Source organism: Chitinophaga sp. RAB17 (genome assembly GCF_052114225.1).
Classification (GTDB): domain Bacteria; phylum Bacteroidota; class Bacteroidia; order Chitinophagales; family Chitinophagaceae; genus Chitinophaga.
Window position 1 is genome coordinate 807,127 of sequence record NZ_JBFREI010000002.1, and the last position, 57,671, is coordinate 864,797.

At 42.1% G+C, this 57,671-nt stretch carries 46 protein-coding genes and 1 tRNA gene (2 of these 47 only partly in view); 28 read left to right on the plus strand and 19 right to left on the minus strand.

Going from position 1 to position 57,671, the window contains the following annotated elements; translation table 11 throughout:
* The 6 genes from AB4Z08_RS09355 to AB4Z08_RS09380 form a co-directional block, all read left to right on the plus strand.
* A protein-coding gene (locus AB4Z08_RS09355; protein WP_441573464.1) for an ABC transporter permease crosses the window boundary here: on the plus strand, window positions 1-111 show its final stretch. Its footprint begins 2,274 nt before the window's first position; 111 of the gene's 2,385 nt are visible here — the last part of the coding sequence; its start codon lies off the left edge, out of view; it ends in the stop codon at window positions 109-111.
* Window positions 112-182: 71 nt separating this feature from the next.
* Window positions 183-617, plus strand: a complete 435-nt coding sequence (locus tag AB4Z08_RS09360) for a DoxX family protein (protein ID WP_441573465.1) — start codon at window positions 183-185, stop codon at window positions 615-617.
* A gap of 66 nt (window positions 618-683) precedes the next feature.
* Window positions 684-3,173 (plus strand): glycoside hydrolase family 9 protein, encoded by a 2,490-nt coding sequence (locus tag AB4Z08_RS09365; RefSeq protein WP_441573466.1) that lies wholly within the window; start codon window positions 684-686, stop codon window positions 3,171-3,173.
* A 211-nt stretch (window positions 3,174-3,384) separates the two neighbouring features.
* A complete protein-coding gene (locus AB4Z08_RS09370) occupies window positions 3,385-6,516 on the plus strand; it encodes a SusC/RagA family TonB-linked outer membrane protein (protein WP_441573467.1) in 3,132 nt (1,043 codons plus the stop codon).
* 21 nt (window positions 6,517-6,537) lie between these two features.
* Window positions 6,538-7,848 (plus strand): RagB/SusD family nutrient uptake outer membrane protein, encoded by a 1,311-nt coding sequence (locus tag AB4Z08_RS09375; RefSeq protein ID WP_441573468.1) that lies wholly within the window; start codon window positions 6,538-6,540, stop codon window positions 7,846-7,848.
* 99 nt (window positions 7,849-7,947) lie between these two features.
* Window positions 7,948-8,685, plus strand: coding sequence for a protein phosphatase 2C domain-containing protein (locus AB4Z08_RS09380; RefSeq protein ID WP_441573469.1), 738 nt, complete (start codon window positions 7,948-7,950; stop codon window positions 8,683-8,685).
* Window positions 8,686-9,018: 333 nt separating this feature from the next.
* On the opposite strand, the gene AB4Z08_RS09385 is transcribed toward AB4Z08_RS09380, so the two are convergent.
* A complete protein-coding gene (locus AB4Z08_RS09385; protein ID WP_441573470.1) occupies window positions 9,019-9,981 on the minus strand; it encodes a D-2-hydroxyacid dehydrogenase family protein in 963 nt (320 codons plus the stop codon).
* Between the two features lie 171 nt (window positions 9,982-10,152).
* Here AB4Z08_RS09385 and AB4Z08_RS09390 point away from each other — a divergent pair, with 171 nt between their 5' ends.
* From AB4Z08_RS09390 to AB4Z08_RS09405, 4 genes are all read left to right on the plus strand, one after another.
* A complete protein-coding gene (locus tag AB4Z08_RS09390; protein ID WP_441573471.1) occupies window positions 10,153-11,331 on the plus strand; it encodes an acyltransferase family protein in 1,179 nt (392 codons plus the stop codon).
* A 756-nt stretch (window positions 11,332-12,087) separates the two neighbouring features.
* Complete coding sequence (locus tag AB4Z08_RS09395; protein WP_441573472.1) at window positions 12,088-12,252, plus strand: helix-turn-helix domain-containing protein; 165 nt, start codon at window positions 12,088-12,090, stop codon at window positions 12,250-12,252.
* Window positions 12,245-12,571 carry a HipA N-terminal domain-containing protein gene (locus AB4Z08_RS09400; protein WP_441573473.1) on the plus strand — a complete coding sequence of 109 codons (327 nt, stop codon included), beginning with the start codon at window positions 12,245-12,247 and terminating at the stop codon, window positions 12,569-12,571. The genes AB4Z08_RS09395 and AB4Z08_RS09400 overlap by 8 nt, the downstream gene beginning before the upstream one ends.
* 4 nt (window positions 12,572-12,575) lie before the next feature.
* The gene (locus tag AB4Z08_RS09405) at window positions 12,576-13,508 is read left to right on the plus strand and encodes a HipA domain-containing protein (RefSeq protein ID WP_441573474.1); all 933 of its coding nucleotides are present in this window, start codon (window positions 12,576-12,578) and stop codon (window positions 13,506-13,508) included.
* 79 nt (window positions 13,509-13,587) lie between these two features.
* Here the strand turns inward: AB4Z08_RS09405 and AB4Z08_RS09410 are convergent, their stop codons facing one another.
* Entirely contained in the window at window positions 13,588-14,172 is a 585-nt protein-coding gene (locus AB4Z08_RS09410; protein ID WP_441573475.1) for a hypothetical protein, read from the minus strand.
* 344 nt (window positions 14,173-14,516) lie between these two features.
* Here AB4Z08_RS09410 and AB4Z08_RS09415 point away from each other — a divergent pair, with 344 nt between their 5' ends.
* Window positions 14,517-16,040: a serine hydrolase domain-containing protein gene (locus tag AB4Z08_RS09415; protein WP_441573476.1), complete on the plus strand. Its 1,524-nt coding sequence runs from the start codon at window positions 14,517-14,519 to the stop codon at window positions 16,038-16,040.
* 308 nt (window positions 16,041-16,348) lie between these two features.
* Complete coding sequence (locus tag AB4Z08_RS09420) at window positions 16,349-17,092, plus strand: hypothetical protein (protein WP_441573477.1); 744 nt, start codon at window positions 16,349-16,351, stop codon at window positions 17,090-17,092.
* A 425-nt stretch (window positions 17,093-17,517) separates the two neighbouring features.
* Here AB4Z08_RS09420 and AB4Z08_RS09425 read toward each other — a convergent pair.
* A tRNA-Lys gene (locus AB4Z08_RS09425) sits at window positions 17,518-17,591 on the minus strand.
* Between the two features lie 159 nt (window positions 17,592-17,750).
* Between AB4Z08_RS09425 and AB4Z08_RS09430 the strand changes: the two genes are divergently transcribed.
* Entirely contained in the window at window positions 17,751-18,929 is a 1,179-nt protein-coding gene (locus tag AB4Z08_RS09430) for a thiolase family protein (RefSeq protein ID WP_441573478.1), read from the plus strand.
* A 52-nt stretch (window positions 18,930-18,981) separates the two neighbouring features.
* On the opposite strand, the gene AB4Z08_RS09435 is transcribed toward AB4Z08_RS09430, so the two are convergent.
* A complete protein-coding gene (locus AB4Z08_RS09435) occupies window positions 18,982-19,266 on the minus strand; it encodes a helix-turn-helix domain-containing protein (protein ID WP_441573479.1) in 285 nt (94 codons plus the stop codon).
* A gap of 640 nt (window positions 19,267-19,906) precedes the next feature.
* Between AB4Z08_RS09435 and AB4Z08_RS09440 the strand changes: the two genes are divergently transcribed.
* The 4 genes from AB4Z08_RS09440 (at window position 19,907) to AB4Z08_RS09455 (ending at window position 26,093) form a co-directional block, all read left to right on the plus strand.
* Window positions 19,907-21,541, plus strand: a complete 1,635-nt coding sequence (locus AB4Z08_RS09440; protein WP_441573480.1) for a DUF1800 domain-containing protein — start codon at window positions 19,907-19,909, stop codon at window positions 21,539-21,541.
* Between the two features lie 18 nt (window positions 21,542-21,559).
* Window positions 21,560-23,143 carry a DUF1501 domain-containing protein gene (locus AB4Z08_RS09445; RefSeq protein ID WP_441573481.1) on the plus strand — a complete coding sequence of 528 codons (1,584 nt, stop codon included), beginning with the start codon at window positions 21,560-21,562 and terminating at the stop codon, window positions 23,141-23,143.
* A 43-nt stretch (window positions 23,144-23,186) separates the two neighbouring features.
* On the plus strand, window positions 23,187-23,543 hold the full coding sequence (locus AB4Z08_RS09450; RefSeq protein ID WP_441573482.1) for a hypothetical protein: 357 nt from the start codon (window positions 23,187-23,189) through the stop codon (window positions 23,541-23,543).
* A gap of 93 nt (window positions 23,544-23,636) precedes the next feature.
* Window positions 23,637-26,093, plus strand: coding sequence for a TonB-dependent receptor (locus AB4Z08_RS09455; RefSeq protein ID WP_441573483.1), 2,457 nt, complete (start codon window positions 23,637-23,639; stop codon window positions 26,091-26,093).
* A gap of 9 nt (window positions 26,094-26,102) precedes the next feature.
* Here AB4Z08_RS09455 and AB4Z08_RS09460 read toward each other — a convergent pair whose 3' ends face one another.
* From AB4Z08_RS09460 to AB4Z08_RS09470, 3 genes are all read right to left on the minus strand, one after another.
* Window positions 26,103-26,576 (minus strand): hypothetical protein, encoded by a 474-nt coding sequence (locus AB4Z08_RS09460; protein ID WP_441573484.1) that lies wholly within the window; start codon window positions 26,574-26,576, stop codon window positions 26,103-26,105.
* A gap of 434 nt (window positions 26,577-27,010) precedes the next feature.
* Window positions 27,011-27,454: a DUF983 domain-containing protein gene (locus AB4Z08_RS09465; RefSeq protein WP_441573485.1), complete on the minus strand. Its 444-nt coding sequence runs from the start codon at window positions 27,452-27,454 to the stop codon at window positions 27,011-27,013.
* A 73-nt stretch (window positions 27,455-27,527) separates the two neighbouring features.
* On the minus strand, window positions 27,528-29,306 hold the full coding sequence (locus tag AB4Z08_RS09470; protein WP_441573486.1) for an ABC transporter ATP-binding protein: 1,779 nt from the start codon (window positions 29,304-29,306) through the stop codon (window positions 27,528-27,530).
* Between the two features lie 149 nt (window positions 29,307-29,455).
* Here AB4Z08_RS09470 and AB4Z08_RS09475 point away from each other — a divergent pair, with 149 nt between their 5' ends.
* Window positions 29,456-31,582, plus strand: a complete 2,127-nt coding sequence (locus AB4Z08_RS09475) for an elongation factor G (protein WP_441573487.1) — start codon at window positions 29,456-29,458, stop codon at window positions 31,580-31,582.
* Here AB4Z08_RS09475 and AB4Z08_RS09480 read toward each other — a convergent pair.
* Complete coding sequence (locus tag AB4Z08_RS09480; protein WP_441573488.1) at window positions 31,579-32,019, minus strand: ATP-binding protein; 441 nt, start codon at window positions 32,017-32,019, stop codon at window positions 31,579-31,581. The genes AB4Z08_RS09475 and AB4Z08_RS09480 overlap by 4 nt on opposite strands.
* A 38-nt stretch (window positions 32,020-32,057) precedes the next feature.
* On the opposite strand from AB4Z08_RS09480, the gene AB4Z08_RS09485 reads away from it, so the two are divergent.
* Window positions 32,058-32,501 (plus strand): hypothetical protein, encoded by a 444-nt coding sequence (locus tag AB4Z08_RS09485; protein ID WP_441573489.1) that lies wholly within the window; start codon window positions 32,058-32,060, stop codon window positions 32,499-32,501.
* 187 nt (window positions 32,502-32,688) lie between these two features.
* On the opposite strand, the gene AB4Z08_RS09490 is transcribed toward AB4Z08_RS09485, so the two are convergent.
* Window positions 32,689-33,522 (minus strand): SDR family oxidoreductase, encoded by an 834-nt coding sequence (locus tag AB4Z08_RS09490; protein ID WP_441573490.1) that lies wholly within the window; start codon window positions 33,520-33,522, stop codon window positions 32,689-32,691.
* A gap of 197 nt (window positions 33,523-33,719) precedes the next feature.
* On the minus strand, window positions 33,720-34,595 hold the full coding sequence (locus AB4Z08_RS09495; protein ID WP_441573491.1) for a helix-turn-helix domain-containing protein: 876 nt from the start codon (window positions 34,593-34,595) through the stop codon (window positions 33,720-33,722).
* Window positions 34,596-36,096: 1,501 nt separating this feature from the next.
* On the opposite strand from AB4Z08_RS09495, the gene AB4Z08_RS09500 reads away from it, so the two are divergent.
* The 6 genes from AB4Z08_RS09500 to AB4Z08_RS09525 all read left to right on the plus strand — a co-directional run bounded on the left by AB4Z08_RS09500 (window position 36,097) and on the right by AB4Z08_RS09525 (window position 42,562).
* Entirely contained in the window at window positions 36,097-36,408 is a 312-nt protein-coding gene (locus tag AB4Z08_RS09500) for a hypothetical protein (protein WP_441573492.1), read from the plus strand.
* Window positions 36,409-36,949: 541 nt separating this feature from the next.
* Entirely contained in the window at window positions 36,950-38,386 is a 1,437-nt protein-coding gene (locus AB4Z08_RS09505) for a hypothetical protein (protein ID WP_441573493.1), read from the plus strand.
* A 10-nt stretch (window positions 38,387-38,396) separates the two neighbouring features.
* Window positions 38,397-40,508, plus strand: a complete 2,112-nt coding sequence (locus tag AB4Z08_RS09510) for a hypothetical protein (RefSeq protein ID WP_441573494.1) — start codon at window positions 38,397-38,399, stop codon at window positions 40,506-40,508.
* 22 nt (window positions 40,509-40,530) lie between these two features.
* On the plus strand, window positions 40,531-41,541 hold the full coding sequence (locus AB4Z08_RS09515; protein ID WP_441573495.1) for a hypothetical protein: 1,011 nt from the start codon (window positions 40,531-40,533) through the stop codon (window positions 41,539-41,541).
* 342 nt (window positions 41,542-41,883) lie between these two features.
* Window positions 41,884-42,231 (plus strand): hypothetical protein, encoded by a 348-nt coding sequence (locus AB4Z08_RS09520; protein WP_441573496.1) that lies wholly within the window; start codon window positions 41,884-41,886, stop codon window positions 42,229-42,231.
* 10 nt (window positions 42,232-42,241) lie between these two features.
* On the plus strand, window positions 42,242-42,562 hold the full coding sequence (locus AB4Z08_RS09525; RefSeq protein WP_441573497.1) for a DUF6804 family protein: 321 nt from the start codon (window positions 42,242-42,244) through the stop codon (window positions 42,560-42,562).
* Between the two features lie 219 nt (window positions 42,563-42,781).
* Here AB4Z08_RS09525 and AB4Z08_RS09530 read toward each other — a convergent pair whose 3' ends face one another.
* From AB4Z08_RS09530 to AB4Z08_RS09540, 3 genes are all read right to left on the minus strand, one after another.
* Entirely contained in the window at window positions 42,782-43,693 is a 912-nt protein-coding gene (locus tag AB4Z08_RS09530; protein ID WP_441573498.1) for a DUF2726 domain-containing protein, read from the minus strand.
* Window positions 43,694-43,971: 278 nt separating this feature from the next.
* A complete protein-coding gene (locus AB4Z08_RS09535) occupies window positions 43,972-44,361 on the minus strand; it encodes a hypothetical protein (RefSeq protein ID WP_441573499.1) in 390 nt (129 codons plus the stop codon).
* A 48-nt stretch (window positions 44,362-44,409) separates the two neighbouring features.
* Complete coding sequence (locus tag AB4Z08_RS09540) at window positions 44,410-45,525, minus strand: hypothetical protein (protein ID WP_441573500.1); 1,116 nt, start codon at window positions 45,523-45,525, stop codon at window positions 44,410-44,412.
* Window positions 45,526-45,579: 54 nt separating this feature from the next.
* Between AB4Z08_RS09540 and AB4Z08_RS09545 the strand changes: the two genes are divergently transcribed.
* The 3 genes from AB4Z08_RS09545 to AB4Z08_RS09555 all read left to right on the plus strand — a co-directional run bounded on the left by AB4Z08_RS09545 (window position 45,580) and on the right by AB4Z08_RS09555 (window position 50,264).
* Window positions 45,580-45,948, plus strand: coding sequence for a hypothetical protein (locus tag AB4Z08_RS09545; protein WP_441573501.1), 369 nt, complete (start codon window positions 45,580-45,582; stop codon window positions 45,946-45,948).
* A 142-nt stretch (window positions 45,949-46,090) separates the two neighbouring features.
* Entirely contained in the window at window positions 46,091-49,192 is a 3,102-nt protein-coding gene (locus AB4Z08_RS09550; RefSeq protein WP_441573502.1) for a sacsin N-terminal ATP-binding-like domain-containing protein, read from the plus strand.
* Window positions 49,176-50,264 carry an AlbA family DNA-binding domain-containing protein gene (locus AB4Z08_RS09555; RefSeq protein ID WP_441573503.1) on the plus strand — a complete coding sequence of 363 codons (1,089 nt, stop codon included), beginning with the start codon at window positions 49,176-49,178 and terminating at the stop codon, window positions 50,262-50,264. The genes AB4Z08_RS09550 and AB4Z08_RS09555 overlap by 17 nt, the downstream gene beginning before the upstream one ends.
* A gap of 38 nt (window positions 50,265-50,302) precedes the next feature.
* Here AB4Z08_RS09555 and AB4Z08_RS09560 read toward each other — a convergent pair whose 3' ends face one another.
* From AB4Z08_RS09560 to AB4Z08_RS09585, 6 genes are all read right to left on the minus strand, one after another.
* Complete coding sequence (locus AB4Z08_RS09560; protein ID WP_441573504.1) at window positions 50,303-51,349, minus strand: restriction endonuclease; 1,047 nt, start codon at window positions 51,347-51,349, stop codon at window positions 50,303-50,305.
* A 459-nt stretch (window positions 51,350-51,808) separates the two neighbouring features.
* Window positions 51,809-52,069 carry a hypothetical protein gene (locus AB4Z08_RS09565; RefSeq protein ID WP_441573505.1) on the minus strand — a complete coding sequence of 87 codons (261 nt, stop codon included), beginning with the start codon at window positions 52,067-52,069 and terminating at the stop codon, window positions 51,809-51,811.
* 125 nt (window positions 52,070-52,194) lie between these two features.
* Window positions 52,195-53,238, minus strand: a complete 1,044-nt coding sequence (locus tag AB4Z08_RS09570; protein ID WP_441573506.1) for a hypothetical protein — start codon at window positions 53,236-53,238, stop codon at window positions 52,195-52,197.
* A gap of 85 nt (window positions 53,239-53,323) precedes the next feature.
* Entirely contained in the window at window positions 53,324-54,793 is a 1,470-nt protein-coding gene (locus tag AB4Z08_RS09575; protein ID WP_441573507.1) for a P-loop NTPase fold protein, read from the minus strand.
* A gap of 1,110 nt (window positions 54,794-55,903) precedes the next feature.
* Window positions 55,904-56,146, minus strand: a complete 243-nt coding sequence (locus tag AB4Z08_RS09580) for a hypothetical protein (RefSeq protein WP_441573955.1) — start codon at window positions 56,144-56,146, stop codon at window positions 55,904-55,906.
* Window positions 56,147-56,511: 365 nt separating this feature from the next.
* A protein-coding gene (locus AB4Z08_RS09585; protein ID WP_441573508.1) for an NACHT domain-containing protein crosses the window boundary here: on the minus strand, window positions 56,512-57,671 show its final stretch. The gene runs 2,767 nt beyond the window's last position; the window shows 1,160 of its 3,927 coding nt (coding positions 2,768-3,927); the start codon falls outside the window, past its right edge; its stop codon occupies window positions 56,512-56,514.

Below are 57,671 nucleotides of genomic sequence, written 5' to 3' on the forward strand. Positions count from 1 at the left end.
ATTTTCGCGGTAACAGGAGCGGGTGCTTTGCTGATAGCGTTGGCAACGGTGAGCTATCAGGCAGCTAAGGCAGCCATGGCTAATCCGGTAAAAAGTTTACGCGCAGAATAAAAGCAGCTGGACTACCTGGCATCCGCTATCTGGACTACCGGCAGCGCCCCGATAGCGGTTAATTTTAGGGTATGAAAAAGTACCAGGATCTGGCAGTGCTGCTACTACGAGTAGCCACTGCCGTTAATTTTTTGTCAGCGGTAGCTATCCGCTTTGGCCTTTGGGGCGCTGAAAAGGGTAACTGGACGGAGTTTGTAATCTACACCGGAAAAGTAAATTCCTTTGCACCGACAGCTATTATTCCTTTTCTTGCCGTGTCAGCCACTGCTCTTGAAATCCTTTTTGCTATTTTACTGCTGGTGGGTTATAAAACCCGTTGGGTAGCCATGGGAGCGGCTATACTCACGTTGATATTCGCTTTGTCGATGACTTATTCTTTTGGTGCACTCTCTGCTCTGACGTATGCAGTATGGGTCGATTGTACTTCTGCTTTGTTGTTGGCCACTATGCCTTACTACCGTTGGAGTCTGGACGAAAAGCTGGCAGTTACGAAAACGATTGAGTAAAGTATTTCTTCCAGCTCTCCGGTAAAAAAGTTATTTTTATTATGTAGGATTTCAACCGGATCTGGCATGATGAAAAATAGTACGATTTTAGTATTGCACCTGTTTTGTTTATTGTCGCTGGCAGCTCCCGGCCAGGCCCAGCTACCTACAGCGTGGATACGCATCAATCAGCTTGGTTATCTTCCCGGTAGCGTTAAAGCAGCTGTTTGGGTTGGTAAGGAAAATGAGCACCCACAAGGCTTTCAGCTGATATCGGCGGTTTCGCACAAGGTGATGTATACTGGTAATACCAGCACTTTATTCGGTGCTTATGGTCCCTTTCGTCAAACCTGCCGATTGGATTTTACTACTTTCAGAGATGTCGGTGAATATTACCTGAAATGCGGAACAACCGTTTCCCCTGTTTTTCGTATAGGCGACAACGTATATGCCGGCACGCCTGATTTTTTATTACGTTATATGCGTCAGCAAAGAAGTGGTTTTAACCCTTTTTTGAAAGACTCGTGCCACACGCATGATGGTTATACTATGTATGGACCTATGCCAGACAGTACGCATATCAACGTAACGGGAGGCTGGCACGATGCCAGCGATTACCTGCAATATGTTACAACTTCCGCTAATGCAGCTTTTCATTTGCTGGCAGCCTACCGGGATTTTCCGGACGCATTTGGTGATCAATATGCTGCTAACGGCTTACCGGGAGCCAATCATGTGAAAGATGTGCTGGATGAAGCCCGGTGGGGTCTGGACTGGCTGCTGAAAATGCATCCCGGTGATCAGTTCATGTTTAACCAGGTAGCAGACGACCGCGATCATCATGGTATGCGCTTACCAGGCGAAGATAATTTTTATGGTAAAGGTTTCGAACGCCCGGTATATTTTTGTACGGGACAACCACAGGGCCTGGGGAAATATAAAAATAAGACTACCGGTGTTGCCTCTACGGCGGGCAAGTTTTCCAGTGCTTTTGCATTGGGATATTCTTTATTTAAGGTAACGGATACCACCTATGCGCAGTTACTGAAAAAACGAGCGATATCGGCCTATAATATGGGGTTACAGCAACCCGGTGTTTGTCAAACTGCCTCCACACTCTCCCCTTATATTTACGCAGAAGACAATTGGACCGATGATATGGAACTGGCTGCTGCCACCCTACATCACCTGACGCAGGAGAAAAAATATCAGCGCGCAGCATGGGATTATGCACAGCAGGAAAAGGTAACGCCCTGGCTGGGAGCAGATACCGCCAATCACTACCAATGGTATCCTTTTATTAACCTGGGGCATTATGCACTGGCACAACAAACTTCCGGTACGGAAAAGCAACAGTTGATCAGCTACTATAAAACAGGTATTGAAAAAGTATGGAACCGCGCAAAGCACAACGCATTTTATCGTGGTGTGCCATTTATCTGGTGTAGTAATAACCTGACCGCTGCATTTGCCATACAATGTTACTGGTACCGGCAATTAAGCGGAAACAATGATTTTGCCGCATTGGAACAGGCGAATATCGACTGGCTGTTTGGCTGCAATCCATGGGGTACCGGTATGGTGTATGGTCTACCCGCTAATGGCGATACACCCGAAGATCCACATTCTGCATTTTCTGCCATCGGTCATTATCCGGTAGATGGAGGATTAGTGGATGGACCTGTGTATACCAATATCTACAAAAATCTGATCGGTATACGTTTATCAAAACCGGATGAGTATGCCGCTTTTCAGAGTGACCTGGCCGTGTATCATGACGATGTAGGTGATTACAGCACCAATGAGCCCACTATGGACGGCACCGCCTCCCTGGTATACCTCCTGGCGGCCAAGGCGCAGGAAGGGGCAGGGAAACGGCAATACGATCATGGAGGTATCATCCGTGGTGATAGTAGCCGTAAGCAGCTGGCACTTGTTTTTACGGGAGATGAATTCGCAGACGGTGGACCGGTAATACGTACTATACTGCGACAACAACAAATACCTGCCTCCTTTTTCTTTACCGGGAAATTTTATCGTGAGCCCGCTACGCAGCAATTGATTCAACAATTAAAAGCAGACGGGCACTATCTCGGCCCGCATGGTGATCAGCATTTATTGTATTGCGACTGGCAGCAGCGTGATAGTTTGCTGGTGACTAAAACACAATTCCAGGAGGATCTGGCAGCCAATTATAAAAGTATGGAAGCTGCCGGCATCTCCAAAAAATCGGCGCGCTGGTTTTTGCCTGCTTACGAATGGTATAACGATAGCATTGCAGCGTGGACTTCTGCAGCAGGTATAAGACTGGTTAATTTTACACCGGGGACGAGTTCAAATGCGGATTATACTTATCCTGAAATGGGCAGGAAGTACCGGTCATCCGAGGCGATTTATAATGCCGTTATTCAATATGAAAACAGTCACCCAGGTGGGTTAAATGGTTTTTTGTTGCTGATACATATCGGCACGGATCCACGCCGCACCGACAAATTTTATAACAGATTGTCTTTACTTATTGCCACACTTAAGAAGAAAGGATATCATTTCGATACACTTGAAAAAGTATTAGAGTAAGCGAGTTTTTTTGCCTGTTTTTTGAAATGAATATTGTCCGGACGAGGAAACGTTATTTAAACTTTTGTCTGCCTGTTTTGTTACCCACATTGATACACTCATTAAAAAAAACGATATGAACACTGAATCGGCCTAAACTCAATAGTATGGATTGTTTTTGCTTAGAATCCATTATCTGTAATCAACCAACACATCTCATTAAAACTTTTTTATGCACCTATTTTTAGTAACGAAAATGGCCAAAGGCCGGTCCTTTGTGCTGTTGTTATTCATGAACTTCCTTGCCTTTGCTGCATTTGGACAAGTGAAGATTTCCGGCCGGATCACTGATGAACAAAACGCACCGCTGCCAGGTATGACAGTGGTGATCAAAAACACAAAGCTGGGTACTAAAACAGATGTTGATGGACGTTATATCCTCAGCGCAAATCTGCAACCTGGTAATTATACACTGGCTTATTCCGGTATTGGCTATTCACCAAAAGAAAGTGTACTCGTAGTAAGTGATGCTGCAGGCACTTATACGCAAAATATACAATTAACCACCTCTGTATCCAAACTGGACGAAATAGTGGTAACAGGTACTTCAGAAGGAACGACCCGGCGTCAACTAGGTAACTACATCAGTACAGTGAAAGCTGATGAGTTAAACAAAGGTGGAACGGGTAACGTGCTGGCAGCACTGCAAGGTAAAACCGCCGGTGCGCAGATCACACAGAATTCCGGTGACCCTTCGGGTGGCATCTCTGTAAAACTCCGTGGTATCAGTACCATATCAGGGTCAACAGAACCTTTGTATATTATCGATGGGGTAATCATTGATAACTCCACCACCCGCGTTACCAACGCTGATCCCAGTTATGGAACCAGTTCTTCAGGTGATAATTTTGTTGGTAGTGTAGGTCAGAACCGCATGTCGGATATTAACCCGGCAGATATAGAAAGAATAGAAGTACTGAATGGCGCTGCCGCCGCCGCGATCTATGGATCCCGCGCCAATGCCGGGGTAGTACAGATCTTCACTAAAAGAGGAAGCACCGGTGCGCCGGTCGTTAATTTCTCTACCACTTTTTCTGTTAACCAGCTTCGCAAGAAGTTGGATGTAAATGAGGCGCCGCTTAAGTTTGGAGGTTCTCCCAACGACTCTACACAAAACATACTCACTCCGGCAGTTGTCAGCACCACCGCGGTAAACCGATACAACTACCAGGATTATATTTTTCGTACAGGCGTGGGTAGCGACAATAATATCTCTGTAGCTGGAGGGAAAGACAAAACCAAATACTTTGCTTCTGCCAGTTATTTTTATAACCAGGGTATTATTAAGAATACAGATTTCAGTCGATATAGTTTCCGGATCAACCTCGACCAGGAACTGAATAACTGGATCAGCTTTAATGCCAGTCTGAATTACGTGTACAGTAAGTCAAATGAAAAGCCCGATGGCAACACTTTTTATTCACCCATGAATGCGGTTACTATCATCGGCAACTACTACGATATACAGCAACGTAACAATTTAGGACAGCTATTGAAAGTTGGAGAACGTGGACGTGTGAACCCGGTTTCTGTTATTGAAGATTTTCAACAACAGCAACATGTAGGCAGAGTGATTGCTGGTGCAGGGATCAAGCTCCGGCCTATTAAAAACCTGACTGTAGACTATCGCCTGGGAATAGATAATTACAACCAGGAAGGTACTACGCTCATGCCGGCCTTTGCTTATTTTGTAAGCCCTGGATTTTATGGTGGTGGACCTAACCTGGATCCGTCTCAGAATGGATATGCCAGCGCAGGTAATAACAATTCTTTCATGATCAATCATGACCTGAATGCTACCTATAACTGGGATATCAATGACAAATTCAGTTCTGTTACACAGGTCGGATATTCTGTGCAATACCAGCGGATGCACTATACACTGGAGCAGGGCAGAGGCTTACCGCCTTTTGTACAAACATCCGACAGAACAACCACTATCATACCTGGCGCCGATCAGCGGACAGAAGTATCTATTTCCGGAGAATATATTCAGCAGAATTTTAAATACCGTAACCAGTTGTTTGTTACCGGTGCACTTCGGGTAGATGGATCTTCTGTATTTGGTGTAGATGAAAGAAATCAGCTGTATACCAAATTAAGTGGTAGCTACGTATTGTCAGGAACGGATTACTGGGAAAAATCATCCATTTCCAAATGGTGGAACCTCCTGAAATTCCGCGCGGCTTACGGTGAATCCGGTAACCTGACTGGTATACCCGCCTATGGCCGTTATAATACCTATAGCGCCACCGCATTTATTGGGGCTTCTTCTTTTCAGTCGCCCGGTACTTACACCAATCCAAACGTGAAACCCGAAAAACAAAAAGAACTCGAACTTGGTACAGATATGGCATTCTGGGATAATCGTATATCCTTATCCGTTAACTACTACAAAAAACGAGTGGAAGATTTGTTGATCAGTCGTGCTATTGCACCTACCAATGGTTACTCCTTCTACCTCGACAATATCGGTACTTTACAGAATAGTGGCGTGGAAGTAGTGTTGAATGTCACGCCGGTAAAAACGAAAGACTTCACCTGGAATCTGACGGCCATCTACAACCGTAATAAGAATAAAGCAGTGGATATCGGACAATCACTGATTCTTTATAACACGGTAGGTGGTGCGCCCATAGGCATCGCTAACGGAGAACCTATCGGCTTTTTCTACGGTACCTTCTTTGCACGTGATAACAACGGGAATATCCTGAAAACACCAGCCGGTATTCCGGTTACAGAAAGAGGTACACAAACATCGCCACTTACGTATGTGGTTAACCGTGATCCGGCCACCGGATTGCCAGATACTAAATTGCCGGCGTTAAATACTAAAATTGGAGATCCTAATCCAAAATACACCGGCACCATCACCACCGATTTTCAGTACAAAAAACTGGGATTACATATACAGCTGGATGCGGTACAGGGAGTGGATGTGTTTAATGCGGACTGGAGAACAAGACAAGGTGTAGACAATGGTAAAGTAGCGGAAATGGAAGATAAAGGGCAGGTGCCACGTGGTTTTATTGCGGGTAACTATAACATACAGGAATGGAGAATAGATGATGGCTCCTTTGTAAAACTGCGCGAAGTATCATTTACCTACGACTTTGGTAAGCTGAAAGGGTTAAGTGATTTGTCCATCAGCCTGGGAGGCAGGAATCTTATTTCCTGGGATAACTACAAAGGATATGATCCGGAATTAAACGCCGCAGGACAAAGTACAGTACTGCGTGGAATTGATTTTGGTTCAGTACCTATTCCCAGAAGTTATAACCTGTCTGTTCGCGCAAAATTTTAAACCCATTAAACAAGATCCATCATGAAACGATATATCCGATATAGCTTATTAAGCGCCACAATTTTCTCCACCCTCGTTGCCTGTAAAAAAGATTACCGGGATCCTTCAGGACCATCTTCAGAAGAGGCATACAGTTCACCTACTACTCTCGCAAGTGACGCAGTAGGACTACGGGCATGGTATGCAAAAGACAGGACAGGATTGTTATATACCACCGTTACTTCCGGTAGTTTACTCACGGGAGAAACCTTTGTTACCAATCCGGGTAATACAGATGAAGCACAAATAGGCGCCGGTGGTAGCAGTATCTTAAACACCAATGCAGTGGTGACTGGTATGTGGGCCGTTAGTAATAAGATCCGCTATGAAGCGGACAGTATCTTACGCCGCACGAATACAATTGTTACAGATAAAGGTTTTGCCAGCGGTATCATTGGCTATACTTCTATCTTTAAGGCACTGGCAATAGGTGTGCAGGCTAATTTCTGGGAACAGGTGCCAGCCAACACTGGCAGGCCAGACACCACCACTACAGACGTAAAGTTCATCCCCGGCAAGCAGGGATACACCCTGGCAGTGGCTACCCTGGATAATGCCATCAATACAATAACGGCTACGCCTATTGGTAGTAATTTTACAGCGAGCGTACCAGACAGCGTCAACATCATCAACACGCTGTATGCGCTGAAAGCCAGGTACGCTTTGTATGCCGGAGACTATGCTACCGCTATGGCTGCTGCTAACAAAGTAGATCTGAGTGTAAGATCCTTTCATGCTTTCAATCCTCAGATCACCAACCCGATCTTTACTTTAGTAACGGCCACGAACAATATCTATAACGTCATCGACTCTTCTATGGGCCTACCGGTGGCCATCCAACCGAATCTCGCAGATCAGCGCATACCATTTTATATACTCAGACCCGCATCGCAGAAACCACGTTTCATTATTAATGGTTTTTTCAAGGGTAACGTTACTATTGTTCCTATTTACCTGCCGGGAGAAATAATGCTGATAAAAGCAGAATGTTTTGCCCGTCAGCATGATGTGCCCAATGGGTTGATAGCGTTGAATAAAGTGGTTACCAAGCAAATTTCTGCTGACCCTTTTGGAGTAGGTGCTCAGTTACCCCCGGTTGTTGCCACTACAGAGCCTGAGCTGCTGAACTTGATTTATCAGCATCGCCGGATAGAGTTATTTATGGGTGCACAGGAACTGGAGGATAGCCGCCGGTTTGGAAGGCCACAGTCAGAGCGGAAAAGGAATTATTTTCCGTATCCGTTTGTTGAGCGGAATGATAATCCTAATACGCCACCGGATCCAACGTTTTGATGCGGTTGAATGAATAATGAAAATGGTTGCTGTGTTTCGCAGCAACCATTTTTGTTTTTGATATAGGATGGAAAGTTGCTATCTTGTTTTTAGTTAACTATGAACATATACACTACACTCCGCATTGGCGCTTACCACATTAACCATTGTGAAGATTACCTTTTTGCAGATAAAATAGGGAACAATAAAATTATCTGCGCTGTGATGGATGGATGCACCATGGGAAAGGATAGCTATCTGATCTCGACCATTGTTGGCAAATTGTTGAGGAAAATCTGCAAATCACTCAGTTACAAGGAATTCTATGCAAAGAAAGCAGATGAATTATCGCTCGATATTTACCTTAAAGGGATATTGCAGGAATTATTCAGTGAGATGAAAATGCTTAAAAATCAATTGCAGCTGGAACGGGAAGAGCTGTTGACAACATTAATCATCTTGCTGGCAGATGTAAAAGCAGATAAAGGTGTACTGCTGGCGATTGGAGATGGTGTAGTCAGTGTCAATGGAACGGTTACATCATTTGATCAGGATAATAAACCAGACTACCTTGGATTTCATTTGTCAGAAGATTTTGATACCTGGTATTCTGCACAAGAACAGCGATTATTTATTGAGAGCCTAAGTGATATTAGTATTGCCACAGATGGTATTGAATCTTTTACAAGAGTGGCCGCTCCGGAAAATTCTGAAATCGTAGATCCTATCGCCTTTTTACTGCATGATACAGCAGGATTGGGAAATGAAGAGATGTTGAATATGAAATTAAAGGCAATAGAACATAAGTATGGCCTGAATCATACAGATGATCTGGCGGTGATTAGAGTTATTAGGTAGTGCGTATAAATTTATCCTATGAGTAACAGTTACTATCGTTGTCTCCAGGCAATAAACATCCTTATCACGGACAAAATGAAAATAACCTGCAGCCCGGCCAGAGAAACGGCTCCCGGTATCGCCGTCCTGCTTGCATAAATGGTGTGATTAAACCGCTGATAAAAGCTAACGGCAAAACATACTAATAGTACTGCGGTAATTATTCTCATTTTTTTGCTCATAGATAGCGAATTCTTATTGGTAAGTATACAGCAATTTACTGTAACCATGTATTGTAATACCTGGAAACCCTTGTAAATAAAGGCAGTGTTGTAAGTAATCAACTTTTCTTGATTACAAAACAGACGGGTTGGCGATGTTGATTGGGTGCCCGTTAATAAAGCTCATCACGTTTTCAAATGCTTTACCAAAATACAATTCGTAACTATCTTTTTCCACATACCCCAGGTGTGGTGTGCAAACGACATTGGGCATATGGAGCCATTCAAATGCAGTATCGTACACAGGTTCTTCTTCATATACATCAATGCCTGCAAATCCGGGCCTTCCTTTTTTGAGACATTTTAATAAGGCGCCCTTTTCAATGAGTTCGGCTCTGGAGGTATTGATGAGGACAGCAGTGGGTTTCATCAAACTTAAATCTGTCTCTTTCACAATACCTGTAGTGCTGTCGTTCAAACGAAGATGCAGTGTAATAACGTCAGCGTTTTGGAAGAAGTCCTCTCTTGTTGCGGCTTTTTCATATCCATCTTTGACTGCATTTTCTCTGGAAGTATCGCTTCCCCATACCAGCACCCTGGCGCCAAATGCTTTTGCATAACCGGCTATCATTTTACCGATTTTTCCATATCCCCAAATACCAATCGTTTTACCATGAACGGTGGAGCCGATGTTTATCTGCCACCTCCCGTTTTTCATCCCTTCTATGGCGGCAGGAATTTGCCTGAGTGTATTCATAATCAGTATCCAGGTTAGTTCGGCGGGTGCTACGGGAGAACCAATGCCTTCTGCTACAGCCACTTTGTACTTTGTACAGGCAGCCAGATCCAGGTGTGCAGCTATTTTTCCGGTCTGACTGATCAATTTCAGGTGAGGCAGTTTTTCCAGCAACGCTTCATTTATTTTCGTTCTTTCTCTGGTCAATACAAGGATATCTGCGTCTTTCAGTTTTTCTGCCAGCAATGCAGGGTCTTTTTCTGTTTGATGGAGAATGATCACATCCTGGGATGCTAATAATTTGAAACAGTCAAGACTCCTGATAATATTTTGGTAGTCATCCGGAATAGCTATTTTCATTTGCCAAAAGTTTAGTGTTGCTATTGCAAATTACTTTTTTATCAGGAGATGATCTAAGGAATACCAGTCTTGTAATTTATTGAGGTTTTTGTTATACAACCACTTAAATTACTGGTAACTTAGTTGTAGTACCGCCCTGAGCACCTGCTCCTCATTAATCGTATTAATAATATGGAAAAGAATGTTACGAGAAATAGTTGGGTAGATAACTTACGCTCTTTCATCACCATTTTAGTCGTGGCTCATCATGCGGCACTTGCCTATGCAACCTTTTCCTGGTTTAATAAAACAGTATACATCGCATCAACGCATCCGGTAGTAGATGCTGTAAGATCAAGGGAGCTGGATGTATTGGTGATTTTTAATGACGGGTTTTTTATGTCATTGATGTTTTTAATCAGTGGCATTTTTGTGATGCCTAGTCTTCAAAATAAACAGGTTGGAATATTTATCAGAGATAGATTTTTTCGCTTATTTATTCCGTTTGTTATTGGTGTTACGTTGCTGATGCTATTAGCTTATTATCCTGCCTTTTACCTGGCATATGGGAAGACTAATTTAAAAGCATATGTGATAGATTTTTTTACAGTAGAAGCATGGCCTGTTGGCCCTCCCTGGTTTATCTGGGTATTGTTTCTGTTTAACCTGATTTTTGCATTATGCTATCCGTTTGTGAAGAATGGTATCAGCATGTCCGGCGCATGGCTTGCGTTGCAAAAGCAACGACCACTTAAGTTGCTGCTCTTATGGTATGTCTTCACCTGGATAGTTTACGTTCCCTTTATACTATTGGTTTCTCCCGATGCATGGACGGGCATCGGTCCATTTGATTTCCAGATAAGTAGATTCCTTTTGTATTTCGGTTATTTTCTGCTTGGAATATTAATAGGCGTACCAGGATTAAATAATGGAATATTTGCAGGGGAGGCTGTATGGGTAAAACGTTGGCCGGTATGGTTACTGGCTTGTGTAGCCGTATTTGTATTGCTGATGTTTATTGCGGCACCATTAACGGTAATGGTGCAACAGCATCAGTTAAGCGAAGTGCAGGGGATACTGATCTACAGATCGGTATGGATATTATCCTGCACGCTGAGTAGTATCGCATTTTTGACTACGTTTAAAAGTATATTCAATAAAACAGGGCGTTGGTGGAAGTCGCTGGCTGCGAATGCTTACGGCATTTATTTAGTGCATTATATTTTTGTGGTGTGGTGTCAGTTTTTGTTGCTGGATTTTAATTTGCCGGCGTTGGTGAAGTTTTTTATTACTTTCTTTTTTGCAGTTGGCATGAGTTGGTGGGTGACGTTTTGGGTGCGGAAGAATGCCGTGATTGGGAAGTATTTGTAGTTTATTGGACCCGGGTTGGCTGTACAGATACGACTGATGGACAAGATTTAAGGCAATATTTCCGGAATGGATCAAGCGTGGGATAAACAATGTCAACGACACTTTGTGATGACCTTTGACATTGTTTATCACATCCTTACTCAATACAATCAATTACAAAATGCAATGAGGGCAGGTGGTTTGCTCCAGGGATGTCAGACAAACAGCTCCTTTCTCTTTAGGAGGATTGAGATTAACAATTTTCACTTTCGCTAGCTGGAGTTTTTTGGGTTTTCTGTTCTGTTTCATGGTGGAAAACATTTAATGAATAGTCCTCTCCTGTCTTTAGCTTGGAGCAATGCCGTGGAGTGGTTGTTCAGCATATAATATTTAAGCTTATTTATTACAGGTGATGTATAAGGTGAAGCGATCAACGCCTGGGAAAACTATAAATGGGCTTTTGACTTCATTGGGTTAATTATTGGGTTAATTAAGTTGGAATTAGTTCTATCTAATTTAATGAAATTTTTTCAATGTTGAAAGTTTTGTTGAGGGACACTATTAGATCGTAATATTTTCTGCCATCAATCACATATTGGCTAAATAGAGTGCAAAATGAGCTGCAAATCTGCCGATTTATACCCTTTAGGGTATAAAGTATAGTGTAAGAAATTGAACTATACCCTTTTGGGTATAGCAATGCTTTATTATCTTTATACCCTAAAGGGTATACCATGAACAATCTATCTGAATTAGCTAAACTCAAACGTAAGCAACATGATAACACAATATGATCTTGCACTTAAATCTGGTTTGGGATTACGGTTGATCAGAAAAATTGAACAGGGAAAAACAACCATGAGGATGGATAAAGTAAATCAGTTGCTTGCGCTATTCGGAATGGAATTGGTTCCCGTTGCTAAAACATATCACAATGAGTAAGAAAGGAAAAGTTTTCTATGGTGAGAAACTAGCAGGTATTATATCTGAAACGGATGAAGGTTATATTTTTCTTTATGATAAGACATACCTGAGCAGCAATAATGCAAAGCCGGTTAGTCTTACGTTGCCTTTAACGGATGGTGCATATTTGAGTAAGGTTTTGTTTGCATTCTTTGATGGGCTAATACCGGAAGGCTGGTTATTGGATATAGCCACAACGCATTGGAAAATAAAATCCAATGACAGGTTTGAATTATTGTTACAAACATGTAGGGATGCAATAGGGGCAGTGAGTATAATTTCTGACGATAATAATTAACACGATGGCAAATTGTTGGTTTTGTTATAAAGATGCAGGCGAGAAACAATATCATACTAAATGTTGTGAAACTTTTTTTGATAAGAAAAAAGCGCCTGAATTGTTGTTGGATAAGCAATTATTGGAAGAGCTGGCGGAAAAAACCATTAATCAAAGGATTGCCCTTACAGGCGTACAGCCTAAGTTATCTGTTGCATTGGAAGGTGTTGATGGTAATACGCAGGATGCCAGGTTAGCAATTGTAGGGTTCTGGGGAGAATATATTCTCAAACCGCAACATCAGTCATATCATCTGATGCCTGAGAACGAAGATTTAACCATGCATCTTGCTTCTCTTTTTAAAATAAAAGTATGTGAGCATGCTTTGCTGAAAGCTACCGATGGAAGTATGGTTTACATTGCCAAAAGGCTTGACAGAAAGAACGGACAGAAAATTCACATGGAGGATTTTTGCCAGTTATCAGAGTTTCTGACTGAGAACAAGTACAAAGGCTCTTATGAGAAAATTGGTAAGATGATTACTAAATATTGTACCAACAAAGGGCTTGACCTATTGAATTATTTTGAAGTGGTATTGTTTTCATACCTCACAGGAAATAATGATATGCACTTGAAAAACTTTTCAGTGCTCCACCTCGATTCAGAAATAGTTTTGTGTCCGGCCTATGATTTACTAAATGTAAATATGGTTAATCCGGCTGATGATGAGGATCTGGCCTTAACATTGAATGCGAAAAAGAGAAAAATAAAATTAACAGATTTTATAGCGCTCGCAGACAGTTTAAATATCCCTTGGAAAGTAAGGGACAATACTTTTAGCAAGTTTGCGTCAATGAATGATCGCGTTGAGGCTTTAATTACTGCATCTTTTTTAGATGACGTAAGTAAAGAAAAGTATAAACAAATCTGGCTTCAAAAGCAAAAAATATTCAGTTAATCAAAGCGGCTTCATGCCTCATCGGTAATGCGGGGAAAGATGCAGATATGCGCTTTCGCAGCAATAATAGTACCTGCTATCAGGACCGTATTTTCGTTCCTTTAAGAATCATCATTGTAGCATAAGCGGACGTTGCAAGTGCGCACCCGGTGCTGATGATCGGAGTTGTTATATAAGCCGGAAACCCTTTGCCGATCAATACAAACCCTATTATAGCAATCAGGCAAACAAATGTCCCCACAAAATAATCAAACGTACGGTTGAATACCTTGGCTAAAGGAAAAAAATGTAAGCCAACAATTAATGCAATACCTGGGATAAACCAGTTATCGTGGCCGGTATTTACCAGAACATTTTTAATTATCAATATACCAACACCTTCGGCAATGAAAATAATAATGAATCTTTTGTTTTTCGTTTTCTTATCGTCATTAACAGCAACAGGGTCTTCGGGTAATCTTTTAGCTATCGCATAGAACTTCACATAAAAAGCTAAAAACGATAAAACTATCAGGGTAAACACAGCACCTATAAGCCAATAATCACGGCCATGCAATGTTACCTCGCCGATTATTACCCATACTATGGTGAATATAATCATGAGGGATAATCCATCTAAAATTTTTTCAAGTTGCTTTTTGGAACCATTAATCGGGTAATTCATTGCAGGTATTTATATTGTTGACAAATTTTCTAAATGTATTATTTATTTTTTATCGAAAAAACGAATTCCCTAATTCGTTTTGCCTCTTTTCCCAGGTATAGGTTTCCCAGATGGGACAACTGGTCTTCACAGGCCAATATACCCTCGCAGACCTCACAGAGCCAAAGCACTGTATAGAAGCTCACTAAGTGAATCTACAGGGCTAAACACTTATAGTAACGGTTGGATGTATGTTTTCGGTTCGCTGCATTGATAATCCGGCTCGGTATGACGTTCAATACCCGAGATAAAATCGGCTGACAGGGAAATTTTTTATCTTCGCCCATATATATTAATTTCTATTTATGCTTAGCTCCCATCATAAAAGGATTACTTTATTACTACTGTTGCTGTTTAAAGCAGCGCTGATTTTTTCTCAGATAACAAAGATCTCTGCACCTGCGATCCCGGATGAAACATTTTCTTTCTCTGCACCGGAAGACGAAGGGTTTTCCTCAAAAGGCTTAAGTGATATATTTACTTATGTGAAAGAAAACAAAATAAATATTCACAGCCTTTTAATCATACGAAATAAGAAGATCGTACTTGATGCCTATTTTTATCCTTTTCGCTCAGATTTACGGCATGACATAGCATCTTGCACAAAATCAATAACATCCATACTTATTGGCATAGCCATAGATAAAGGCTATATAAAAAGTGAAGATCAATTGGTTGCGTCATTTTTTCCAGAGATTAAACTAACAGGCAAGGGCTTTGAAACATTATCAATCAAAAACCTGCTCACCATGACCTCTGGTTTTGATTGTGGCTCTTCAAATGAAGATAGTCTGTTCAATGAATTATTTCCATCAAACAATTGGCCCGGATTTATTTTCGATATTCCTTTTGTAGCTAAGCCCGGCCAGCAGTTCTCTTATTGCAGTTGCAATTATTATTTGCTGGCCGAAATCATTTACCGGGCAACTGGATTATCCCCTGAAGATTTTGCTAAAAAATATCTCTTTAATGATTTAGGGATAAAGTCCTTTTATTGGTCGAAAAATAATCATGGTATTAATTACGGTTGGGGAGATCTTGCCCTCAAATCACATGATCTTGCTAAAATTGGCCAACTATTGTTAGACGGTGGCAAATGGAATAATAAATCCATTATCTCCGCAGATTGGGTAAGAAAATCCAAATCGATGAACACAGTATTTCCAAACGGAAATGGCTACGGATATGGTTTTTGGATCGACAAGGATCATGGCTACAATGCGGAAGGCAGGGGGACACAAAGGTTGCATATCGATTCGATGCATCATGCAATTGTCTTAGTCACGGCGGGAGGGCTTGGAGAGGATGAGAAGGAACGGATTGGTGATATTATCGGTAATTCGCTTCGCTCTGATAAAAAATTGAAAAGTGATCCTGTAGCCTTTAATAGCTTAAAAAAAATGGAACTTCAGGCGGCAAGAGTGGTTGTCGATTCGCCCGGATACATTTCCAACACTACAGAAAAAGGGAAGTTGTTTAATAAGACGATCATTTTTCCAACAAACAGTTTAGCTATTAAAAGCGCGGAGATTGTATGGAAAAAAGGGAATCTATCGCTTATGTTAAAGCAAACCGGGGAACAAACCATCATCTATCCTTTAGGAATTGGTGSTGCATATAAATTTTATCAAGATGCCGGTTCAGGTCATCTATATGCATTAAGAGGATATTGGAAAGCCTCCAATGAATTTGAAATCGAGTTTAATATGCTATCGAAGATTAATAAATACTTGATTAATTTTAAAATTGGTGATAATGGAAACAAAGTTTTGATTAAAGAAGGGACCCATAAAATCAATGAAGTTTTTCCGGTGTCAATAATGGATTAAGAAGAAAACAAAGGGTGTATACTATCCACTTCTGGAAATAAGCATTTCGTTAACGGTGTTAGAAAAGCGCCTGATCGCGAGTTCGATCAATCCCGGAAAACAGACCTTTGATGGATAAAGTCGAAAACCCGGGGAATATCCTATTCTCTAAATGCCAATACACTCGCGTTTGCCATTCTCAAATACCTTCCGAACTATCGTTGAATATTAAACAATACCCATTACACTCCCTTTAGTTAATCTTCCATCTGTCCCGAAAACCCGTTCCCCTAATTGTGTTATATTTATAGTAATCAAAATAATCTCCCATGGCAAAACAAATGTCTATCCTTCCCTTTACGGGAAAACTCGGCCCTCTCATTGGGTATAAGCGCAATGGTGAATACTTCCTGCGCTCCATGCCTGAAAGCGTGCAGCAAACGGCTGCTACCCGCCGCGCATCCAGGCGCTTCGGCATCGCCAGCAGGAAAGGCGCTTTTATCCGGCATGCTTTCTACCCCCACCTGGATGTCCATTGTGACGGTGGCCATATCAATCGGCTGAACAGGCTACTCATTGCTGCCGGCGATCATCACGCCGCTATAACAGGCTTCCGCTTCAATCAGCATACCGGAGTAGATCGTTTCTTTACAGTGGCTCCCCGGCTTTTAAGGAACGGGATATTAAATATCCCCGCACAAACTATCGACGGGTATAAAGGTATTGCTGCCCTCGAAGTAAAAATAATCGCAACGCGTATTGACTTTACATCACGCCAGGTGGTGGGGAGCGAAACGGTTACGTTAATGATAGATACGGATACCACTTTCCAGGAAACAAATATCTCGTTGGATGTACCCGGAAATGGCTCATTGGTAGTGGTTTTCCAGGTAAGAGCGATGTACAAGGATGGCCCTTCGCGCAACAAACAATACATGGCCGCCGATATTATTGCGGTGGCAGCACCACAAGTACCCCAATTTGCTAAAAAACGTACCTACCCCAAGCGGACAAGATTGCTTCCTAACCTTACCTATACACACGCAAATCCAGCTGTCATTCAACTGGAATAAAGCTATTTTGCCCCCGGAGATATTTTGATGAATAAACTTTTTATACCTGCTTCCTTTCAATAATATATTTCTTTCCGCAGCTACAGCCTGGCACTGAAGCGGCGCTACTATGGCCGGTTCTCACCTCCATCCATTTGCTGATGCAATTTCATCGGGGTTATACATCCGGACCTCATCCCCGCATCAAGTCCACCTCTCCTGCAGTGCTTCTATATGTACTTAGCGGGTGCTAAGCATAGCATAGACGGAGTCTACATAATGAAGAGGTAATGCCGACTATAATGATGGGTGTTCTTAATGCACTGCATCTTAAAAGCGTATGTAGAGGCAACGAAGATAAAATTCCTTCTAAAACATCTGTGATGATGGCTTTGGGAGAAATAAAAAAGGACATTCCAGTAATAATACCGAAATGTCCTTTAAGGTGACCCCTCAGGGGCTCGAACCCTGGACCTACTGATTAAGAGTCAGTAGCTCTAACCAACTGAGCTAAGGAGTCATTCCAACGTTTCCTGTTAAAAAACGTGAGTGCAAATTTAACGGTTCTTCTGAATATTCGTGTACTTTATTTAATTAAATTTGAGAAGAAGGACGAAATGTGGATAAATATCCATTATGTTGATAATCTAACCGTTAGCTCATTATAAAATTTTTTTTCATGCAGGAAGCTTATATAGTAGCCGGATACCGCACCGCGGTGGGCAAGTCCAAAAGAGGGGGATTTCGCTTTTACAGACCAGATGACCTGGCTGTAGATGTAATCACCGGGTTGTTGCAATCCTTGCCACAACTGGATCCTAAGCGGGTAGACGATTTGATTGTAGGGAATGCGGTACCCGAAGCAGAACAGGGTTTACAGATTGGTAGAATGATTTCTGTAAGGGCATTGGGTATTGATGTTCCGGGCATGACGGTAAATCGTTATTGTGCTTCCGGATTGGAAACCATTGCAATAGCAACGGCTAAAATCCAGACAGGGATGGCAGATTGCATCATTGCCGGTGGTACCGAGAGCATGAGCCTTGTACCGGTGGCAGGATGGAAAACAGTGCCTAATTATACTGTGGCCAGTACTAATCCCGATTATTATATTGGCATGGGACTCACCGCTGAAGCAGTGGCTAATGAATTCAAAGTAAGCCGCCAGGACCAGGATGAGTTCTCATTTAAGTCGCATCAGAAGGCATTGAATGCTATTCAGAACGGTTATTTCAAGCCAGGCATTTTGCCCATTAATGTAGAAGAAGTATATGTAGATGGTAATGGGAAGAAACAGAAACGTTCTTACGTAGTGGACACAGATGAAGGGCCGCGTGCGGATACGTCACTGGAGGCGCTGGGTAAACTGAAGCCTGTTTTTGCTGCAGGTGGTTCTGTTACAGCGGGTAACTCTTCACAGACTTCCGATGGTGCAGCTTTCGTGGTGGTGATGAGTGAGCGTATGGTCAATGAGCTGGGATTGAAGCCTATCGGTCGCTTGGTGGGTTGTGTTTCTGCAGGTGTGCATCCGCGTATTATGGGTGTGGGCCCGGTAGCAGCTATTCCGAAAGTATTGCAGCGTACCGGCAAAACCTTACAGGACATCGATTTGGTGGAGTTGAATGAAGCGTTTGCTTCTCAGGCTATTGCTGTTGTCCGCGAGCTGGGTATCAATCCGGATATTGTAAATATCAATGGTGGCGCTATTGCACTGGGACATCCATTGGGATGTACTGGTGCGAAATTAACCGTTCAGTTGCTGGGCGATTTAAAGCGACTCAATAAAAAATATGGTATCGTAACCGCTTGTGTAGGCGGCGGACAAGGCATTGCAGGTATCATAGAAAATATCAGTTAATACGGTCAACTCATCTTTATAACGGAAAAAGGAGCCTACGGGCTCCTTTTTTTTATGTTTGATCGTATACTTCCAGTTGATGGAGATATGCGAACGAGGCTGCCTTTATTTTGCCGGGATCTTTAAACACAATGCCGTGAAAGTCTGCTGGCTGCCGAAGGTCGATCCCAAATAGTGCGACCATTCTCTCATGGAAAAAATGACTTCCTTTTGATCTTCCGGATTCGTAGGTTACAAAGCTCCCGCGGGATATGCCAAGAAGATTACTCATTTCATGTTGTGTAAGTTTTAGTTCTTTACGGATCAATTTAATGAAGCGTTTATTGTAAGGATACATGGGTTGTTATGATTGAAATTGTAACAAATTTGTGTTGCTGTAACAATAAATGACTATATTTGTATTGTAATATGTAATGTGCTGATATTAATTACATTAAATTGATATAAGCGACATTTTTTTGATAAAGCGATTTTCATTTTGAGCAAGAACTACCCGTTACCGTCAACAACGGTAAAAAAATGGGAAAACATCAGCTACCGTTTTTCAGGTACTAACGACTGTTAAAAAAATCGGGTGGTTTATGAGTGAGGGAATTTGCAAAACATCCGGACCGGAATACAAACTGGCGAATCGCCGTTTTTAACTTAATCATTTTGAATTCTTTTTTTGTGTAACAACAGAAAAAGCCAAAGGGACTGTCTTTCTTTCCAGGAACCGGCAGCTCCCTTTTGGCATGTCTGTATATCGACAGACATTTTCCAAAGTTAGACATTTTATAATGCGTACACAAATAAATTTATTCGTAAATCAATGATTATTAGAGTGTTAAAATGATAATTTCGATTTTAAAATGATAATAAAAGAATCGTTTTGATACTTCTTTATAATATAATATGCCTTTCTCTTTAATTAGATTAAACTTTTTGTTAATTTGGCTCCATAATCGGCCCCCTAAGCCATCAACCATATCACATTTATGGATCGCAGACAATTCCTAACCTTATCGCCTGATCGCAGCAATACGCGGAATGCTGTCGCTTCGGCACGTACCGACACCGGCATGGCCCCCTATACCGGCAACTGGGAATCATTACAACTGATACACCTGCTGAAACGTACCTTATTCGGCGTTTCTCCCGCTAATGTCAATGCCTTTAAAAGCATGAATATGCAACAGGCAGTAGATACCCTCCTCACCGCTCAGGCAGATCCCGCACCACCCGTAAATAACTACGGTATCGATGCTACCGGCGTAGCTCCCGGCGCTACCTGGGTAAGAGCCGCACTCGGCGATGAAATGCTGGAAAGGAAAAGAATTGCCTCCTATAAAGCCTGGTGGACCGGACAAATGATTAACCAACCCGCAAGCATACACGAAAAAATGGTGCTCTTCTGGCATAATCATTTTGTTACGGAAACAGGTATGGTAGGCGACAGCCGCTTTATTTACCAGTACAACCTCACCCTGCGCAAACATGCCCTCGGCAATTTTAAGGATCTCACAAAAGCCATCACGCTCGATCCCGCCATGCTCGTGTATCTCAACGGTTATCTCAACTCAAAAGGAGCAGCCGATGAAAACTATGCGCGCGAATTGCATGAACTTTTTACGGTAGGAAAAGGACCGGATTCCCATTATACGGAAGATGACGTAAGAGCCACTGCCCGCGTCCTCACCGGCTTTCGGGTCGACAGAACAAACATCGTGAGCCTCTTCGATACCACCCAGCATGATCTCACCAATAAACAATTTTCAGGTTTCTATCTCAATAAAGTCATCTCCGGAAAAACCGGCCAGGATGGCGCTACCGAAGTAGATAACCTGCTCGATATCATTTTTGCACAACCGGAAGTTGCCAAATTTATCTGCCGGAAATTATACCGCTTCTTTGTTTACTATGATATAGACCAGGCCACAGAAACCAACGTCATAGCACCACTCGCGGAAATATTCCGCAGCAGCCAATACGATATAAAAACAACACTCAACGCCCTGTTTACCAGCGAACATTTTTTTGATCCGTTAAACATGGCCTGCCTCATTAAAAGCCCTGCAGATTTTTGTATCGGGATCTGTCGCGAATATGGCATCACGTTTCCTGCTGACTATCCAAGCCGTTACACCGCCTGGGCCGCCATTCATGGAAGAGCTGCTTCCATGTTGCAGGATTTCGGTGACCCTCCACTGGTAGCCGGATGGGATGCCTATTACCAGGCACCTTCCTTTCATGAATTGTGGATCAACACAGATACACTCCCTAAACGAAACAAACTAAGTGATGCCCTTGTCAGCACGGGCGGATTCGGTGGTCTCCATATAAATACCATCGCCTTTGCCAGCCAGCTTCCACACCCGGAAGACCCCGTAGCATTGGTGAGCGATTCCCTGGATATATTATATCGTGTAGGCGTTTCCGATGCAACGAAAGCCTTCCTGAAAAACAGCATTATCCTCTTCGGCCAAAGTCCTAACAGTAACTATTACTGGACCGATGCCTGGAACGCCTATAAAGCATCTCCCGGAGATGCAGCCTTAAAAGACAACGTGGAAAGCCGCCTCAAAGCACTGTATAAATACATCATGGACCTATCGGAATATCAATTAGCCTGATAGCTGAAAAACCTTTTTATGAAAAGAAGAGACTTCCTTAAATATACAGCGCCAGCTGCTATCCTGCCTACTTTAATTAACGGCTTTTCTATTAAAGCCTTCGCTTCCTCTCCTATGCTGAATGCGCTGAGCAGCGCTTCTACAGATAATGATCACGTGCTGGTAATGATCCAGATGACAGGAGGAAACGATGGGCTGAACATGGTGATACCACTCGATGTCTATGGTAAATACCAGGCAGCACGTACCAATATTGCCATCCAGGAAAGTAAAGTACTCCGCCTGGATAACTACGTCAAATCCGGGTTGCATCCATCGATGAAAGGTATTCAGCAGCTATACAACGATGGAAAGGTTAGCATTGTGCAAAGTGTGGGATACCCTTCTCCCAACTATTCACATTTCCGCGCCACCGATATATGGCTCACCGGCTCAGATTCCAACGAAGTGCTGACTACAGGTTGGGGAGGCCGCTACCTCGATACACAATACGATAATTTTCCTGATGGATACCCGAATGCAGAAGCACCGGACCCATTAGCCATACAGATAGGATCTATCGTGTCGCCCGCTTTCCAGGGACCTAATGCCAGCATGGGCATTGCCATTACGAGCGCAGATGATTTTTATAACCTGATTGATGGGGTGACAGATCCCGTTCCCAATACCAAAGCAGGTAAGGAACTGGCATATATCCGACTCATTGCCAAACAAACCAATGCATATGAAACGGCTATCCTGGCTGCCGCTAAAAAAGTGACAGCACAGGGTGCGTATCCCGCCAATAACAACCTGGCGGAACAGCTGAAGATAGTAGCACGACTGGTAGCTGGTGGACTCAAAACAAGGCTTTATATGGTCAGCACCGGTGGTTTTGATACACATGCCAATCAAACAGAAGGCGGCGACACCAGTAAAGGTGGTCACGCCAACCTGCTGGGCGGTGTATCTGATGCCATCAAGGCTTTCATGGATGATCTTAAAGGACTGCATGCTTCCCGCAGGGTAGTGGGGATGACCTTCTCTGAATTCGGCCGCCGCATCAAATCCAACTATAGTATGGGTACCGACCACGGCGCCGCAGCTCCCATGATCATTTTTGGAGATTACGTAAATCAGGGCGTGCTGGGTAATTCACCGACCTTACCGGATACTTCCTCTGTGATTGATAATATCCCCATGCAATACGATTTCAGATCCATCTACGCTTCTATCCTCGAGCAATGGTTTTGTGTGGATCAAACTGCGTTGCAAAAAATTATGGGGAAAGATTACCAACGCCTTCCTCTGGTCAGTGGCGTGGCTTGTGGTACCATCACCGGTTTGCCGGATCTGAGCACAGATGGTAAAAAGCTCATCTATAATGCGCCCAATCCCTTTGCCGACTATACGTATATTACCTATATCACCGGCAGTGGCAATACCATGATCCAGATCTTTGATACTACCGGCCGCCTCATCAGCGTACCCGTAAATAGTGTGCATACGCCGGGTACCTATAAAATTACATTCGATGGCCGGCAATTGCCCGCTGGTATTTATTATGCCCGTTTCCAAAACGGTCCAATACAACAGGTATGGCCTATGCTCAAAGTAAAATGACCTTATAATTTCATTAATAATCGTGCAACGCTGTTGCAAATAGATGGATTTTGCTACCTTTGCCTCCGTGTACAAAAGCTATCTCCATAAAATATTAGCTATTATTCTCTTGGGTGTATTTGCCATAAATACCATCCCAAGGGAATTTATACACGAGTTTTCAGGCCACCACGACACGGTGGATGTGGTACACCAGCACGATGGTGCTACCATTTCTGAACACCACCGTCACTGCGACTTCCTGCAAATAGGCATAGAGCCATATGAGCCATTTGTTGCCTATTATATAGCACCGGTTCAAAAAGTAATTTGGGTATTTTACCCGCTGTCCATACCGGAAACCACGCATACTGCTTATTATAACCTCACCCCCAGGGCACCTCCGATAGTCGTTGCATAATCCTCTTTTTATTGCAGCGTGACCAACCTGTGCGCGTTTGCTATTCAATATTGGCGACTGTCCAATCTTTACTGATTCTATATATTTTCAGATATGCATTATTTGCGCGTATTTATACTCGGACTCTGGAGTGTAATCTTACTGGCATTGCCTGCTGCCTATGCCGGCGTTAACCCTGAAGAAGGGGTATATTCAAACTCATTATCCGGTAAGGTGGTGGATAAATTAACACAAACACCTTTACCCGGCGCTACGGTGTACCTGCCGGATCTCCGCGTAGGTGCTGCAGCCGATGCACAGGGAAATTACACAATCAAAAATCTTCCTAAAGGAAAATTCCTGGTGGATGTTCACTATATCGGTTATGCTGCTTACACTGAACCAGTAACGATATCCGGTGCTACCACCAGGGATTTTGTGCTGGCAGAAACGCTGATAGAAAAAAATGAAGTAGTCATTACCGGCGCTAATCTGGCCACTTCTGTAAAGAAAACACCTACGCCGATCAGTGTAATCCGTCGTGATTACCTGGATGATAATATCTCGACCAACATCATAGACGCTATTGCCAAAGTACCCGGAGTTACGCAGCTTTCTACCGGCCCGGCTATTTCCAAACCGTTTATCCGCGGCCTCGGTTACAACCGTGTAGTGGTGGTAGGAGATGGCATCCGCCAGGAAGGCCAGCAATGGGGCGATGAACATGGTATTGAAATAGATGATTATAATGTGAGCAGGATAGAAGTCCTGAAAGGACCTGCTTCCCTCATCTACGGCTCAGATGCACTGGCGGGTGTAGTCAACATTGTACCGCCTGCACCACTGCCACTTGGAAAAATAAAAGGAAATGTAGAAGCCAACTATCAAACCAATAGTGGGCTGATGGCCTATCATGCGGATATCGCCGGCAATAATAATGGTTTCAGCTGGGGCGCTTACGTTACGCAAAAACAGGCACACGATTATAAAAACAAGTACGATAACTACGTTTTTAATTCCCGCTTTAATAATACCAACTATGGTGCTACTATCGGTATCAATAAACAGTGGGGATATTCTCACCTGAGCTTTTCTTCCTTTAATCAGCACCTGGGACTCGTGGAAGGTGACCGCGACAGCACCGGCGGCTTTGTAAAGCCCATCAACAATAATGGGGTGGCAGATGAAGCGCCTGTAACCAGCAGCGACAACAAGTCGTATAGCATGACGGTGCCCAAGCAGCAGATCAATCACCAGAAAATAGTATGGGATAATAACCTGTACCTGAATAATGGCGGTCGTTTAGGACTTACCCTGGGTTATCAGCTCAACCAGCGCCGTGAATTCGGGGACCCGCTGAATCCCAATACTCCCGGATTGTACCTGCACCTGCAAACATTCAACTACGCCCTGAAATATTACCTGCCTGAAATGAATGGCTGGCAAACAACAGTAGGCGTGAATGGTATGCAGCAAACCAATGAAAATAAAGGCGAGGAATTCCTCATCCCTGCATATGATCTGTTCGACTTTGGCGCTTTTGCAGTAACCAGCAAAACCTTCAATAAGCTGACCCTCAGCGGTGGCGTGCGGTATGATAACCGGTCCATGAATTCCAAGGCCCTGTTCCTGGATGCCTCCGGTAAACCCGCAGGCAGCGGGGATGCGAAGTTTGATGCGTTTAAACGCAACTTCTCCAATGTATCCGGTAGCGTGGGTTTGAGCTACGAAGCCAGCGATCGCGTGGTATTGAAACTCAATGCTGCCAGAGGTTTTCGGGCACCTAATATTGCGGAACTCTCTGCCAACGGCGTACACGAAGGTACTATCAAATATGAGTATGGTAACCAGGACCTGAAGCCGGAAGTAAGTACACAGGTAGATGCTGGTGTAGACTTCAACACACAGCATATCTCCTTAAACGCCAGTCTCTTTTACAATCATATCAATAACTTCATCTTCTCCCGTAAACTCTTTAACCAGGCAGGCTCCGACTCTATCCCGGCTACAGATAACGAAGAAGGATATTCCGCTTTTAAATATCAGCAAACAGATGCGAACCTTTATGGTGGTGAACTGATGCTGGATATACATCCGCATCCGATAGACTGGCTGCACTTTGAAAACACGGTTTCTTACGTAAGAGCGACTACCAGTAACGGTACCGACTCTACGAAATACCTGCCCAATATTCCGGCTACCCGTTGGTTATCGGAATTAAAAGGGAAGTTTAAAAAAGTAGGTAAAAGTCCTTTGCAGAATGCTTACATCGGAGTGCAAATGGATGTGAACTTCGCACAAAACAATGCATTCACAGCATATGAAACTGAAACCACTACTCCCGGTTATACCTTATTTAACGCGGGACTGGGATCTGATTTCGTGAATAAGAAGAACAAAACATTGTTCTCCCTGCATTTTGCAGTGAATAACTTTACAGATGTGGCTTACCAGAATCACCTTAGCAGGCTGAAATATGCGCCCATCAATGAAGTCACCGGACGATCCGGCGTATATAATGTAGGCCGGAATTTCAGCCTCAAGCTGGCGATTCCGATTGACTTTAAATAGGTTGCTTTTTTAAAAGGCTCCTGCGTCAGCAGGGGCTTTTTTTATGCTGTCCAGGCCCGCCGGTACATCCGCCATTTTCGTATAGGTGGCCTTGTTATTTTTTATTTTGAAGAAGAATTTCCTGGCAGATGGTGATGGAATGTTAAACCCTACAGCAGTATCCGTTCCTATAATAAGCAGTTCAGGTAACGGTATGGCCTTAGCGCTGGAGTCAACTGCCCGCATATAGTTGATCAACCGCTTGCCGTTTTGAGTGATATGAATCGTTTGCATCCCTGCCGATGAGTTAACAATAGTGGCCGTAATTCCTTTTGCCTCAAACACCGCACTGTCACTCTCCGTATTTCCACTGATCAGTTTAAATGGGATCGGCTTTGTTTTTTCAGCCGGTTTCACAATCCTGTTTGTTTTGGCAGCTTCTCCGGGAGTAGACTGCTGGCAGCTCAACAATAAAATAGGTATCAATAGTAAGTTTCTGTACACGATAAGTTGATGTTTGGAAAGATAAAGCTATCGAATTTTTATGGATCTGCTCATCCGCGGGAATTCATATATAGCGCTTACTTATATATTATTTAATAACTTAACATTATTTGTTTTTATAATTTATATAAATTTGCTTTAGCTGATGAAGATCCATACCAGACGGGCTTGATAAATAAAATCGTTTTAGTGGTACAATTGATCCCGCTATTTACCATTGATGTAAATAATTGAGTAAAATAAGTATAGATTTTGTAGTTTTGAGCCTCGTTATGTACGTGTCATACTGAATGTCCTGCCAGGAAGAAAAAACAGATTCCCTCAGCTTTCAAAAAAAATTGGTTTTTGTATTATTAAGATTTTTCTGACCACCATTGGTTCAGATTTTGGTTGAAAAAGAAAGGGGCTGTTTTTACAGCCCCATACTTTTTAAACTATTTCTGATGATGATGAACCGGTTTTTCCAATGCAGCGGTATCCTCATCATAATACACAAAGAAGTAAAGATAGATAGCCCGCGACAATCGCATCAGCCAGGGCTGAATAAGTACCAGCAACACCCCATTTACACCAAGCCATATAAATATGCTGTTATCTCTCCAGGTAATACCAAAAAATAAAGCATACCAGATCAGGTTAAATACACTGAAAGCTACTGATAACGCATAGCTCACATAGCCAGTTCCAAACCAGAAGCCGGTTTCCAGCTCATACTTTTGTCCGCATACAGGGCAGTTATCATACATGTTAAAGATCTTCGAAAACCTGATGTGAAATGGGTGCTGATCTTTGAACATATCTCCTTTCCTGCATCTCGGACATTTCATTGTCAGCATGCTGACAAAATAGTTGGGGCGCCTGGGCTGTTGTGTACTCATGTTACAAAATTAATCAATTACAATCAGGAACCGGCTGGCGAAGCTGTCCCCGCCAGCCTTTCCGCTTCGTACTTTATACTGCTTCTACTTTCCGTTCACCAATTTGTTGTCTCCACATGGCGTAATACAGGCCCTTTTCGTCTACAAGATCTTCATGCTTACCAACTTCTACGATACGGCCTTTTTCCAGCACGTAAATGCGGTCAGCGTGCATGATTGTACTCAAACGATGCGCAATCATCACAGTGATATGCTGCTTGGTAGAAGTCACCTCGCGAACAGTAGTAGTAATTTCTTCTTCAGTAATAGAGTCCAGCGCAGATGTAGCTTCATCAAATACCAGCAAACGCGGTTTGCGCAATAGCGCCCTGGCAATGGATAAGCGTTGCTTCTCCCCACCGGAAATTTTAATACCACCTTCTCCAATCACTGTTTCAAGACCTTTGTCGGCCCGCGCCAGTAAAGAATAGCAGGACGCTTTGTCCAGTGCTTCCATTACCTCTGCATCGCTGGCACCAGGATTCACGAATAACAGGTTTTCCTTGATCGTACCTGCAAACAGTTGTGTATCCTGTGTTACAAAGCCCACCTGGTGACGGAGTTCTTCCATATCCACTTCATTGGCATCTACGCCGTTATAGTAAATATGCCCTTCGTTCGCTTTGTATAACCCTACCAACATTTTTACCAGCGTGGTTTTTCCGGATCCGGAAGGTCCCACAAAGGCAATCGTTTCCCCCACTTTTACAGAGAAGTTTACGTGATCGAGCGCCTTAGTGGCCGCAGTCAGGTGCTTAAACCCTACCTGGTTAAACATCAGTTCATTGATATGGTTCACCTTTACCGGGTTTGCCGGCATTTCTTCTACCGGCGTACTCAGAATGCCCTGGAAGTTTAACAGGGATACCTGTGCCTCACGGTAGTTGAGAATGATATTACCCAACTCCTGTAATGGGCCGAAGATGAAGAAGGAGTACAGCTGCAATGTCATCAGCTGGCCTATGCTCACGGTGCCATGATAAATGTAAAACAGCAACAGGAACAGGATGCTGGAGCGCATCAGGTTCACAAAAGTACCCTGCACAAAACTGATACTGCGGATGCTCCGCACTTTTTTCAGTTCCAGCATTAAAATTTTCAGGGTAGTGGAATTTAACCGCCGTATTTCCTGGTTGGTTAACCCCAAACTCTTTACCAGCTCAATGTTACGAAGCGATTCGGTAGTAGATCCTGCCAGTGCGGTAGTTTCTTTTACAATCGTCTTCTGTATCACCTTAATTTTTCTGCTCAGTAAACTCATGAGGATCGTCAGTAAAATACAACCGGTCAGGTACACGAAAGGCAGTGTCCAGTGCACCGTAGCTGCGTACACCATCACAAACACAACGCCGATCATGGATACAAACAACACATTCACAAAAGCAGTAATAAACTTTTCGCAGTCTACCCTTACTTTTTGCAGAATTGCCAGCGTTTCACCGCTGCGCTGATCTTCAAACTGCTGATAAGGCAGCCGCAGTGAGTGCTTAAGCCCGTCTGTATACACCTGAGCACCGAATTTCTGAACAATTACGTTCACAAAATAATCCTGGAAAGCTTTGGCAATCCTGGATACCATGGCCACACCTATGGCAGCGCCCACCAGCAGCAGTACGCCCCATAAATAGTCGTTTTCCGGCCTGAATATAGTTCCCCCTTTGGTAGTTGCCTGGGGATGAGATGCAAACCTGTCAATGATCCATCCAAAGATCATCGGGTCCATCAGTGAGAAAAGCTGGTTAATACTGGCCAAAGCCATTGCTAATACGACCAACCATTTATATCTCTTTAAATAATGCAGTAATAGTTTCATATGTCCGATTTCCTGAGGTGCAAAGTTACTGCATGTTGCCACATATTGCGGGGAAAAGTACTGGCTATTTTAGCCAAAAAACGTTAACTTAATAGTAAGTTCTTTTTAAGGCATAGGTGATAAAGGATTATCTAAATAAATCTCCACATATGAAAACGTATGATGAAAAACACATCAAAAACATCGTACTGTTAGGTGCACCCAAAAGCGGCAAAACTACCCTCTCTGAAACCATGTTATTCGAAGCCGGCATCATCAGTAAACGCGGTACTGTAGAAGAAAAAAATACAATTTCTGACTACCATGAAATTGAGCATGAACGCGGCAACTCCGTATATGCGACCCTGATGCACACAGAATGGAAAGACTATAAAATCAATATTATTGATACCCCTGGCCTGGAAGACTTTATAGGCGAAGTTATTGCCGCCATCCGGGTCTCCGATACGGCAGTCCTGCTGCTCAATGCCCAATATGGCGTGGAAGTAGGCACCGAACTGGTATGGGATTATGTGGATAAGTACCGGAAGCCTACCATCCTGGCGGTTAACCAACTGGACGCCGAATTAGCCAATTTCAATAAAACAGTGGAAGATGCCGTCCGTGTACTCGGACACCCTGTTACGGTAATGCAGTATCCCGTTAATCAGGGCCCGGGATTCAATGCCATCATCGATCTCCTGAAAATGACCATGTACCGTTTCCCCGAAAATGGTGGTAAACCCGAAAAACTCCCCATTCCGGACAGTGAAAAGGAACGCGCCGACCAGCTGCACAACGAACTGGTGGAAAAAGCCGCCGAAAATGATGATCAGCTCATGGAGCTGTATTTCGAAAAAGGCAGCCTGGATGAGGATGAACTGAGACAAGGCATCAAAATAGGCATGCTCAATCACCAGGTATTCCCCCTGTTCTGCCTATCCGCAAAAATGAACATGGGTAGTGGCCGCCTGATGGGCTTTATAGACAATGTGGCCCCTTCTGCGGTAGAAATGCCCGCAGAAACCACTACCAATGGGAAATCCGTTCCCTGTGATGCGGCCGGTCCTGCAGCACTGTTTGTATTCAAAACATTACAGGAGCCACACATAGGCAGGCTCACCTATTTTAAAGTAATGTCGGGAGAAGTGAAAGGCGGTATGGAACTCATCAATGCGCAGGAAAACACGACAGAGCGTATCAGCCAGCTGTTTATTGCAGACGGTAAAAACCGTAACAACATAGAACGCCTGCAGGCAGGAGATATCGGCTGCACCCTTAAAATGAAAAACACCTTCACCAACCATACACTGGCAGAAAAGAATTTCCCCGGAGAAATTGCCCCCATCGACTTTCCCTCCCCTAAAGTGCGCGTAGCCATTGAAGCAAAGAATAAGGGAGACGATGAAAAACTCAGCGAAGTATTAGCGGAAATCCACATGGAAGATCCTACCCTGCTGATAGAATTCAACCGGGAACTGAAACAGGTTATCCTCCATGGACAGGGAGAACTACATTTACTAGTTACCAAATGGCGACTGGAAAACATCTATAAAATGCAGATCGCCTTCCATACCGCCAAAATTCCTTACCGCGAAACCATACAAAAGCCTGCACAGGCTTCCTATCGCCATAAGAAGCAATCTGGTGGCGCCGGACAGTTTGGAGAAGTATACATGAAAATAGAGCCCTGGTATGAGGGTATACCACCGTATAAAGAACATACGGTGCGTGACACAGAAGAAATAGCACTCAACTGGGGAGGCAAACTGGTGTTCAATAACTGCATTGTTGGTGGCGCTATCGACAATCGTTTCCTGCCTTCCATCCTCAAAGGCGTAATGGAAAAAATGCAGGAGGGCCCACTAACGGGATCGTATGTACGCGATATACGGGTAAGCGTATACGATGGAAAAATGCACCCAGTAGATAGCAACGATATATCCTTTAAAATAGCCGGTATGATGGCTTTCCGTGAGGCCTTCCACCAGGCGGCCCCGCAGTTGCTGGAACCGGTATATGACCTGGAAGCCATCGCCCCCGATGTAATGATGGGAGATATTATGAGTGAACTGCAAACACATCGCAGCATCATAACGGGTATGGATACACTGAATGGCTACCAGGTCATTAAAGCACGTACACCCCAGGCAGAAATAGATAAGCTGTTTGCCGCTTTGCGTAACGTGACCCAAGGCAAGGCAAAACTGAAATCCCAGTTTGCAGAATATGCGCCGGTACCCGCAGAAATGCAGAAAAAATTAAGCGAAAGTTATAAGGAAGATCTGAGTATTTAATTGCCCCATCCTTCCCTGTCCAGACTCCTGAACTGTATGGCTTCGGCCATATGCGCAGGCGTTACACTCCTGCTCCCTTCCAGATCAGCAATCGTGCGACTTACCTTCAGTATCCTGTCATAAGCCCGCGCCGACAATTTTAATTTTTGCATTGCCTGCCCCAGTTGAGCCCTGCATTGATCACTGATCACACATACCGCCGAAAGTAGCTTACTATGCATCTGCGCATTACAATGAATACCCGGATAACCGGCAAATCTATCGGCTTGTATGCTACGTGCGGCAATAACACGATCACGGATATACGCACTTTTCTCTGTGGCATGAACCGATGACAGATCAGAAAACTTAACGGGTGTAACCTCTACGTGTAAGTCTATACGATCCAGTAAAGGTCCTGATACTTTATTCAAATATTGCTGTACCTGCCCGGGCATGCAGGAACACTCCTTATCGGGATGGTTGAAATACCCGCATGGACATACATGCGTTGCCTTGTTTGCGTTTTGAGCGCAAAATCCCAAAACCGATGCCTATTTCTTATCCTGAAAAGCCTGTTTCAATTGGGGATCATATACGAAAGAAACGGATGGAACTTAAACTTCTTCAAAAGGACGTGGCAGTGATTTGTAGAGTCACTGAAGACTGTATTACAAATTGGGAGAAAAATAGAACTTTACCACAAATCAAATTCTTTCCTCACATTATCAATTTTCTAGGGTACTTGCCTTTTGAGGTTGATAAATCTACGCTTGCTGGGAAGTTGAAGGCACATCGGTATACTAATGGCCTGAGTCAAAAGCAATTGGGGAAAATTCTTAAAGTTAACGGAGCGACCATTTGTAGTTGGGAATTAGCGGAATTCAAGCCCCAAAAGGAAATGTTAGCAAAGCTAAAAGAGATTTTGGAAGGGAAATAAGAATATGAATAATATTGGGTCTGAACGTTTAAACAGGCGGCCAGTTATCTGACCACCTATTTCTAATGTAATATATTCCGTTTGAGAAGTCTTACCATAGATAATTTAACTATTTTGGATCAAAGGCATTAATTACTCTGTAAACGATAAATTCATTATTTTGAATTTCGATTTCCGAACTATCAGACTACTCATAAGCTAAAGAACTTGACAATTCTCGGTGAGCATTAGTTTCCTTTTGCAATTGAGCTGCCACCTGCTCTGCGGTAGCAACAGCGTCAGCCCCTGCGAGGAAACGTTTGGGGGGGGTAGGTGCATCCACAATTGTAATTAATGCCTGGGCAAGTTTAGCTGGGTCACCTGTCTGCTGACCATTTGCACCCTTCCAAAACTCCAGTTGTTGTTTTCTACTTTCGTCGTAATCGTCAATCGTATTTTCTGTATACTTCGTAGATCCTTCTGTGAGCAATTCAGTACGGAAAAAACCGGGGTTAATGATGGTTGTCTTGACGCCGAATTGTTCCACCTCTGTTTGTATTGATTCCATCCAGCCCTCAAGACCAAATTTTGAGGCCGAGTAAGCGGAGCAGAATGTATAGCCTGTTAATCCTGCAGTCGATGATATAGTTATAATTTGCCCTGAGCGTTGTTTGCGCATAACAGGTAGAACCGCTTTGGTTACTTTCATTGGCCCGAATAAGCTGGTTGCTAACTGGTCTTCAATTTCTTCCATAGATAGCTCTTCAAAATAACCGGCATTGAAATTTGCAGCGTTATTTACCAGCACATCAATCTTACCAAACTTGCTCACCCCAGCCTGAGCTGCGGCTACCGCATCCGCAAAACTGGTAATATCAAGCTTCACCACAAATAGATTCTTATGATCGCCAATAGCTTTTAGGACCTTTTCGGGATTACGACCTGTAGCAATCACCTGATGCCCCGCATTCAATGCGGCTTTTGTGATATCAACGCCCATACCGCGCCCTGCGCCGGTAATGAGCCATACTCTATTTGCCATGATATTATTTAACGGTTTAATTATTTATAATTATTGTATTGGTCGTCGGTTACCGGCTCCAGCCAGTTTACTATTCCCTTTTCTGTTGTCATCGTCAAAAAATTTCGACGGTTGATAATATGCTGATCTTTCATGACACAAAGATTGCCCAAACTATACCGCTGAAATAAAGAAATTCAAATGAAAAAGTATAATTATCAAAGGTGGGCTGCTCGAACTGTTTTAGGGACGTACCCCGTCTTCTTTTTGAAGAAGTTATTGAAATAGGTGGGATATTCGAAGCCGAGGGAATAGGCAATTTCAGATATACTCCAATCGGTATGCTGCAATAGAGACTTTGCCTCTGCAATGATTCGGTCAGCGATATGAATGCTAGTTGGCTGCCCGGTAATTTTCTTCACTGCGCTGTTCAGGTAATTGACATGCACGGAAAGCGCCTCAGCATAGTCCTGGGCTGTACGCAGTGCTAAAGGCTCATTCATATTCTCAATCGGAAACTGGCGTTCCAACAATTCCAGAAATACAGAGGCAATGCGAACCGCTGCATTCTTCTGTGAAGGGCTGTTGTCTGAAGGCTGTAGTTTTAGAGCTTCATGAATTATCAGACCGATATAACTGTGAATCAATTCATCTTTATAAGCATAGTCAGAATCCTGTTCAGCAATCATTTTCTTAAAGATATCAGCAATTTCTGCCTTCCGCGTTTGGGTGATCTGGAATATCGGTGTTCCGTCAATCTTGAATAAAGGTGAATGCAAAATACTTTCAGACCTTTCGCTTAACCTGAAAAATTCTTCTGTAAACAGGCACGCATAACCATCAGTCTGGGAAATCACGTCACAGGAATATGGAATGCGCGGATTGCCAAAAAACAAAATAGTTTCCCCGGTTTCATAACTCTTATCAGCATAATGGAAGATGTATTTGCCGGTATTCAAGCTGATCTTATAAAAGTCTTTACGGTTATAGCTGTGCCCATTGGGTGCATTCACATCCACCTCGTAGACTTTAAATCCTTTGAGCTTCACTTCTGCACTGAATGGCGGAATAGCGGATTCTCCATTTGCTGACATTATGCAAAGTTAAGAAAATCAAATGGACTTCTCGATTGCTATACCTAAGCTTTGAACCAAGAGTTTAAGCGAAATTTATGTATCGCATGCAGAAATTGATATCCGCTGTAGCAGCCTCATTCACTGTTACAGCTTTTGCGCGGTTCCTAGTTGTGAGACAATATCGGTAAGGGTTTCAGGTCCCTTACTGTTACTGACCTGGGCCTCAAGCTTCCGGGTTATCAATGTTGAAGACCATAGGATACATGCTGGCGGTCTCTTCAAATGCACAGTCAATAATGTTGACATCCACAAATTAGCTTCGAGATAACAAGTCGACACAAGGTGTGCTTGCTTTCTGAGTAGTTCTTTGCTTAATTGCTATTTTTTTGGCAATTATCTAAGTAATCAATTCCTGGCTATTCTTTAGTTGGGAATCTCATATTAAGAGTAATCTAATATGTAGATAGATCGAAGCTATTAATTAACAATGTGTTAAGGCGTTGTTAATCACTAGTTACAATATACTTAGTATGAAGGGTCAGGAAACGTGTTTTTTACCTTTAACAGTGAAAATCCGCCCCCTCCTGGGAAAGATTGAGGCGGATAATTAGTAAAAAAAAACTCATATAAAATGAGAGACTTTAACACGCTGTTAAGCATGTGTATCAAACTATTACATATAGTTGTTGTAATTAATTTGATTGTAATTGAATTGTCGCATTTAACTGAATATGTGACATCATTTGTTTCGAAGTGGTACTGTATTATTAGTGGTATTCTACTTCTACGCTCTCTAGTTTTCTAATTCTTGTTTAGCGCATTCATATACTTCCATGAGTCAACATCATGAAGTATATGAATGTTTTAACTTTTAGAGCCATTTTTTAATTCATTATGTAATGCTGGAGAATAACCATTCTGATAGTAAGTAAGATCAAATAAGCTTTACTGATTCACGGTTACAATAGATTGACAAAATAAGCAACTCGGTGGTGACTAACTAGACGATAAAAGTAGTTTCATTTTGATATTGAATACAAATTAAATACTTGAGTATCATTTTGACAATAAGGAAATCATAAACAAGAATTGATTAACGAATGATTAACAAAAACACATCAGCAATGATCCCGTGAAACTTATGATAGACTTATACTTCATGTGGTGTTTTTTGTAGTGTGGTTACCGTATATGCCGATAAGTTGTATGATGGAAGTTGTTGCGATGTGACTGGAAGCGCTCTCTTTAGCTGCTTTATGTAGGAGTTTTCTTTAAATCCGGTCTGTTAAAAGAATTTCCTTTTTAATGTATTTAAAATTATAATAGATAGTTTAATTCAGAAAGCGATATTTAATCTTTCATTGGGTGCAGAAAGTGGATATGTCATTAGCAAGGAGCTTAAAAATTGCTTTCTGCGGCTGATCGTAGAAGGACAGGTAGCTCGAGCTGAACAAAATGAATATGTCTTTTTATAGGAGAAGAGCTAATTTTATCAGCCCCAAACTTCTCTCACAGGTATATGGCAAAAAAACTACACGAGGTGATTATTGAAACGATCAAGGCTTCGCCAGCGCCGCCCACGGTGGCAGAAATTGCAGCGCATATAGCGAAGAAGAAGAAAGAGTCCTGGAAGAAACCTTCCGACGGAAAGATGCCAGTTGCCACCCAGGTAAGCGCGCGAGTTAATAACTACCGGCATTTATTTAAGAGAGAGAAAGGCAAGGTGACGCTGGTTAACCAGACACCAGTGGCGGCTCGGCTCTGCAAAATAGTGTGGAATGATAGTGAGTGGATAAAGCCGATTGCACGTAAATGGCCCCGTAGCCAGTAGTGGAAGCCTGTCGCTTAAAAGCACTAAAACGGCCACTTTGCTCTGAAATGGGTGGTCACTTTGAAGCGAAATCCCCTGTCAGTTTAAACGCGGATTCACTGACCACTTTTGCCGAAATATCCACCCTGTATTAATCTGAATTTTTATGAAAAGTTTGAGAGACTCCAACCCTTTAATATTTTGTAATTTACACTAATGTCATACTCAATCGACATTTAAAGAACCGAAACCGTTTTAAATTATAATACATAACTTATAAATTATTTGCTATATTCCACATTATGAACTAACTTAGAAAGTATCAGCTAATCTGGCGAACAAGGCACTTAACTGATCGGTGTAGCGTACCCCAATACCAGGTAACTGGCAGCAAGCAAGAGTATAAAACTCCAATTAAAGACCAGAAAATAGTCATTAAATTTTATGTAATAACCACATCAACCCCTAAATAGTAATTAGTGTATCACTACTCCCTAATTGGCTTGTATGTCTTCATTGTAGAAGTCATTGAGTTGTTATGTGTATCAAAAAATACATTACGATGGAAGTATTTATCCCTATTGTTATTTTACTCTTCTTACTTAGCCTCATCAGTGAGCGGATATCCAATTTTTTAAAACTCAATTTACCAGAAGTGCCAGAAGGCCGTAAATTCTGGAAATTTATTCCAGGTGGGCCTTTCCGCACCCAGTCAGAGGATCCGGATTGTGAAAAGATTCGTGAACGACGAATTGCCTGGCTTGCCCTTATCTCCGGTTTTACGGTCGCTTTTTTGGCCAAAGCGAACATCTTTTCAATGTTCCGGTATATGGATAGGGCTAATGAAACCTTATGGTGGTATAAAGATGCTGAACGTGCTATAAAAGATTACCATGAGCCATTAGGGGAAATTATTATTGGTTGTATACTCACTTCGCTGTTCATTTCTCTGGGTTCAAAATTCTGGCATGACCTGCTGGACCTGCTTTTGGAGGTAAAAAACTTAAAGCGCAAATTAAATGACGAGCGAACGTTTCAGTTACCGGAAACCATCGAACAGTTCGATGACTTTATAAATACGCCGGAAGGCAGCCTTGCATTTTTGGCCGATGAAAAACATCACGAAACTATTGCAGAATTAGAGGGGGTTATTAGTGTTGGGCCGGGGTACATCTTTGGCAGCAAGGGCAAAGTAGGCTGCCTGGAAGTACATTTTACCGAGGATGCAGATACAAGCCAGGTCGCTGACCATTACAACGTTACCCTTAGCAGCGGTCTGGTAGTGCCTATACCAGTAAATAAGATCATCACCGGGCATGCCATCGCGCAGGCTGGTATTTTTGGTGGGGGTATGCTGCTTGGCAACAATAAGAAAGTCAATGGTATCGGTACTGCTGGCTGCGTGGTTAAGAAAAAAGGAAATAATGAGCTGCATATTCTTTCCTGTTATCATGTATTTAGTGGCCTCACGGATCTTAAACTGGATTCCACCAATGCCGACGTTAATAAAATTTTCTACAGGGATGGAAGCAATGAGCTGCCGCTTGGTGAGCTAACAGAGGGGGAACGTACCCAAACCATTGATGCGGCCATTGCGCGTATCAGGACAACAGACCATGCATTTAATAATGGGGCCATCTTTAATCCCAAACAGATTCGTAAGGTAACTTCAGACGATGTTGTAGCCGACACGCAGGTACGCATCTATGGCGGCATGAGTGGAAACGAGGTTTATGGATTGGTGCATAATGATAGTTGGCCACAAAAGCTTGTGTATAAAGATCACCCAGAAGGATGGGAACTGAAAGACTTGCTGGTACTCACCAAAAGGGTAGGCGCAAATTACAAGTCACTCACCATCGAAGGGGATTCTGGTTCCCTGGTGATCGATCGTGTAAGTAACGAAGTACTGGGGATGGTAGTAGGTGGGGACAAATGTTTTACCTATGCCATTAAGATGACCGAGATTGAAAAAAGATTAAAAATTGATCTCCTTTAATATTTTAAAAATGAAGCGTACCCCTATTTCCCTTTTGCTCTTGCTAATACTTGCATTTACAGGACAGGCGCAGTCAACGGCGCAAAAGGCTGAAGCTTGCAGGATTGATATCACAGGTGTCAAAGAAAGTAAACTAGTTTTTATTGATGCTAATAAAGGCCTCATGGAGGATCCTCATGGTAATTTGGTTTCCGAATTTGGAAAATTACCCTTTCCAATGGGAAATGTTATCATACACAACAAGCGCAATCAACCTACCGGGATAAGGATCGGCAATGCGGCCGACTCTTCTATGCTGACAACTCCCCCGATTGTTATCGCGCCAGGGGGAGAGATAGTCTTTAATTTTATTGCTGGTGGCAAGGTGCAGGCTGATCCTGTATTCGGTTCGAATGTAAATGGTAAATTAGTGGAAAATCTTTTCATCGTTTATCTCGCGGATTCAGCAGACCGAGTAGGCACTAGCATCTCGCTGAAGGAAATTCGAAAAGGCGCTCGCGGTTCGAGACATGAAAACAATGGTAGTAGGGAAGTTGATTCTCATTCTGGCAAGGGAGAAGAAAAAAATGAAGCATGCGAAAGCTGTGGTTTAACGGATTTCAAATACTCTAAGTCACTCGTCTATTATGATTTCTCCTGTAAATCCTTCTATCGCCTGAAAAAAGACAGCAAGGGTGATAAACTGGAGATATTGAACTTGAGCAAATATAAATTATGGCCAAGGCAGGCTTTTCAGTTAAAGATTGTAAATGTAAATCGTTATCTCTATGAAGTTAAAATTGAAGGAACAGACGTTCATTATGAAAGTGAGATGCCGCCATTATTCAGAGCAATTTTTACAGGAGACTCAACAGGATTGCTGGGCACACTGTTAAATTCTCTTTCTTCCAATTTGCCTAAGTCCATGAGCGCGAATCCTGGGTTCAGTGGACAGGTAGATCAATTCGAGTCAGACCTGGCAACCTTTTTTAATAATTATAATGAACTGCGTGCATTAAGGTTGAATGCATTTTATTTATGCAACAAATTTCCGTGCTGTGGCGAAAATGAGATAGGTCAATCCTATGAAGAATTTATTACCTCCCTATTTAATCTACGCCTAAGTCTTTCCCATCTTCAGCGAGTTGCCAAAGAAGAAACGCCTGTCCAGCAGCAGGCACTGGCCGACAAACAGGCGGTACTGAAAGCCTGTACAGATCTGGCAAAAAGGATAGCAGACAACCAAAAGAAACTGGCTGCAGAAACTGATTCAGCTAAAAGAGTTCCCCTTGAAGCGGAGATCAGTACCGATAGGGGAAATCTATGTAATCAGCCCAACCTTTCGCAGGAAATTGTTGAGATTGAACAAAGCCTGGCTGCATATAAAAATGTAGCGGCGCTGCAAACGACATTGCCTAGTGACGAAGACCTGGAGTTCCTCTACCTATTTGTGCATAACATCCGCAAGCAGAATAACGAATTCCTAACCCCTCCTATTTACGCTACCGGAAACCGGCTGGAGTTGATCATTACGGTAAAACCCTGGGATACCTCTTTTGTTACCAAGAAGGCCATCATGCCCCTTTACTATGACTCCTCATATGCCGATATGCCTGTTTTAGGAAGGCCGTTTTTTAGCTTCAGCAGCGGTTCTTTCATGGCCATAGAGCGGTACATGCAGAATAAAACCTATGATTGGCAGCCGGTTAGCGGCGACAGCAATGTGGTATCTGGTAGTTCCAAGTACCGGCTGGTTGAAAGTGGGTATAGTCTTCCTGTTATGGGCTTTGCCGCCCTTGCCAATATTGAGTGGAAGTTTGGAGCATCTATTGGTGCCGGCTTTTCAGCTGGGGCTGGGCTTACCATAGAAACATCGCCACGTATCTGTTATCTCGGGGGCGCTTCCGTGTTTTTTGGTGACGTCCGGCAACTGGCCCTTACCGCTGGACTGGCGGCCACTCAGGTAAACCGGCTGAAGAGCAATTACGAAGCCATGGCTACTCAAAAGATTCTGTATGACACAAAACCAGCGGGGGCCGAATACTTCAAGGAGTTGAAAGCCGGCGGCTTTATTTCTCTGACCTATACACCCTTTTCGGGTAGCCGTAAATCATTATTCCGTGCTGCCACCAAGAAAAACTAGTAATCACGTTCAATACGTCATCATGAAACAATTCCTATTGTGCTCTTTGCTTTTACTGTTAACTTTCGCCTGTAGCAATGATCCCGGTCAGCTAATGGCTCCTGATCTTACCAATGTTCCCCTGGACGGCGCCGCTGTATCTCTGACAGCTGTAAATGACAGCATCCCGGCAGATGGTAAAACTTACGCCGAAATAGTGGTAAAAGCAGTCGACAGTGTGGTAAAGAAGTACAGGCAGGTATCCCTGGAAATTTCCGCACCGGGAAAATTTAACAATGGCCTGACCCAAATACAATCTCCATTTGATGGTAAAGGAGAAGTGCATGTATTTGTGCTGGCATCTGATGCGGCAATTACCAATGTGAAAGCAAGTATCGAAAAGGTCACCAAAACGATAGTGTTGAAATTCTATAAAGTGCAGACCGATACCCTAAAAGTTTATCTTGTGAAGGATAGCATAGCGGCAGATAGCTATTCATATGCAGAGTTAGTGGCAGTTACCCGTAAGGCAGATATTCCTTCCGGCAGCCGGCAACTTACTTTCACATCAGATAAGGGCACTTTCTCTAATGGAAGCCCCAATTATGTCGTACAGGCAGCCGCTAACGACACTACACGGGCGCTGCTCAAACATAACCGCGCAGAGGTAGTGCGGGTAAACGTAACGATCGATAATTATTCCCGGGAACAGTATATCCATTTTGTTACCTCCTGGCCTAGACAGATGTTCATTGAGCCGGGAACCAATGTCTTAGGTCCCTTATTTACTTCAAAAGCGATCATCAAAGCCCTGCTGATACGTATGCCTGGCAGTGTATCACCTGGGCTAACGGTAAAGTTCTATGACTCTACTACAAACAATAAACACATCGGCGCGTTTTTTAACACATCGGTTACTAATGATCAGGGAGAATGTTCGACTGAGTATTGGCTGCAGGATACCTCCTACACTGGACTGGTGTATATTAAAGGGGAGATACAAACCGATACGGGTAAGGTGATTGGTATTAATAGGATAGTAATTCAAAAATGAGGTGACTTACGAGTAACTAGTTATTCAGGAGTAGTGAAGTCAATGGGCAGTACCTCTAGGAGAAATAAAACCCAAATTTACTGATCTTACAGGGAAAAAGGTGATTAATGGCTTAATTTCTATAAACGTTTGTATGTGTGAGTATAATAGAAAGCAAGGCGACAACTGGGAGTTTTGAACAAATTGGAGGTACTACTGGGTGCCACCTTAGATTTCCCCCAACAACGTAAAAAACTTTACCATTTTTCATATCCAGAAAGGCCTTTAACCCTTGGTGACCACATTAGAAAGAAAAGGATAGAGTTAAACTTATATCAAAGTGAGGTAGCCCTATATGAATATTTGCTAAGGAAAGGTATTGCCGCAGGTAGCATCTGCTCCGATAATACCAGTTTTGGTGGAAAGCTGGCCGATGTGGTGGTAAAGAAAGCGGGCAATAGTTATGATATCTACGAAATAAAGACGGATACTGATCTGCGGCGGGGCCTGCGGGAAGCAGTCGGACAGTTGATTTATTATGCAGTTTGGGAAAAGGAGATTAAGATCAGTCGTCTGTATGTGGTACTACCCTTTGTAAAGCTGTCTACCGGTATGCAGCAGTATGTACTCCGGGTAAGTAAGGCGTTAAACCTTTCACTGGAGGTCATGCTTTATGATAGGGATCGGCAGCTTTTTATCAGTGTTAAGTAACTTTTAGTTGATGCGTTATCTGATCTGGTTTTTAAAAGTAGTATTGATGATCCTATGTGGTATTTGCTTACTAAAAATGCCCTATGGATCCTATGTGTTTTTCAGGTATGTAGCATTTACGCTGTTTCTGCTTTTTTGTGTGGAGGCATTTAAAAGAAAGTATACCAATCTTGGTATTGTATGGGCGGTATCAGCTTTTATGATTAGTCCATTTGTAAAACCACCACTGGGAAGGACGCTATGGAATATAGTTGACGTTATCTGGATAGTTGTTTTATTAGGGACACTGGTAGTGGATTTAAGGAAGGTGAATAAAGGGGAGTGGAAGTAGGAAGTCACCCCGAAAAGTAGCACTCCGTAACTTTTTAACGTAGCATTTTACCTATTACCTGTAGATTCTTTTAACGTCTGTAGCTAAATAAGAGTGATATTTCTTCTTTTATTAAAATCTAATTAAGCTCAGGATCTTTCACGTCTCCCATTGATATTGTCATTTTCTAATCTATTATTAAGTTGTATTTTTCGGCAATTTGTTGTTGCTCAGCAGCAATCAATACCTGACCCATTCGGCTTTTTCCCTCGCTTCCGTCCAGTTTTTCCAATCAAAACCCAGGGCTTTCTTAGTTTTCATAGCAAGACAATATTCGCCAATGGTATTGAGCAGAAATACTGGATCATTTGTAAATGCTCCCGCCTGTCTTATGCTGATATTTACCGATAGTAGCCTTTTGGTAAACATCACGCCTTCAACGGTATTGATATCAATATCGAGGTTAAAAGTTTCACTAAGATTTCCATGCCCGTCAGGCTTTGCGAAATAAAATTGGGTGCCCCAATGCGGGAATTTTTTGGTTAACTCAAGTATCTTTCTTTTTATAGGATTGGCCCTCTCACTCATCATTTCTATTTCAATCATCGCATCATCAACTGAATCCTGGCCGCCATAATCATAAGCTTCAGTGAGCATGCCAACATATTTTCCATAGTTTTTTGCATGGTCGCTTTTCTCTATGGCATCGGCAATTATCACATCCAAAATATTGATCATTTGTTCGCTTTCCTCTAAAAGAGAGCATTCCTGATACGAAACAACCACGGCAGGGATATTGAAATCTCGGCAAGCCTGGAGCTTGGTATTCATTTTCAGTTCCCGGTGTGGATCATCTCGAAATGGCTTTTGAATGAAATACTCCGCCTGCCTCGAAAATCCGCCTGACAGGCCATCAAATTCAATCACCAGTAATGGTGTGTGGTTATTGATATCACAAATCACAAAATCAAAACTGGTTCTAAGCAAGAAATCTTTTGCACTAGTCTTCATATCTGACTTCATGATTTCATCATAGCCAAACACATTCCTCGGCGGTAGTTGCGGAAAAACATCTAAATACTTGCTCCAATAGGTCTTTAACCTTTTGAAAAGCTTTTCCTCTTCTTTGCTGTCGAAAACAGATTTTTTCATTGCCAACTATTAATAATCTAATCTACAATTTTTTGCTAATATTTTTAGTTTAAACATTGGTGCTCGTCAAAAACACAGTCAATAAATTTGAATTTCTCAAATTGGTCTCGAGACTAACAAGTCAACGCAACATAGTCTCCAGTAAAATGATTTTTATGAAATCTGAAAAAAGGGCTTGGGAGCGAATTATCCAGTTTTTTTAGGGTTGAAAGTGTTCATCAAATCGACACGTTGTTCGTTAAAACGATTTATGATGGTAACCATCTTCATTATCATTACTATTTAAAGCTAAGGGGCCGGTTATGTTCCAGGTCAGGTTCCCTGGGTACGAGCGAGAGGCAGATTACTTTATCTTTTAAGAGTAGGTCAGTCATGGATAGAATGATCGTATTCAGATCGGCTGGGATCTCCTTTTTATACTTATCGGCTATAAAGTCTACGTACTCGGTAATGGTCAGTTTCCCGGTAGCATCCAGAAAGATCATCTGCAGCCACGGATCCATAGTGATCATTCTGGGGCCATGACTGTCAATGACTGTTATCAAGTCACTATTGAGCCAGTACCATTGGGGTGCCCGGTAAAAATAGTGATCTTTTATGGGAGACTTTTTCAGCGCCGCGAAGTCAGGAGCCACGGGACTGGATCGTTTGAAGAAATTTAATTTCATATGTATTAGATCCGTAAGTCTAGCTGAATAAACTGAAAAATTTCCTATCTACCAGCTCAGATAGCCTGCGGGTTTCTTTTTAAGGGTCAAGGTTTCCTTATCCACGTCATCTAATAGTTCATCCTTGTCTTCGGTGAAGGGATCATACCAGTCTGCTTTTTTTCGTGCCCAGATAAGCCACTGAGTTAATTCAGAGGAGAGAGGCCCTTGAGCATTAGCCTTATCTTCTACGGCGGCTATATAACTTCGTAGGTCGCTGGCTTTATGCCAGCGCGAGGAACTGGATAACATGTTTTTGAAGGTATTCAGCTCTTCTTCCTGCCTTTTCTCAAACACTTGTTGCCGTTGTTTTTCCAATTCTTTTTCCTGCCGCTCCTTTTCCCGTTTTGCATCACGCTCCTTTTTCTCAGCTGCTTTTTCCTTCAGATAGGAGATGATAAGCTCCAGTTGCTCTTCCAACTTAAGTTTTCCATCGCTCCATTCTTTTTGATAGTACCCGTCAATGCGAATATACAGCAGCCCCGTCGGCAAATAGGCACTACTTGCCCAGGATTTGTCGCTAACAACGGTTCTTTTCATTCTTTCCCGAAAATATATCTTAAAGTCCTGGCCATCGACGAGAGCATAGGTGGAATGATTTCTTACCTGTAGATCATTTTCTGTCGTGTGTAACGACTTTATAAAGGAATCAATGATGAGCAGAATACGATTGATGTTTTCTTCTGCTACTCTAATGTCGAGGTACTCCCAATTGCAGCTTTTCATGCCAATATATTGAAAGCTATCTGCGCGTTGATCCGCTAGTTTTTTTCTGGCCGAAATAACCAGGGGATCCGGATTAGTCAGTTTTTCCGGGAGCTTGATACTCCCCTGAAGCCGGGTGGCCGCTTCTTTCTTGGTAGGCTTTTTAGGTGTATTTTCATCTACTTGGTTAAGGGTTACTTTCTCCTTGCCCTCATAGTCACCTGATAAGGGGAGCTGCACTACAGTCTTTCCATACTTTATTTTCTGCCAGTGTCCATTAGGTGGGAGCGGGATGCTCATCCCTTTACAAATTTTCCGAAGGTCGGCGTCGGTAATATCAAATTGTTTTGCGATGGCGGTGATAGGGGTAGACCATACTTTATCGTATAACTGCTGTCGGGTAAAAGTCTGGGTTTTCATGTAAGCGATTTAAGCACTTTAAATTACTTAATTTAGAAGTTATACATAGGTACCATGGAACAAAAACAACCCACTGTCACCGATTTTAGAAGGCTGGAAGAAAAGCTTAACCTGCTGAATGATAAGCTGGATAGGCTGATGGAAGCGCAAGGCATCCAGATGGAGAAATCCTCTGAGCAAGTCGATAAGACAAAAGAAAGGAAACGTAAACTGCCTGAGCGCCAACAGTTCAAAATTATACAAAAGCAGCGGTTAGAAGAACGCGTTAGACGTGTGCTTGAAGACCGGCGCTTTAGGATTCGATATGGCTATGACTTACAGGAAAAGTTTAACCTAGTAGCAGCTCCATCGGTAAGTAGGATTCGCGAGTACCCGCGGACTGCTGATCCCCTGGCATTTGATGGGTTGAAACGGAGAACATAGAGGCCATGAAAGGTGATCTTGCTGGATTCCAAAATCATAAAGGGGTCTAAAAACTGACATTTTAATATTAAATTACCAGATATAAACCATTAAAGAAGACTAATTCCAGTGTGAAAAGCATTAATACGAAAGATCGTTAACTATGAATTATGCTGAAATATTAAGCAATTCCCGAGATAAGGCCACTGATCGTTTGTTAGCAACCAAGATACTCGATCTGATGGATAAACTCCGGATGGGTAGCGGCGACAATGCAGCCAGAAGGTGGATCTGGGAATTGTTACAAAATGCCAAAGATGTGGCCTATGATGATATGCCTGTATCTGTGCAAATTAATCTGGTAGAGGGCCAGCCCTCCGGTCAGGTGACATTTTCTCACAATGGCCGGCCATTTGATGTAGATAACATTACTTCTCTTATTCATCAGGTATCCAGCAAAGCCAGAAAACAGGATCCGGCCAATAAAAGGAGAACTACAGGTAAGTTCGGGACAGGTTTTTTAAGTACACACCTGCTTTCAGAAGTAGTTACCGTACATGGATATATCAAAGAGGCAGAATTGCCATTTAAGCAATTTAGCATTCAGTTAGACAGAAGCCCTGCTGAAATTGATGATATCGTAGAAACGACAACTACCTCCCTGGATGAACTCCGCGCCGTACTACTATCAACGGATTATACCCAGGATTTGGACCCGATGGCATTTAATACCAGTTTTGTTTATGAGCTTGATGAAGAGAAATTGGATGTTGCCGCAACAGGATTGTCAGATCTGCACGTGTCGCTCCCCTATACACTGGCTTTTTCTGATGCTATTGCCGAAGTTCTTATTGAGCATAGCGGAATAGCTTATAAAGTACTGGGCCGAAAAAGTATTCGTGACACCCGTATCGAGATAATTACTATTAATGAGGTATCGGAGCTGATGGGTTCGGATGAAAGTAGGCATATAGTTGTAGTACGTGGAGATAAGGCGGCTATCGCTATAGAAGTGGAGGAGCTTAAGAAGGGGAAGTATGCTTTTGAAGAGCTTCCGGAGGAGATACCAATGCTGTTTTGCGATTTTCCGCTTATTGGCTCAGAACAGTTTCCTTTCCCGGTTATCATAAATGCATCGGAGTTTAATATCAATGAACCCCGGAACGGTGTTTATTTAAGTGGCAAGGCCCTTGATCAAGTACGGGAAAATGAAGGTATTATGTACGAGGCTGTAGCCTTATTTGAAGAGCTGCTAAAATATGCTAGTGAGCATAAGTGGGAGCGTTTATATATGCTTGCAAAGGTGAGATCTGCGGTGCAGTCAGAGTGGTTATCGAAAGAATGGTTTGACAAGCAGGTGTTAAAAGATCTCCGGGAGCTGTTACTTACGGTGCCCATTGTTGATACCGCGGCAGGAAGGCGCGCTATCAAAGAAGGGGATACCTATGTGCTGCAATTTCCGGATGGCGGTACAGAAGAAATCAGAGAAGGGGTGTGGGTATTATGCGAAACGTACGCGAGCGACGAAATTCCATTGAAAAAGGACGTACATCACTGGGCGCAGGTGATATGGACTACCAGCACAATGGTAAATCTTCGCAGGCTGGCAGGTCTTATCAAAGAACAAAAGAACATAGAGGGGCTGGAAGATTTTTTGAATGTTGAGGAGGGGAGCGGGGAAATTTGGTTGCGCCGGTTTTATCAAATTATGAACCTGGACGCAATCTTTTTAGAAGAAGTTATAAGCGACAAGCATATTGTCATCCCTAATCAGCATGGTGTTTTCAAGAAACGCAGTGAGCTGAATGTGGAACGGGAAATGGAAGAAGTACTAAAAGATATACTATCAACAGTTGGAATCGATATTAGAGAAAAGTTAGTGCCTCTTGGTGCTGGCACAGGAGAAGTTAAATATAGTGTATACAAAGGTAGTGAAGCTATAAGTCAGATAAATGCCCAGCTTACCAAGACAGAAGTGGTAAGGGCTAATAAAGTAGCTGCGTCTCAACTCATTGTTTCGCTTTATTCGGAGGGAGAGCAGCCCCAAAAATATCGGAGCGAGCTCTATCATTTTTCCAAGGCGGTATTTGGTGACCAGATTGTAGAAAGGACTATTACTAACGTAAAGGATGCTGATCTTTGGAAGTATGCAGATCAGATCGTGCTGGAAGAAATTGTTAAGATGGTTGCCGCGTCTGCATCGCTGGAGCAGTTAACGGCCGACCTGGGTCTTGACAACACCCTTTCTTTTTTACATGACCTGGTACGCTTTCTTGTGAACAATGACAAGGACGCGCTCCTAAATTTAAAGAAGCACCCTATTTTGCCTAATCAGCATGGCAATTTTGTTATTAAGGATAATTTGGATCTGGATGACGGAAGTATTCCTGAGGACTTTAAACTCATCGCGGAAAAATTTGGGGTAGATTATAAATCGACGCTACTAGATAAGGATATATGGCTCGAGTTACCAGAAAATAGGACTGTTACCGGGCAAGAAGTAGCAACGGAAATTGTTACGCTTGTACAACAGTCACTTCCCACGATTCCCCGCCCTGCCGCGGTAAAGGAAGCCTTTAAACTTTTGCTTCGATATTTTAAGAAGAATGACCAAGAAGCAGCAGCGCTATTTGGGGACTTATATTATCATCAACATAAGCTCTACGATGACGAGGAGATCTCTGATAATATGAAGAAGGTAGAGGAACTGGACGCGGTGATGAAGGATTATGATATTGAGTCTATGGAGGACCTAAAGCAGCTGTTGGAGGAAAATGGAAACAGGAAAAAGAATAAGAAGAGAGAGCCCATTACCGTGGAATTACTGGCAGCCTCGGGGATCACTTCAAAGGAGGAATATGATAATTTAATTGGAACAAGTGCTGACAGTGAAATATTTAGGCATTATACCACACCAACACTGGATATGTATTTAAGAGCAGATGCAATGATCAAAAGAGCGCGGGAGAATGTGATTAAACATCTATCGGAATTATCCAACTATGATACGACCGAATTGGAAGATCATGCTAGGACTGTACTGGCGGGCATCAAAAAGCATGGCGTTTATATTACTGTTGTAGTACGGCCCTCTGATAATGAGGAGGTACTAATATTTTATCCAGCGGAAATCTCTGCATTGGACACGTCCAATGCAGAGCTTTGGGTAGAGGATGGAAAGACAGTGCCATTTCATTTGACGCTGGGAAAGATTTTGCGGTCTACTAACATAAACCGAATCCCGATAGATGGAATTAATAGATAAAATTAAAGACTACCTGTCAGCCAATGCGCACAACGTTGACATTCGGCCTATTTTACCTCCGTCCAGGCAGCTGGCACAGATTATGTCCGGCTTTGCCAATAGTGGCGGGGGATATATTGTTTTAGGTGCGGACTACGTGGAGAAAAAAGGACTGGAGGTAAATGGGCTACCTGCCGATTTTAACGTCATCCCCATTACCCAGAAAGCGCAAGGGCTTTTAAAGCCTACGCCGGATATTAGGTATGGATATTACAACTGGGACAATGTCCAGCTATTCGTAATTGAGGTACAGCCTTCGGCAGAAAAGGTCGCACTCGAGGAGAAAGCCTATACTCGAAAGGACAAAACAACTGTCGAGCTCAATAAACAGGCCGTATCGTTTAGACCTGGAGGTTACAGGCCCATTTTGTCGGCCAGTAACACGTTAAAGGAGTATTTGCAGGTGACGACAGATGCTAAATCCCAGTTTATAGACCACTATCAGGGGACATTAAAAATCATTGATAATCTACCCGAATTATTGTATCCCGCCGGGGCAGATACTCCTTCTCCCTTAAAGGAGGGAAGTATACTTACCAGGATATTGTTTTCCTCTATCGTCGATAATTTTGAGTTGTACTTATCCAATTTGCTGTATGAAATCTGGCTGGCAAAGCCGGAGACCCTCCGGTCAGATAAAAAGCAGGTGAGCCTGGAGGACGTGCTGAAATGTAACGACATGGAGGAGTTTATTCAGAGCTACGCGAAAAGTCTGATTGCTAAGATGCAGAAGGGAAGCGTGAAGGGATTCATTTCTGAAAATGCTTTGATAAGAAACCTCCATATATTTTCAGTGGATGACAGGGAAAACAAAGTAGAGGCCATTCTGCAGATCCGGCACCTGTTTGCCCATAGAAATGGCATCATTGATGAAAAATTCCTCACCAACTACCCGGCTGCCCGTGGCCTGGATATCGGAAGCTATTTTTCTTTAAGTATTGATGGACTGCTGGAAAAGCTGTTGTTCCTGGCAGAAGTAGTTGATTTGACAGATAGGGCAGCTATTGATAAATATAAACTGGCGGCGCTGTGAAGCCAGCGGAAGAGGTAAAGTGAAATTTTATGTATTGTTTATTTATGCGGCGGAAAATGCGGAGAGGTCATTAATGGACTTGTTTGTGAAATCCTTGATATATTCTCTTCTCTATATCCTAGTGCTTTAAGCGCATTTTTGAAATAGGCTGGGCTGTAATCATCTACTAATTTTATTCGGGCCTCAAAACTGCTAGTGCATATGGACAACATCTCAATGGCACTGTTGTCATCAATTCTGAGTAGGGCGTAAAGTCCCAGATATTTATGCCTATGAAAGGCTAATTCCGCTGCGATAAAGCCGTAATTGGTTTCGATGTCATAATCAATCACATCACCATTATCAGCTAAAACATCTATTTTGTCTTCTATGTTAATGATTGAAGCATTTTTATCGGTATTGATATGAGCTAATTGTACGTCTAGCGGAATTATACATTTCTCTACTTTAACGCCATAGTATTTGTCAAGTTGTTCTTTCAGCCAATCATATCGGACATGAAAGGAGGTAGTTAAGAACGCAATGTCTGTTGTGGATAGCTTATCAAAGTCAATTTTCTCAAAAATGGTTACCAGCGCTTCGCAATCAGGAAAAATGCGATGTAGCAACCAATTCTTTTGCGCCTCCTTAATTATTTGTAAGATAAGATCAGTATTAAAGAATCTATAAATTAGATCCTGAAAATTGATGAGTATCTTTTTAAGCTCCTTGCCTTCTATGACATGTATTTTGTATGGTTTAGGGTGAATTTTTTCTATCCAACTCCGTGACGCATTGGTTAGATAAGAACTGACAAAGAAGACCAGGTGATCTGGTCTTTCAGCATCAGCCCAGGCTATTTTCGAATTTAACTCCGCAGGAGGGACACCATTTTGGTAATGTTTGCATTCAAAGAACCACTTTTCTTTAAAATGTTGTATCCCAAATAGCTCAATCTCTTTTTCTGCCTCTAAATCTCGTCCTGAATCAGCCCCACCCTCTCTCCAGCGTATGTTTCGATAATTCATTCTAAATAAGAGCTCAAAGCATAATTCTTCAAACTTTGCAGGAGATATCTTGTCAAACTGAATATCTTCTATTAACATCTTTAAGTGTTCGTTGAATTTAACTCTCTAACTGAGAAATAGGGTCTAAATATAGGTAATTTAGAGAAAGTGGATTGCACAGTCTAATGGACAAAGGTCTTCAAGAATTATATTTTTAGATCTATAGAGAGGCATTCAGCCATATTTTAACTTCCCTGCGACATTTGGCATCGTCTCTTATTTCTTTTTTGCACCGGTCTACTTTTATTGGTTGTTGAGAGAAACTCTTTTGACGGATGCTAATGATATTAGTCCAGTTTCTGTTTCTTAGGTATTTATCAAGTTGCGGGAAGAACCAATTGCGGCGACCGCTGCTATATTTATTCTTAAGTTCTATTCGGAATTCGTCTACAATCTATTGCATAGCCTGGTCCTATCTTTCTGAATAGTGGCAACGCGGTGTTAGACCACATAACCAATGATCATGGCATCCACATACTCTCCAGGAAGGCTAGAGGCTTAACGTATATTTCCGGGAGAGCCAAGGCTTGGATTTAACATCAGTGCCTTCGCTGAATTGTGAGATTTCCCAATCAAAGCCTTTGCCATCATGGACCTGAACCACCTTACCTCGGCGTTATCAATTACCCCCAACAGATAACTGGTAAATTTATAAGCTAATAGCCGCAAGTCTTCCTGTGGTAGGTGAGCAGGATAGGGGGCACCATTGTCATTAGCCCAGAATTCCTGGCCATAACCCAACTCTTTAGTTTTTTCCATTAAGATAGTTTGTGTTGTAAACGTCTATTACAGACTACACTTCTTTGTCAACTAATGTACTATCAGTGTTAGGTATTTCTAAGGTGGTTTAAGGGAAAAGGTTAAATGTGTGGCGTGTTTCATATTTAGGGAAGGTTGCTTACCAATATAAATGGAGCATTGGGATCACTTCGCCTGTTGTGGGCAAGGGTGTTGGCTTTGACAAGATCCGGAGAGAAGGTCAGTGCTCCTTTTTTTATAAAAACTTTGCAGGAATTGTTTAGTTTGTTATTGATGAGAAAAATGACGTGTTTATCGTAGGAGAGTAGAATATAATAATCTGAAATATTACTATTTGCAAGAATCTCTAAGTGTTCGCTCCATTTTTTTTCAAGGTTTTCGCCTGTTAGATCGGGTTCAGTTCTAAAGATTTTTAGTTGTCCATTTTTTTGTATAAATACAGCATTATCCCGGTTGTACTTCGCAATGTTATAGATTGTTTCTGGTCTATCCTGATGAAGACTGCTATAAAGCACATATGTGGTGTCTTTTGCCCAGTGTATCCCGCTGTTAGCTATATATACGCCGTTAATATATCCACCTACCCCCTGCTCTAAAGTTCTCATCCCAATGGTAGTCGTTTGGATAGTGGATATGGCGGTGATCAACAGATCATCTTGATTATGCGAATTTTCGAATGCAAGCCGAAGCATTGTTGCAATTGTTTCCGGTGGCACCCATTCATTCTTACCAATGTTACTGAAAGCGAGATTTCGGACCATTTTGAATTCTTCGAATGGAGAGCGATAACAGTACATACAAGGTCTTTCTTCTTCCATGAAACCAATTATGTATTCAGTTTTACGGGGTTTTTCCTGATCAAAAATTCGTGAAATATACGCTCTCATATCATCCGTTTTCACTAAGCCACTGACTAACCTTTCAATCATTTTAGTTCCTTCTGAAACCTGTCCGGCAAAGCCTAGTATTAATCGATCCTGGATGTTGTAAATTTTATGCGCGCACTCCGTCATCAATTGTTCATCCTTGACAATTGATGATTCAATCATCGTACTGGAAAACTCTTCTGGTAAGATTTCATCCGGTCTTCCCGCAGCCGATATTGTTTCAACAGAATCGGCTATGATATGCACCGCTCCATTGTAGATGTATCCAAATATAAAAGTCATGTAAAAGGGCTTAAAGAATATAGGGATCAGTGTTCTCGCTAAAAATTCATGAATGAACTGAATTTTTGAAGATGTTTTTAGAAGACTACCTCAGGTAGCCTAATACCATTAAACGGTTGACAACCTGGATGCAAAGGTCCCAGTATTCTCTAAGTTGGCCATAGTATGGTTCACCTTTGCCCAGTTCTTTTTCACCTGAGAGTACAACTCTATACATTTCCACTCTGGTTATCATATCCGAATCATATTCGAAATCTCTTTGAGCCTCTAAGAAAAATTGTTTGCCCTGGTAATCTACCAGGAAGGGTTGATTATAATTAGAATTAGCAAACTCATAATTTAGGATATATAGCAAATTGCCTAGATAAAGCCGAGTATGTCGTAAAGAGATATTTTCACTGGATAATTTTTTCAAACTAGTAACTAACCTGCCTGCGCCTCCCAATAAGTCAGCAAGGTATTTGAGTTTGTAAATAAGAGGTACCCGCCAGGCATCAGTAAGGTGGTTATCCAAAAGATCCACCGATTCTTCATGATAGGAAAAATCTTTTCCGTGGGTGTTTAAAATGCCTCTTAAACTGAGTTCTCCTTTTTCGATGAGGTGAGTTATTATTGCGCCGACCCATCGGTCTGCCAAATAAATTTTGCCTGCAGTGTTTTTATCACCGTTTACCGTATAGGAGGAAAGTATACTATTAGCAACTTTCGATACTGCCGCTCGATTATCGAAATGATAAATGTCAGTACTATAGAATTTGTCGATGTAGCCCGCAAAATCTGCTTGTAAACCATACCTATGGTAGAAGATATTGCGAATGTTTTCAATGTCACTTACAATGATAACTTGATTGAATCCGAATTTATTGCGAGACCTCGAACTAACATTTGTATCAAAATGGGCAGCGAAAACATTTAAAATCCTAAAAACATGCTCAGGGTCAAGACGATCTAAGTCATCAACAATAAGTATGGATTTTTTAGGCTTATTGGAAGATATTTTAGCGGATATAATTTTTGTGATAATGTCATTATCTACTAAACTACCAGGCTTGCTTTCTAATGTGTCTAAATATTCTAGAAGTTTATCGCCATCATTTTGATTTTGGAGGTCATGATACGTGAGGTAAGCATCTTTGAGCGCTCCCAGTTTTTCATACATCTCCAATATACTTTTGCCTACTTCTGGAATCATGGCAATAAGGGCGGCGAATGCTTTATCCATATTTTTGAGTAAGAACTTAGGAAAGGTTTTAAGATACCCTTTGCATTCTTCTGGAAACTCATCATGGCGTTCCAACATTGCCAGAATGATATCGTACTTAATATACTTGAAAATATCTTCGTTGGAACAAATGGAATAATTAACAGGAAATAAGTGGTAGACTTCATATTCTTTCTTAACGTCGACCTGCTCAAAATAATCTTTAAGGAAAGTGGTCTTTCCTGCACCATATTTTCCGGAGAAGAAAATCCTTTCGTTGGACGCTTGCCCGAGGTGTTTGGAGAATTCCGCTATCGGATGCTCAAATACTTCTTTGAAATAAGGGATTGCCATGTAGTAAATGGTAGGTATTTAGTAAGGAAATAGATTTTGCTAATATATAGTAAAGGTCCACTGATTCAAAAAATCTTGCAAAGCCTAATTTTTACTTAACTACGCATTAAAAAATCGTTTTTATTGCGTAGCGACAAGTGCAATATACGATCATATGATAATTGATAAGTATTTCATAGCTAATTTGATATAGTGAAAAAAGTAGTTTTTTTTACTATTTTTTGAAATGAATGAAAATCAATGCTATTTTCGTTCAACAATTGTTACTTTTCATTGTTAAAGTAATGGTTCAAAAACAAGAAGCCTGAATGCAGCGAACATTCAGGACTTCAAGTTTAAAAGCGGTCCATCATTATAATAATGATTGGCTTAAGTGATACAAGTAATATAAGGCAGTCGTGCGCCTTACATAGGATCTTGTATACCAATTCCCACTTTTTAGTTTCCGGACTAAGAGGTACTTTATGTGGCAGTCGCTTTTTTCTAATTCTGCCAGCGCGTTTCCTAAACGAGCGTACTTTGTTGCTTCTTTCTCCAGAAGCGCTCTTTTTCTCCATAGTGAGTCCGGTTTAATGGACATCTTAAATCAAATAATGCTTCAGCAAAATAGTTCTTGCTTGGACTACGGCAGTGGCTGCCGAAACGTTTAACGTAGGTGATGTAACTCATGTTTTCTGGATGAGGTTTTGTCCTTCATCCAAAGTAAATGTCCGCCAATTTCTGCCCTCAAGTGTGAATCAATTCCAAACAGACTTCGAAAAGTGGAAATAAGAACTTAGTAAGAAATGCTTAACTATTTTTTTATTACAAGATGAGCCACCAATAAGGGTTTGTAGTGGAATTAGACTTTAATGGTCAATGTCATGATTAACAAAAAGCATGGAATTTTGTGGATTTTTTTCTACAATAAGGTTTTATGAAACAAGTGGCAACTGTTTACCTGCAGTGCCTTGAAAACAAGATGACTGAGTGGGTTGAAAAGAAAGAGTTACTGGTTGGTTATCTGCTTCCTTAATCTACATGAAGTGCTTTCATGTTAAAAATCGGGTAACCGGTTTGGACATAAGTGAGTATTACCGGGTCGCTTAAAAAGCAAGGACTTGGTTTTTCTTACCAATTATCAATTCCGGATCTGCTACAATAAATGATAAGGGTTAGTTCAAGCCTTGCTGTGGAATGCAGCAGCTCTAGTCGAAGGGGATATCTACCTTTTGATAAGGTTGTTATACAGGAGGCCTTAAACATGCCAGGGGCATTTTCGGCATTTATCAGCAATTTACCTCCCAGTGAGAGCTGGACTTTGTCATTTCCATTTACATAAAAAACATACTCGGCGTCTTCGGTGATATCGATAGAATAAAATTATTTAAATATTATTATGTATCATAATTATGTGTTCCATAATTCTTTTAATTGTGTTACATTTTTTATTTATAATGAGTATTTGCCATCTCAAGGTGCATAACAGAAGGTTTGAAGTTTACATCTTCACCTAAAGAAAATACTACCTCTAAGATTAGTATTTTGTACCTGTGACGAAAATATATATTGAGACTTTTGGCGAGCTATTGACTTTAATAGCTCGCCAAAAGTCAGCACTGTGTACTATTTTTAAAGCAGTTATCCAGATGATGACTGTTGAATTTGGCAGATTTCTAAAAGTGAGCTACGAGTCGTTTGAAGAATATACATATATATATATATATATATATATAAGTTTAGTAACACTTAATTAAAAGAATATCTAGACCGCTAATATCAGAATATTCCCGTAGAAGATTATTATATTGGTTTAAGTGGCTCTGACTCTGTTTGGTTTGAAAAATCAGGTATATACCTAAGCCATTGTTTGCTGATAGGTATTTAGATAGTTTGGACTTGTAGGCTGACCTATGAGACGAATTTTGGATTTCATTGTTATATAAAAGCTTAATTTCAACAACGATAGGTCCAAATAAACCATATTTGATCAGATAATCATACCGAAGGCTATCAAGGCTTTCGACTTCCCGATAAATATCTGTTTTTCTGAATCCATGTGCCAAAAGCGCCTTTTCTAAAGCAATTTTTAATGTTTTCTGTACTAATTCCTCATTTATATACAGATTGTTTTTATGTATTTGGCCGCCAAGTTGCTGTGATACCCTATAAAATCCTTCATTTTCAATAAGGTGAACGATATCCATGTTTATTATCCGAGTGATTGTTTCTTTAAGCTCGAAATTACTGGTTATAGGCAGATAGGAATTACCAATAGTCTTATTAAGAATATGGATAGCATCGAGGAAAGTATTGTCGCCTTTTTGCATTTTATTTAGTTCGACCGACAATTTCTCCAGCAGAGGGTTGAAGCTGTAAGCATTTTCCGAAGGACGATATCTGGCTATAACATCTCGCAGCTCTTTTAAGCATTTAATGTCAAGAACCGATTTATAGTATTGAAAGATAATGGATTGAAGGTACTCGCTATATTTGAGATGAAGCCTGTTCGTTCTGATGTCAAAAGAATAGGCCAGTAAGTCGAGCATTAATTTTTGTACAACCGAATGATTTAATCCCAGGAGACACTTTCCGAATCGCATGTGATCCAATTCATTTTCGAATACCGATACAGGTCTTAAACCATTAAATCTTATTTGGGGATCAAATTCTTTTAGCCTTGATTTTAACTCTTGGAATCGCCATTTGACGGCTGCTTCGTCTTTAAATTTGCTAATTAGAAATGAGTTGGCGACATCAGCTAGTTCTTTGGTTGCTTCAGTCGTTAGGTTTCTATTGAATATTCGTTTTAATCTATCGTAGTCATTTCTATTTTGTGCAAAGTCGCCTATTACTTCTAGAAGTGTTATTTTTTCAATGGTACTAATCTTTGCATTTC

Coding starts and splice junctions, on each gene's coding strand:
- AB4Z08_RS09515 (WP_441573495.1), top strand. CDS start 40,531: ATGAAACAATTCCTATTGTGCTCTTTGCTTTTACTGTTAACTTTCGCC.
- AB4Z08_RS09575 (WP_441573507.1), bottom strand. CDS start 54,793: ATGGCAATCCCTTATTTCAAAGAAGTATTTGAGCATCCGATAGCGGAA.
- AB4Z08_RS09370 (WP_441573467.1), top strand. CDS start 3,385: ATGCACCTATTTTTAGTAACGAAAATGGCCAAAGGCCGGTCCTTTGTG.
- AB4Z08_RS09445 (WP_441573481.1), top strand. CDS start 21,560: ATGAAAAGAAGAGACTTCCTTAAATATACAGCGCCAGCTGCTATCCTG.
- AB4Z08_RS09435 (WP_441573479.1), bottom strand. CDS start 19,266: ATGTATCCTTACAATAAACGCTTCATTAAATTGATCCGTAAAGAACTA.
- AB4Z08_RS09395 (WP_441573472.1), top strand. CDS start 12,088: ATGATAACACAATATGATCTTGCACTTAAATCTGGTTTGGGATTACGG.
- AB4Z08_RS09485 (WP_441573489.1), top strand. CDS start 32,058: ATGGACATACATGCGTTGCCTTGTTTGCGTTTTGAGCGCAAAATCCCA.
- AB4Z08_RS09505 (WP_441573493.1), top strand. CDS start 36,950: ATGGAAGTATTTATCCCTATTGTTATTTTACTCTTCTTACTTAGCCTC.
- AB4Z08_RS09465 (WP_441573485.1), bottom strand. CDS start 27,454: ATGAGTACACAACAGCCCAGGCGCCCCAACTATTTTGTCAGCATGCTG.
- AB4Z08_RS09545 (WP_441573501.1), top strand. CDS start 45,580: ATGGAACAAAAACAACCCACTGTCACCGATTTTAGAAGGCTGGAAGAA.
- AB4Z08_RS09490 (WP_441573490.1), bottom strand. CDS start 33,522: ATGGCAAATAGAGTATGGCTCATTACCGGCGCAGGGCGCGGTATGGGC.
- AB4Z08_RS09400 (WP_441573473.1), top strand. CDS start 12,245: ATGAGTAAGAAAGGAAAAGTTTTCTATGGTGAGAAACTAGCAGGTATT.
- AB4Z08_RS09570 (WP_441573506.1), bottom strand. CDS start 53,238: ATGACTTTTATATTTGGATACATCTACAATGGAGCGGTGCATATCATA.
- AB4Z08_RS09475 (WP_441573487.1), top strand. CDS start 29,456: ATGAAAACGTATGATGAAAAACACATCAAAAACATCGTACTGTTAGGT.
- AB4Z08_RS09410 (WP_441573475.1), bottom strand. CDS start 14,172: ATGAATTACCCGATTAATGGTTCCAAAAAGCAACTTGAAAAAATTTTA.
- AB4Z08_RS09385 (WP_441573470.1), bottom strand. CDS start 9,981: ATGAAAATAGCTATTCCGGATGACTACCAAAATATTATCAGGAGTCTT.
- AB4Z08_RS09430 (WP_441573478.1), top strand. CDS start 17,751: ATGCAGGAAGCTTATATAGTAGCCGGATACCGCACCGCGGTGGGCAAG.
- AB4Z08_RS09510 (WP_441573494.1), top strand. CDS start 38,397: ATGAAGCGTACCCCTATTTCCCTTTTGCTCTTGCTAATACTTGCATTT.
- AB4Z08_RS09440 (WP_441573480.1), top strand. CDS start 19,907: ATGGATCGCAGACAATTCCTAACCTTATCGCCTGATCGCAGCAATACG.
- AB4Z08_RS09525 (WP_441573497.1), top strand. CDS start 42,242: ATGCGTTATCTGATCTGGTTTTTAAAAGTAGTATTGATGATCCTATGT.
- AB4Z08_RS09560 (WP_441573504.1), bottom strand. CDS start 51,349: ATGTTAATAGAAGATATTCAGTTTGACAAGATATCTCCTGCAAAGTTT.
- AB4Z08_RS09535 (WP_441573499.1), bottom strand. CDS start 44,361: ATGAAATTAAATTTCTTCAAACGATCCAGTCCCGTGGCTCCTGACTTC.
- AB4Z08_RS09405 (WP_441573474.1), top strand. CDS start 12,576: ATGGCAAATTGTTGGTTTTGTTATAAAGATGCAGGCGAGAAACAATAT.
- AB4Z08_RS09360 (WP_441573465.1), top strand. CDS start 183: ATGAAAAAGTACCAGGATCTGGCAGTGCTGCTACTACGAGTAGCCACT.
- AB4Z08_RS09540 (WP_441573500.1), bottom strand. CDS start 45,525: ATGAAAACCCAGACTTTTACCCGACAGCAGTTATACGATAAAGTATGG.
- AB4Z08_RS09480 (WP_441573488.1), bottom strand. CDS start 32,019: ATGCCCGGGCAGGTACAGCAATATTTGAATAAAGTATCAGGACCTTTA.
- AB4Z08_RS09565 (WP_441573505.1), bottom strand. CDS start 52,069: ATGGAAAAAACTAAAGAGTTGGGTTATGGCCAGGAATTCTGGGCTAAT.
- AB4Z08_RS09390 (WP_441573471.1), top strand. CDS start 10,153: ATGGAAAAGAATGTTACGAGAAATAGTTGGGTAGATAACTTACGCTCT.
- AB4Z08_RS09375 (WP_441573468.1), top strand. CDS start 6,538: ATGAAACGATATATCCGATATAGCTTATTAAGCGCCACAATTTTCTCC.
- AB4Z08_RS09500 (WP_441573492.1), top strand. CDS start 36,097: ATGGCAAAAAAACTACACGAGGTGATTATTGAAACGATCAAGGCTTCG.
- AB4Z08_RS09550 (WP_441573502.1), top strand. CDS start 46,091: ATGAATTATGCTGAAATATTAAGCAATTCCCGAGATAAGGCCACTGAT.
- AB4Z08_RS09365 (WP_441573466.1), top strand. CDS start 684: ATGATGAAAAATAGTACGATTTTAGTATTGCACCTGTTTTGTTTATTG.
- AB4Z08_RS09470 (WP_441573486.1), bottom strand. CDS start 29,306: ATGAAACTATTACTGCATTATTTAAAGAGATATAAATGGTTGGTCGTA.
- AB4Z08_RS09530 (WP_441573498.1), bottom strand. CDS start 43,693: ATGAAAAAATCTGTTTTCGACAGCAAAGAAGAGGAAAAGCTTTTCAAA.
- AB4Z08_RS09420 (WP_441573477.1), top strand. CDS start 16,349: ATGGCAAAACAAATGTCTATCCTTCCCTTTACGGGAAAACTCGGCCCT.
- AB4Z08_RS09455 (WP_441573483.1), top strand. CDS start 23,637: ATGCATTATTTGCGCGTATTTATACTCGGACTCTGGAGTGTAATCTTA.
- AB4Z08_RS09555 (WP_441573503.1), top strand. CDS start 49,176: ATGGAATTAATAGATAAAATTAAAGACTACCTGTCAGCCAATGCGCAC.
- AB4Z08_RS09380 (WP_441573469.1), top strand. CDS start 7,948: ATGAACATATACACTACACTCCGCATTGGCGCTTACCACATTAACCAT.
- AB4Z08_RS09495 (WP_441573491.1), bottom strand. CDS start 34,595: ATGTCAGCAAATGGAGAATCCGCTATTCCGCCATTCAGTGCAGAAGTG.
- AB4Z08_RS09450 (WP_441573482.1), top strand. CDS start 23,187: ATGGATTTTGCTACCTTTGCCTCCGTGTACAAAAGCTATCTCCATAAA.